Here is a 57,671-nt window from a genome sequence, read left to right as displayed (position 1 = left end):
TAAAATATATAGTAGCTACTTTATTCAACAATTAAAAAAACCTGATCATGCATACAATCGTGGAGAAAGTGTTTTTACGAGTAGTCTTGTTAGTATTATTTTATTTACGGCTCTCGTCACAATTTCTCTATTTTTATTTACAACTAATTCGTATTGGAGCAATTCACCAAGCTTTTTATCCTTTTTTATGGACGCTTTTTTACTTACAATCTTTATAATCGGACTTGTGATATTTTCTACTTTTCTTATTAGCAGTTTTTTTGGTCCCCAGAATTCATTTAAAACAATTATTAGTTTTTACGGGGGGCAATTATCTGCACCCATTATTTCAGCAACTATTTCCATATTTCTAATGCTTGTAAAATCATTTACCTATGGGAACGCCATTTTAACTATATACCTAGTTTTTAGTCTATTTATACTGCCTCTCTATGTAATTAGTTTTTTGCTTACAAAAAATCACTCTGGTGTTGACCCACACTATAAGGATTTATACTATTTATTGCGACTTTTACTATTCTAATAATGATTTTCGTCACTATTGTTGGCAATTCTAAGATGGCTGAGTATTTTAATAGTATCAACCATTTGTTTTAAATTCCTTTTCATTATCAATTAAAAAAGCACAACTAATTGCTACGACATTAGTTGTGCTTTTTATATTTACCCTCAATACCCTGTAATCACATCTCTTGTATTAGTTTGTATGTTTAACCCATATTCATTGGTAATACCTTCAACTGAAACGACGTTTAGTGTTCCAGTTAAATTTCCATCTTTTCCTTTGTCTATAATCGTACCAACAGCTTTGTACTTATCTTTTTGATCGAACGAAAGAGTAAAACCATTTTTTACTGTTTTGATATGTGCTTCTCTTTGGTTATTTGTAAATTTAACTTTTGTTCCATCAGAATCTTTTACAATAATCGAAGCTTGCTTAGTAACATTCGCTTGGTCTTGAGCTAGTGTCGAACCATTTTTATATTTTATAGGAGCTATCGTAAAAGTTATTACTTCGTTTGCTAAGTTATGATCATCACTTGTTCCTTCACTTATTGCACCTAGTTCAAATGGTCCTTCTATCACTCTAAGTGTCGTTACATCTCTACCAACATATGAAGGATTAGCCAAACCTGCACTTTGCAGAACTAATGAATAATCCGTAATTGCATTTTGCTCTATGTCTGAAGTGAATGTCCAGGTTCCATTCGATTTCACTTTTGTTTTTCCTAAAGATATTCCTGCGTTCTTGAAAAAGAATACTTCATAGTTTGGTTGACCTGTGCCATATAACTCAATTTTATTTCCATCCATACGATACCCCGAAGTTCCAAGTATCGTTGAAAATCTGGAATCCAAGTTCACTGAAGCAACAACTATATTACTAACAATATTAAACGAAGAGGCAGACGATGGGTTATAAGTTCCATTTACAACGTCTTCCTTATCCATTGCAGCCTTGAACGAATCTAAAGAGACATAATCCCCTTCATTTCGGAAATTGTCGACATTGCCTTTCATATTATACTGTACGCCATCAGTTGTGACGAAGTAGTTGTTATAACTGTCTATGAAATGCACTGTTTTTTTGAAAATTGTACCCGCTTTTGCAGCTACATAAAAATTCAAAGAACTAGAAGATTGTGTTTCTACCACTTTGTTTTTCTCTATTTTGTTAAATGAAATGGACTTATCTAACACCGCTGTATTTACATCTTTTGCTGTAAATACAATGGTAACTGTTCCATTTTTATCTGGAGTTACATTAACTGATTTTGAACCAACCGTATTATTTGCTGCTCCATTCACCGACACCAGCCTTAAACCAGAAGGAATATCAACACGTATTGTCGCTTTAGAAGGCTGCCCATTCGACTCGTTAAAAATTGCTGCTAATGCAATTACTTCAGAAGTTTCTTTATGTTGAATTGTTTTATCCCCTACATAAATAGGCACAACACTTCCTGGGACAGTGAATCTAACCGTATTAGCTTTATATTTCAACGTATAAGTCGATCCAGGTACTTGATAGGAAGTAGTTAAAATAATCGTTTGACCATCTTTACTTAATGAAGCGTTTGTTACCGTTAAACCATTATTAGTAGTAAATTCAGAAGCTTTGACGGAAGAAATGGGCTTGTTTAGTTTAATAGAGAAAGTAGTGTTATTTACGATCGAACTTGATACAATTTGCAATGGTAAAGATGAATTAACACCATTTAACCTTGACTGTAGTGCATTCTCCCATAGTAAGGCGTTTGCATTCAAAATAGATTGAGCTTCGTAAACTTTCTTAGCTGTCTCCGAATAGTTCCCTCTTCTCCTCTCTGCTTCAGCACTTTTCACTAACATATGAACTGTTACATCATTTTTCAGTTCGACTATTAACTTCTCTGCTGGTCCTTTTACTGCATTCCGGATTCTATCGCGAGTCGATTGGCCATATACCCGATCCAACAAAATGGTTTGTTTACGAAATTCTGCTGTCATTTCGTGATACATCTTTTCAACCTGGTCTAAATTATTGGAGTTAACCGCTTTTGTAAGTGCTCTTGTCTTCGCATGGATTTTCGTACTTGCCGTAATTGCATCAAGATATGCTTGAGCGCGTTGAATTTGAACTTTCGTATCCACCACTTGAGCTTCATACCTCAATTTATCCGAAAAGCTCAGCCCATTTAGAGCTGCCTCCACTTTTGCAATGGCCATTTTTGCATTGTTAAATTGTTTCCACGGCTGAGTCACTCCATCCGCAGATCCCTCCACGGAAATTGCCCACTTTAAAACATTTCCCGCATTTTGCACGTCCGCCATTAATTGGTCTAAATTTGTTGCAGCATGCACTTGTTGACTTGGAGCAGTTGCAACAATCACCGATAATGCCACCATCGATGAAACTGCAATTTTACTAGATTTGACCATAAACTATACCTCCCATTTTCCGCTAACCATCGTTGATAATATATGTATACATGGTACGAGAATATGTTTGGTAGGAAACAAAAAGCGGCGATTCGTGAATGCTGCCAAAGAATTCGACGATCAGAACCTTGTCATGAAAAAACCTCCTCGTTAATGAATGTATCATGATAGTCTCACGATGATTCAAAAACGAGAAGGTGTAGTGTATTTGGTACTTACTTTCTATAGATTCCGCAGATATAAGCCACTTAAATTGTTATTTAACTTCTTTATTTAAACATTTATACAATTTAAATTAGTACTCTGTAATCTGAAACTCTGCATTTACTTTCATGTCAAGACCATTTGCATTTTGTATGCCGTCGATGGAAATGACTTTTAGTGCTCCGGTTAACAAGCTGTCGGTTCCTTGCGACATGATAACAGCGGTGCCATTTCTTGAATCAATTGTTCCGACGCCGTTGTTCACAGGAGTGAATTTGGTATTGTCTTGATTGTTTGTGAATCTACTTTTTGTTCCATCATTATCTTGTACTACGATTGATGCATTGGCTAAAGCTAATACCTAATCTAATAAGCAGAGTTATACAGTTGAATTTCTAATCTAAAGTAAAAGTTAAATAATACCATTGTTAACCATTGTTTCTATTATTTTATCAGCTACCTTTTCGGGTATGTAAACTCCACCTGAAGCATAAGACAAGTTTGTTAATACAACAATGCTAAATTTCTTACTATCTGAGTATCCAGAAAAATTATAATATCCGCATATATGACCAATATTGGTTCTCAGAACTATATTCTCTTTATTTTTAGGTATAAAAAATAAACGTAATTTACGTATATATTTATCATCAAGAACAGATGTATTAAAAATATTGAATAGAAAATTACAAACATTAGATGCATTAGAAACAATTCCACCAGATGTAAACCCTGCGGTTGGAAGAGAAAAGGGATACTTCTCTACATTCGCCTTTAAGCCAACTTTATCTAAACGATACATATCTAAATCATATCCAGTGGCAAGACTATTAGGAAGTTCATCTTGAGAAGAATAAAAAGTATTCGTTAATTTATAATTATCTAAAAAGAATTGATTCAATAAATATGAAAAAGATTTATTTGTTACCTTCTCTGCTATTAAACCAAGAAGAATATACCCAGTATTGGAGTACTTACGTTTCTCACCAGGTGCAAAATAGGGTTTGTTTTCTCTAACATTTCTTAAAATATCCTCAGTCGTATGTCTTTTCCCTAAAAAATATAGTTTAAATAAGTGTCTTCTACTGCTTAAAAGATCGTATAGACCACTAGAATGATCTAATAAGTGATTTATAGTAACACTTTTATCGTTTGGATAAATATTAATATAGTCTATAACCAAGTCGTCTAGTGAGACTTTTTTATCTTGAACAAGTTTTAATATTACTGCTTGTACATACAATTTAGTTAAACTACCTAGGTAATAAACTGTATTTAATGTAGCAATTTTCTTTTTTTCAATATTTGCATAACCTGAAATATAATTGAATTCGCCATGATCTTTTGAAACTATAGATACTTGTATACTCGGAACATCTAGTTCCACCCTTAGTTCTTCAATAGTATCGCACATTTCTTGTGAAACATAATCTTCAAAAGATGACTTTATAAAATCACCTTTTGTATTTTTATTTTCTTGTAAATTATCTGTGGACAAATCTGAACGTGTGAAAATACAGTACCGTAAATATAAGAAGATAGACAGACAAAATATAATTAAACCTTTAATTTTTTTGAAGATCATTAATTTTTCTCCATTATCCTGAAACCTTTTATTTTGAGTAAAGGATTACGAGCATATTATAGGTAAGTTCATCTATATAAGCACAGATATCCTTTTGTTCTTCTAAATATGTAAACAAGTTTCTTTTCAACTATCTATTAGGAATGATTACAAGTATAACTACGGTTTTTCATGAGGCTTCCTTTTTCAGTACTTATTTTAGTTATTGATGAACCCCAATATATAAAATAAAAACTCCCTTCAAATTTCCAGCCTACAGTAAATTAATAAAATTGGTTAACTGGAGGGTTTCAATCCGCTAAGTGGGAGAAATTGTCCACAGTATCTCATCGAATTTATATATAGTGGATCCATCATTCTAGGAGTTCTAATTTTCACTATAGAACTTTTTGACTAGTTTATTTTTGACAGTTTTAAAGAGTTTTAAAGAAACCTCGATTTTTATAATAAAACTAACGCCAAAATTAACTAATATAACAAAGAGAAAATAGAAAATAACTTTGAATAATGTTATTTCAAAAGAAAACACTTGAAGAGTATTAACGACTAATACAATACTTAATGACGAGGATATTATAATTAATAAAACTTGCTTTACAGAACTCTTAAAACTAATATAGGAAGTCTCTCTCTTTAAAGCAAATATTATTAATAATAACGCTATAAAATACCCAAAAGAAGTTCCTAATGCTATTCCACCTATGCCCATAGTTTTTGAAAAAATTATACTGGTAATGATATTGAAACCAATCCCAATCGAACCACAAATCATAGGAATTATAGTCTTTTGTATTGCATAAAAGAAATTTGCAATTATATTAAAAATGCCTTGTGACAACACTCCAATTATTAAATATTTAAAAGCCTCACCAGTTAAATTAGTAGCATCTGCATCAAAATTTCCCCGCTCATAAACTATCTTAACAATATCAAACGGTATTAAGAATGAGGTTATTACTATAGGAAATAATAAGAAACTTACTGTTTGTATACTTTTATTTAGAAGATTATTAACACTTTTAAACTGTTTTTTAGAAATACTTTCAGTTATTTGTGTGAAAAGAATTGTAGTAATAGGTACTAATAATAAAGAAGTTATAAGAGCAATTAGTTTAGTTGCAAAATCTAATGCTGACATACTTCCTACAGTTAAATGTGATATTAAAAATCTATCTACAACAATACTTATGCTTCCAAAAAAAGTACCTAAAAAAGCTGGTATTGCCAATTTAAATGATTTTTTCAAGTTATCATCTTTAAGATTTAAATATAATTTATAACTAAAGTATTTTCTTGACCAAGGTAACTGAATAAGTATTTGCAACATCGAACCTAAAACTGCGGCAATTACTACTGTATTAATACCGTGTTTTGATCCCAAGATAACACACGAAAAGATAATTAATAAACTTCCTGGCAACCAAACTAGCTGAGGTGCTAGGTATGAGTTCTGTGCATTTAAAAATGAACTGTATACAGCCGCTATACTAATAAATGGAAGCATTAAAAACATCGCTCTTAGAACCATAATATTTATATCAAGTAGTGGTCCTTCATATGTGGGTGCTATAACTTGTACAATTATTGGCGCAAAAACTATACCTATTAAAGTAATGCTTGTTGATATAATCGCAACAGTTGTTATTATATTATTGGTAAACTTAATACTTTTCTCGAAATTCTTTTCTTCTTTCATTTTTATAAATGTCGGCCCATATGTAGTAACTAAGTAGGTGCTAATTAGTAGGAATATCATATTTATTAAATTAAAAGAAAAGCTATAAGCATCACTTTGAACGGAAGTCCCATAATAAGCAGAAATAACAATTTCTCTCAAAAATGAAATCAATTTGACAACAGCCGTTATTACTGTTAACCACAATGCCATACTTATGATATTTTTTTTTTGATCTTGTGATTTCACACTTCTATTCCCTTTGAATTTACTGATTCAGAAACAATCTTTCTAATCATTTCATTTGTATGACCTATACTATGTCTTTCTTTTACCATAGTCATAGCATTTTCAGCATACTTCCTTCTTAACTCACTATTGTTAATGAGTTCTTTTGTATTACTTTTTAGATGACTTTTATCTAAGGTATTTAATACTACTCCAAGATTATTTTTTTCTATATATTGCATAGAAGCGACATCATTTGGTCCGACAGCAAAAATACACCTATTAGACCTCATATACTCTGGGATTTTGGTTGAAATAGATAACCTTGTAATATTTCTATTTTTTCTATCAAATGCTTCAACATGTATTAGTACATCTGAATTCTTTACCTTTCTATCCAATTCTTCTTGATTTAAAGAGCCTCTAAAACCTATATTTGGTGAAAGATTCATTTTATCTAAAATGTTTTTTGGGGGTACTGCTAATGAATATATTTCTAATTCTGCATAAATCCCCTCTGTTTCAAGCACTTTTAAGGCCTCCGCAATTTTAACTATTACTTTCCATCTATTCAAACCTAAATTACCTGCGAACAAAAATTTAATCTTACCAGAATTACTAGAATTATGAAAGTCACTAGAATCAGGTATAGTTACACTATTCATTGCAACCTTATACGATCCACCAAATCTATTCTTGTACTCTTTTTCCATTAAATCACCAATTGCAATAACATAATTTGAATAGCCTACAGCCCATTTATACTGTTTTTTTATCTTAAAATGATGTATCCAATAGAATGGATCAATCGAGAAGTGTGCCGTTACATAATCATCAGTTGTTTGCATTATTAAAGGAATATTTCTTTCTTCACATATCCACTTTACAATTTTAAAACTAAACGGGCAATTACTACTTTGATAAAAGACTAAATCAGGATTTTGGTTATCTATCCATTCCACTAGTTCACTAGTTTTCCAATAGTCTTTGTTCCAAAGAAAGTCTCTAAATAATAACGCAGAAGGAAAATTATTTTGAAAAATTTTCTTAATAAAAGTATATATGCTACTATTATTTAGTTTTGTTTTTTTGTTGTTCACATCCTCGTTCTTACCTGTAATACTACCAACTTTATTTTGCTGTCTAAAATACTTCTTTAATATTTCTAAATCTAAAATTCTATAATAATTCTCACACACTAAATAGCTTGGATTTTCCATTGAAAAGTGTAACTGCGAGATATTTTCTTTTGGCCAACCTTTAAAAAAATTAAGTAATGTTTTCCCATTATTTTGATTCTCGCTAAAAGGATTATGGCTAACAACAATTACTTTAGGATAATCGTTTTCATACATTTTTTTCATCCTTTACTTTACTTATTTTAAAAATTAGTCTGTTATTAAACCATAATTTAAACTAATTATTAACCAAAAAAATATTACCGGACTGATTATTAACATCGTAGGTTGAAATAGCGATATTGCAAACATTATACCTATTGACATAATAAGATTAAATTTTATAATGTTTTTCCTAGTATCTTTAATATTAAAATTATATCGAGTTGTATATAAAACAGTTACAAATATAAAACTTAAAAAGATAATTAAGCCAATTATTCCATAGGCATTAGTATATTCTAAAATAAAATTATGAGCGGCCTGTTGAGTAACATTATAATTATTTGGGAACTCAAAATATATTGTCCCCTTCCCCAATAAAGGACTTTCTAAAATTTCATCAATAGATTTCTCCCATAAATAACTTCTTATATCATTACTAGCGGTAGTTTCTTGTTGCATAACTTGAACTGTCTCATCTATTATTTTTAGTTTATTCTTTTGTTTTTCAGTTAGCTCAGACTTATTATGAATATCATCCGGAACTAATACTTGTTCAACATCCATAGGAAATAGTCTATAAAGACCAAAGCTCATTCCCTGCGGATTGGTATACCATATAATTGATAGAAAAGTTACAGCTATCATTAATGAGATAATGGCACGGGAGAATAGCTTTTTATTAATAAATGAATACACAATCATACAAACCAAAAATACACCACAAGCTAAATAAAAAGCAATCCTTGATCCACCTAAAGCTGGGAAAATCAAAGCAATTGTTATATTAAATATAGCAATTAAACTAATTATTTTACTATATTTAAATGATTTATTTTCCAATAGAATATAAAAATTTAATGGTAAAAGTAATAGTATTACGCTTAAATAAACCATGATATTCCCCATGAAAGGAGACATTCTTAATATATCAATATTAAATAATTGAATTATATTTATTAAAAGGTTGAGTAGTATTAAATCTATTAAAAGTTCTTTGATTTTAATAATCTTGCTGTCTATTAATAATAGTATTATTAATGGGGGTAAAGTTGTCCTCAAGGCCAATAAGCTTTGTTTAATTTCATAACCATTTATGTAACGGTATATTGAAATAAAAAAATAATAAACTATAAAGACTAAGACTAAATAAAATAAGTACTTAACTAAAACACTCATAAGATACTTTTTTTTCAAAATGAGACTACATATATAAAAAAACAAAACTGGCAAAAATAGCTCAATTAAGTAGACTTCCATTTTACCGTTATCTGAAATGGGCATGGGAATATTAATTGGAATGAATGAAAGTAATCCAATAATAAATGCTGGTCTAAAAAATTGACTAGTATTTTTAAAATTAACCATAGAATCCGCTCCACTAAACAATTTTATATTAAACCTTTGGATGTCTTAAAATTTACACATATTTACTAAACAGTCTTAAAATCTTTCTAGATTGGGCCTGATAATTCTTATTAAAAGTTATAAATTCATATGCAGTCTTTCCAAATGACTCTAATTCTTCAGATGTAAGGCTTCCTACTCTTAATATAATATTTGCAATACCTTTAGGTGTTTCATCTTCAAGTAAATGAACATAAGGATAATATTCTATCGGTATTCCTGCTAACTTCGTCGTAACTACTGCTTTACCACTACTCATGTATTCCATAATTTTGGACGGAAAAGAGTACTTAGTAAATTCGTGTTTACTAGGACGAGGATTTATTAGAATATGTACTTTTTGTTGCAAAAGCTTTACCTGCTTATTGTCTAATTGACCATAGTATTTAATTCTACTATCAACCTTTGCTCTTTCTTTGATATAACTTTCAGAATCTCCAATTCCACATAACCATAATTCGAAATTATTATTCTCTAACATTTCAAACCCATCAATTAAATCTTTGACACCATATTTTTCATTTAAAGAACCAGCGTACATTACTATTCTTTTCTCACTTTTTACTTCTGCACTTGAGCTTAAGCTAGAGTTAGTATCAATATCAGCAAAACCTTCTAATATTATATATTTTTCAGAACCTAAATTTAGTTTTGTTGCAATATGTTCGGTTAACAAAATGTATCCGTCAAATGAGTTTACTATCTTCCAACCAATTTTTATATTTAGTTTCCTTATAAAACTAGATAATAAATCTAATTCATCACTCTTTAAATTCATAAATTCTGGGAAATCTAAAATTACAATTATTTGCGGAGTTGAGAATAATTTACCTAATAAATAGTTTACAAGCATATAAGGATTATACATAGCATATGTAACTACTAGTTTGTCTTTTTTTCTGTTTTTTAATTGCCATAACAATGTATGGTAAATGCTACTTATAAACGTTGTTAAACTTTTTAAAATTCTTAAATTTAAAAAAGGAATATACTTTATTTCCAATTTCCCTTTTAACTCTTTATCTTGTTTCATAAATATTGTTGGATGACTAGGGTAACAAGAAATTGATGGGGTAGAAAGAGCAATAATACGTTTTATCTCTTCACTTTCTTTCAAACCTCTAATTAAGTTCCATTGAAATTTATTAGCTGCGTAATGCATTAATTTTTTTTCCTTGTCGTATATTTCCTTCATTTTTTCATCAGATAATAAAAACCCAATAAACAAAATTTCTATTTCTTTCATCATTACATCTCCAATATGAATTACATTATATAACTAAACTATTTATTTTTAAAAAACCTTTATAATGGAATAAATGGAGCTAATATGCTCAAAACCATTACAAAGGCATTTTTCAAGAATATAATTATACTAAAAACACACATTTGGTAATTAAAGTTAAAGATAATAATTCTTCTTGATTTCTAAATAATTTGCTTTTGCATTTTTAAAATCAAAAACTTTAATATCCTTATTTTTTATTCCAAATAACATTATTAATAATTTCAGTATAACTTTGGATGATTTTCACTACTTTCACTGAAACATTCTCATCTTGATAATTATTTGCCAAATATGTTTTTTCTTCGTTTTCCCACATAGCACGAGCTAATTCTACCGATTGGACTAATTGTGTTTCCTTAATACCACCTACTATTACTGTGCCTTTATCCAAAACTTCTGGGCGTTCTGTAGATGTTCTAATTAAGATACCTGGGAAATTTAGCATAGCTGATTCTTCAGATAACGTACCACTATCAGATAATACCGCAAATGAATTCATTTGTAATTTATTATAATCAAAGAATCCAAAGGGCTTTAATTGTTGTACTAAAGGATGAAACTTAAAACCATGTTCTTGAATTTTGTTCCAACTACGTGGATGTGTTGAATATACAATTGGTAATTGGTATTTCTCAGCAATTTTATTAATTGCATTCATTAGGGATAGGAAGTTTTCCTTGTTATCGATGTTCTCCTCACGATGGGCAGAAACTAAAATATAATTGTCTTTTTCTAGGTTTAGTTCTTTCAATACAGTGCTACTTTCAATGCTCTTCATGTTCTTCTCAAGTACTTCTTTCATAGGTGATCCTGTAACGAATATATGCTCTTTACGAATTCCTTCAGAAATTAAGTAGCGACGACTATGTTCCGTGTAGGCTAAGTTAATATCAGAAACATGGTCTACAATCTTACGATTTATTTCTTCAGGAACGTTCTGATCAAAACATCGATTTCCCGCTTCCATATGAAAAACAGGAATTTTTAGGCGTTTTGCCGCAACTGCTGATAGACAACTGTTTGTATCTCCTAAAATTAATAAAGCATCTGGCATTTCTTTAGCCAATACTTCATATGATTTGGCAATGATGTTTCCCATTGTTTGACCAAGATTTTCTCCAACTGCTGATAGAAAATGATCTGGTTTTCTTAATTTTAACTCTTCAAAAAAAACTTCGTTTAAAGTATAATCCCAATTTTGCCCAGTATGAACCAATACATGATTAAAATATCTATCACAAGATTTTATAACTTCTGATAGACGAATAATTTCTGGTCTCGTACCAACAATAGTCATTATTTTTAATTTATTCACTAGTTAAACCTCCAAGAAATTTGTATCTGGAATCTCTGAATTAAATGGTTCATTGACCCACATAACCGTCACTAAATCCGTTTTCCCAATATTTACAATTGAGTGTGTGTAACCTACTGGTATATCGACAACTACCAATTTTTCACCACTTACCTTATACTCTTTAATTTCTTCCGTAAAAATATTTCTAAATCTTATTAAACCTTGACCGCTGACTACAAGGAATTTTTCATTCTTAGTATGATGCCAATGGTTTCCTTTGGTAATACCAGGTTTGGAAATATTTACAGAAACTTGGCCTCTATCAGGAGTTCTTAAAAACTCTGTAAATGATCCTCTATTATCTATATTCATTTTTAATTCATAGGCAAAATCATCTTCTGGTAAAAAGCTTAGATATGTACTATATAGTTTTTTTGTCAGTGAATCGTTCATATTTGGAATATACAAAGTTTCTCTTGACTCTTTAAAACTTCTTATAAGACTTGCTAAATCATTCAATGTAATTTTATAAGTTGGTTGTACAAAACAATATTTTTCACCTTGATTTGATTTTCCTTCTAGGGCATTAACAAATTCCTCTAGTAAATCATCTATATAACAAAGTGTTAACTGTGCTTCCGAGTTATTAACTTTAATATCAATACCCCTCGAAATATTATAGCAATATGTGGCAACTACTGTATTATAGTTTGGAATACTCCACTTTCCAAACAGATTTGGTAATCTATATACTAAAACATTTGCTCCTGTTTCCTTGCTATACTTAAACAATATCTCCTCCCCAGCTTTCTTGCTTTTACCATAGGGATTATCTAATTCTGCTTGTATAGAGGAAGTAATAAGAACTGGTGCATTATTATTATTTTTCTTTAACATTGATAATAAATCTGAGGTGAATTCATAGTTCCCTTCCATAAATGCACTTTCACTTTCAGGTCTATTTACACCTGCAAGATGAAAAACGAAGTCACATTCCTGTGTGAATTCCTCTAATTGTTCAATGGATTTTTCTCTCGTATATAAAAACAAATTATTGTAGCCTCTATTTTTTAACTCCGCTACTAAATTCTTTCCAACAAAACCCGCAGCTCCTGTCACGAGAATTTTCACGAATTTTTCCATCCTTTCAATTCCTCTTGAATATAAGATAGCTCCATTAGCTTTCCTTTAATTTGTTCAATAGTAAGACGATAAGTATTATGTGAATTGTACTCTTCATCCGATGAAAGATTTTTATCTCCATCTTCAAAATATTTATCATAATTTAAATCTCTATTATCTGCTGGTACTCTATAAAACCCTTCTAAATCAACAGCAACAACATTTTCTTCTCTTGTTAATAATGTTTCAAAAAGCTTTTCACCATGCCTAGTTCCGATAATCTTAATTTCATTATCAGCATTAAATAATTCTTTCAAGGCTTGAGCCAAGTCGGCTATTGTAGAGGCAGGTGATTTTTGTACCATAATATCACCTGCATTTGCATGCATAAATGCAAATACAACAAGTTCTACAGCTTCTTCAAGACTCATTAAAAAACGCGTCATTTCTGGATCGGTTACAGTAAGTGGTTTTCCTGATTTTAATTGTTCAACAAATAATGGAATAACAGAACCTCGAGAAGCCATCACATTACCATATCTTGTACCGCATATTAGAGTTTTTTCTGGAGAAACAGTTTTAGCTTTTGCAACAAAAACTTTCTCCATCATCGCTTTTGAAATCCCCATTGCATTGATTGGATATGCCGCTTTATCTGTTGAAAGACAAATTACTTTTTTCACTCCAAATTCAATAGATGCATTTAATACATTTTCAGTTCCAATTACATTTGTCTTAACAGCCTCCATAGGAAAAAATTCACATGATGGAACCTGCTTGAGAGCGGCAGCATGAAAAACATAGTCTACATCATTCATTGCATACTTAACACTAGCTAAATCTCTTACATCACCTATATAGAACTTTAATTTATCATTATTATATAACTTACGCATATCATCTTGTTTCTTTTCATCGCGTGAAAAAATACGAATTTCTTTAATATCTGTATCTAAGAACCTATCCATTACAGCATTCCCAAAGGATCCAGTTCCTCCGGTTATTAGCAAGGTTTTATTTTTGAACATTTTTGACATCTCCATTTAACTTTTTAATATTTGAGATAAATTCCAGAAATATTTTTCTTTAGAATAATTTTCATCGTAATACTTCTTTGAATTCAGGTTTAATTCATCTTTATTATTTATATTTGTAAACATTTCTATAACATTTGCCAGTTTTTTATAATCTTCAGCATTCACAGTAAATCCACAATTTGCATCTGCTATTACCTGTGCAGTCTCTCCATTAATGGAACCTAATATCGGCTTACCTGCAGCCATATATGACTGTACTTTATTAGGAAGTGTGTACGAGATTGATTTGTTATTTTTTAGGGTAATTAAGAATGCATCTGCCATTGCATAATAATATGGCATTCTTTCAATAGGATGACTTCCATAAAATACTACGTTATTTAATTCTAAATTTCTTTTTATATTTTCGCACTTCGTTTTTGAAGAACCATCTCCTACAATGTGAAAGAAAATATCATTTCTATGTTTTAATTCATTCGCTGCAAAAAGAATAGTTTCTACACTTTGCATCTCACCAATGTTACCTGCAAAGACAAGATTAGTATTTCCATCATTTTCCCTTGGAGGAATTGTTCCGAATAAGTCTTCAGCATAGACTGGCAAATGCTTCATTGGTTTATCAATTTTTAAATAGTCATTGAAATAGTTTTCAAACATCTTTGAACTTAACCATATTTCATCTGATTGATTATAGATTGCTTTACTTATTCGTTTAACAATTTTATAGACTATACCTTTTGTCTGTATGCCACCAGACACAATACTTTCTGGCCACAAATCATGAGCATAAATTATTAAAGGCTTTTTAAATTTTTTCTTAACTATAATACCAGGAATAGCCATAGATACTGGAGATAATTGATAAACGATAATCTTGTCATATTCTCCTTTTAACTTTAACACTCTTAAAGATGATGAAATTGCAAAACTAATATAATTTAGAAAGAGTGTATTATTAGATTTCCCTCTTCCTATTAACCACGACCTATACACTTTGACACCGTTTATATCTTCATAGCGTATTGCCTTATACTCCTTTTTAACAACTCCATCAGGATAGTTAGGAAGACCCGTTAGAACTGTAACATCATGACCCTGTTTAACTAATTCAAAACTAATATCATTTACACGAAAACGCTCTGGGTAGAAATACTGACAGACGATTAAAATCTTCATTTACATCTTCCCTTTACTCTTTAAATACAGTTTTATTTCTTCATCTATTCCGTTTTCATAATCTATTGGATTGTATCCGAAATCTTTTGTCGCCTTATCGTATGGAAAAGCTTTGTCTTCCTGCATTCGCAGGACTTGTTCTTCGGAAATTAGTGCTTTAGAAGTAATTTTATTATAAACTTTTGCTAAAAAAATTGAGAACCCAAGTGGTATAGATATTAGAACTGTTTTCTTATGTAGTTTAGAAGATACTATATTTATCAAAGTTTTATAGCTTATAGGCTCTTTCCCCGCTAAATTATAATTTTGATTCATAGTTGCCTCTTTATTCATTAAAACATCATAATATGCATTACCTAAGTCTTTCGCATGGACAGGTTGCATCAGGTTTTCTCCTTTTCCAAATAGGGGAAAGAATTTAAAGCGGTATAAAAAATCTATTAATTTAATCATGTTTCTATCTGCTGAAGAACCATAAATCATAGTTGGTCTTAAAACAGTTAAATTTATTTTATCTTTCATTTCTAACAAACTATCTTCTATTTTAATATATTCTTCAGAAGCACTTTTATATTTGGAATAACGACCAGTTGTATGTACTAAAATAGACCAATTAACATTATTCTTTATTGCGGATTCTAGTACTTTAGGTGAATACATAATTGAAGATATATGAATTACAGTTTCTACATTTTTCATTGAATCCGTTAAGAAATGAATGTCATTTAAGTCACCATACAACTTTTCAATATTTAATCCAGATTGATCAATTAAAGTTGTATCACTGTCTTTACGGACCACACATTTTATTAATCCTTGATAGTTCTCCTTTATCAGACGTTTTAACAACCACGCTCCTGTATGGCCAGTTATACCTGTTATATATAACATTCATTATCACCTTCTTTTCTAATTACCTTCTTTTACGCCATCTGATTTTAATACACTAAAGATAGTTTTAGTAAATATTACTAAGTCTAAGTACAAGCTTTTCTTTTGTACATATTCACCATCGAGCTTTGCTTTCAATGAAATTGGTAATTCGTCCCTTCCACTTATCTGTGCAAGACCTGTTAACCCAGGATGAACTTCATTTGCATTGTACTTTTCTCTTTCATCTATCAAATCATACTGATTCCAAAGAGCTGGACGTGGTCCTACTATACTCATATCACCTTTAAAAATGTTTATCAATTGTGGTAATTCATCTAAGCTTGATTTCCTTAAAAATCTTCCTATTTGAGTTATATGAGATGTTGCATCTCCTAGTAAATGAGTAGGTGTATCACTAGGAGTTTCAACTTTCATCGTTCTAAACTTTAAAATGTAGAAATGGGACTTATTTTTTCCCACTCTTTTTTGTTTAAAAAAAACAGTTCCTTTCGAATCTGTTTTTATTAATAAGGCTATTAGCAGAAATATAGGAGATAGAACTACTATCCCTAACCCAGAAAGTAATATATCAATTGTTCTCTTATTATATTTGTACAAATAATTCACCCTTTTGCCAACAAATCTCTTCCAGCATTAATAGTCATTCTAGAACTATCAAACTCAACATTCTTCTTATTTGCTACTTCTAATAATGTTTTTTTTAATTCGTTCAGTGAAAGTGTTGTAATTTTTTCCAGCAAGTACAGTAACTCATGATTAGTAATTGGTGTAGCCTTGCCAATATATATCTTAGGAAATACAACCTCGCTCTGCCTTTCGCTATCATTCATCAACTCTTCATATAATTTTTCTCCAGTTCTAATACCTGTCTCAATTATTTTAATATCCTCCACTGAATATCCGGAAAGTTTAATAAGATTAGTAGCAAGATCATAAATCTTCACAGGTTCCCCCATATCTAATACAAATATCTCTCCACCATTTGCAAGAGTACCAGCTTGAATAACAAGTCTAGAAGCTTCTGGGATAGTCATGAAGTACCTGGTCATTCGCTTGTCTGTAATGGTAACTGGACCTCCAGCTGCTATTTGTTTCTTAAATAAAGGTACTACACTTCCTCTAGATCCAAGTACATTCCCAAAACGAACAGCTGCAAATTTGGTCTTACTACCCTTAGCAAGGTTTTGCACAATCATTTCTGCAAATCGTTTTGTAGCCCCCATCACGTTTGGTGGGTTGACAGCTTTATCCGTCGAAATTAAAACAAAATGCCCAACTTCGAAAGTATCTGCTGCTTCTGCAATATTTTTTGTTCCAAATACATTATTCTTAACAGCTTCCATTGGATTAGTTTCCATTAATGGAACATGTTTATGTGCTGCTGCATGATATATCACATCTGGTTTGTATTGTTGAATAACTTCAAATATTCTATCCCGATCTTGAACATCTGCAATAATTGGAATAACTTCAATTCCTTCTGAAACATTTTGTCGAAGTTCGTTAACGATATGGTAGATGGAGTTTTCTCCATGTCCAAGCAGTATAAGTTGATTTGGATTAAAACAAGCTACTTGTCGGCAAATCTCGGAACCTATCGAGCCACCAGCACCTGTTACTAATATCTTTTTTTCAGTAAGCTTTTCACTTATCGCTCTCATATCTAGTTCTACTTCTTCACGGCCAAGTAAATCCTCAATCTTCACTTCTCTCATTTCGCTTACAGAGAGTTTGCCAGTCATCACAGCTTCAATACTTGGCATGATTTTTACCTTTGCCTTCGTTTTTGAACAATGTTCAAAAATTTCTTTAATATCTTTTTTTGTTAAAGATGGAATCGCTATAATTATATGGTCAATAGCAAGGGATTCCACTATCTCAGGAATATCCTCTACAGTTCCTTTAACAGGGATATCTAACATTTTAAGTTTTTGTTTGTTTGGATCGTCATCAACAAAAGCTACAGGAATAAGATCGGAATTTTTTGATTGTCGCATTTGTTTTGCAAGAATTGTTCCTGCTTGTCCTGCACCTACAATAATCGATCGATATTTATGTTGGTTACTATTTTGCATTTTTTGTTCGCCAAAAACTCGAAGTGCAAATCGGGATCCACCAATAGCAATAATATGTATCATCCAAGTAACGGCCATGACTCGGAAATATATATCTTTTTGCACTGTATACTGCATTAAACTGGCAGCTCCGACTGAAATCGTAACTGAATAAACAATGGTTAACAATTCACTTACAGATGCAACACTCCAAATCCGATCATAAAGATGAAAGTAATAAGCAGCAATATGATGTGAAATTAGTAAAGTGATAGCACTTATTATGAGAGTTGGTAGTGAATAAACCGTCAGTGTTGGATGTAATAAAAAATAACTAAAGAAAATAGCTGTCAATACAATGATGGAATCTAATACTATAAATGCAGCAATTCTTTGTCTATACCCCATTATTTTCCTCCTACTTGTTTGTTTTTAAAATACAATCTTTAACTGATTATTGAGCCAATGACCTTGCTAATTGCAATATAATTTAAAATATAGGAGAGTCATTTTTTAATGTACAATTGGCTTTATAGAAGTATAATAATAGAACGATTGCTTATAATATTTCCCTTTATATAAACGCAAGAATAACATCAAACAACACAGCACTTATTATTCGAATAACCATATTAATTTTGATTTCCTCCTAATAACTCTTAAGTCACATAGATCAAGAGTTTTTTCGTTTACAATATCATCTTGTGGGAATTACTATTTGATATTGCATAAATAATTGATATTGTTAATAATGGCACAATTGTTGCCCCAATTACTGAGTCGTTGAATATAGCTTGAATGAGAAATGCTCCCCAACCCAAAAAGAATGCCAATACTATAGGAGAATCTTTGCTTTTTATTACAAACTTCAATAGCTTAAGCGTATATGTTGAAAGTATTAGTATGAAACTAATTAAACCAAATAATCCGGTACCATACATAATTCCAAGATATAAATTATGCGGCTTGTCAATTAAAGTATTTTCATCATATATTCCAGACCTCTTGTTAATATCATTCTGCGGAAAATGGTATGTCAAAGTATCTAGGCCATAACCTAAAATGGGCTTTTCTTTAATTAATTCTAAAACGTTTGACCAAATATACGTTCGTCCGGATCCAGCAGAATAATACCGTTCAGTTAATGTTGGTAATTCTAAATTAACATCTGCAGCTGAAACTTTGTAATTTTTAAAACTTAAATCTTCTAAAGTTCCCTCAAGTTCAACAAAAGGATTAGTTTTTATAAAGAAACCTAATGACTCGTCCCATACTTTTTGATTTTGTTTTGCAAGAACCCCTGTTGAAATGGTAGTTAGAATGATAAAAATTCCTAGCCATATAATCGATTCCTTTTTGTTTTTCTTCATAAAAATTATAATTATTACTAGTAACATCATTATGATTAAAGTGATAAATCCACTTGTTGAAATAGAAGCAAGTATAGTCAAAAATGCTGCTGTAGCAGTTAGAAGATTAACCACTTTAGATTTAACCGAACCATGAAATAGAGTTAAAGCTAAAAAGATAATTGCCATAACTGCCGAGTACCCACTCATGTAATTCCATTGATTCAGAGTCCCTGTTAAAACTGCCCCCTCACTAAGGGTTATGCCATCCTTTAAAAATAGAGTAAACAATTTTTCTACTCTTGAATTATGCAAAATATTAATTCCATATAAATTAAGAATCGCTATAACCATATTTATCCAAACAAACGGGTATAAGGCGTATACTAATTTATTTAATGCATTTTTAGGGTAAGTTATATTTAATGCAACAATCATTAAAACTATATAGGAGATAAATGTAATAGCTCCATCATGGCGGTTATACATTCCCCAAAGTGCAATAGACTTGTACTCTGCAAAAACTACAGAAAGTGTTAGAGCAACAATAAAAGCAACAAGTGAAAACGTTAATACGTTTAATTTTAGTTTGTAATTTAAAAAATATATTTTATAAAGCAATAATACTAAAGTAGCTATTGATATTATTAATAACAAAATAAGCTTAAAATAAGTAAAGAAATCTAATTGATAACCAGTACTCGTAATTCCTGAACCAGAAATTAATGGACTAACAAACAATTTTGCTTTTGCACCAATTAATATTGGAATTAGTGCCAATGCAGTTATAAAAGCCCAAAATATTATTCGATCAATTTTTTCTATAGAAGCTCTATCTTCTAGCTCATCTCTCTTAATTGATATTCTGCTTACATTCAATTTGCTCATGTTGTCGATCCTTTCTTATTACTTAAAGAATCTTTTAATTTGGTTACCTCTGCCTTAAAAGACTCATCAATCGGAAGTGTCAGCAATTGATTAATTACTGTAATTGCATCTTCATATTGTTCGTTATATGATAATACTAGGGCGTATTGATACATAAAATCTTCATTTTCAACTAAAAATGGGTTTAGATCCATACTTTTAGTATACATAGGTAGTGCCGCTTCATAATTACCGTTATTTAAATATGAAAAGGCAAGTCCATAAGAAATATTGAAATCCATATTGTATGTTTCATGTAATTTACTTAATGGTTCTATGATTGGCTCTGTCTCACCTTTTTGAAGATATGTATTTGTTTCCTGGTACAATAAGAAGTCTCTTTGTAATTTGTTATTTTGATTTTGAGCTTCATTTTGAATGAAAACTAGGGTAGCTGCAATCAACAATATAAAACCAGCAATGAAGTAATTAGTATAATCCCGTTTTTCTTTTGAAAAAAATTTTTTTTGATTAATCATTATTCCAATATCTCCTCAATACGACATATATCTTTAAAATTATACCATATAATATGTTTAGTTTCGACAGAATTCATAGAAGTACAGAGAATCTACGGCCCTGTTTTATCTTCTTTTATTAGATTTAATATTCCATTTCCACAATTAAATTCTACAGAAATTTTTATTTTATGAGAAAAACTGGTCAAAGGAGATGTCCTGTCCTTTATCGTCAAAACCTTATCGTTTTTGAAGAGTTTTAGACAAATATTTTGCTATACCATGCTAAACTTTTAATGATATTGGTTGTGATCTTCTTTACAATCAATATTATTTTTTGGGTGATTTTATGGCGTTTGTCTGTCTGTCAACACATTCAACTCTTAGGTACAGGTTCGTTGTTTTTTAGATATCTAGAGAAAATAGGTTATCCAAAGCATAAAAGAAAATCTAGAAGATTATATCGTTAACTTTTTCAACTGCTTTTTAAGTAAAAATTACTATTTCTCTTAATTTTTACTACTATAAATTAATATTAACTTTCTTCTTCTTTCATTACTGAATAGTACTCAAATTCAACTGGCCCTTTTATTACTATATATTAACTTTGATTCCTATTATTCACTAAGATAGTGATTATTGTAATCATATCATTGAGTACAACACATTATATTGTTAAAAGTAGTGGGTGTGCATAGGAAATGGAAATTAACAGTTCTAATTATTTAATCCAGTCTCATAAATCCAATGTATAAGGTACATTATCTATCCTTTCTCATCTAATAAGAAAAAACGTACAAAACACCCCGTTTAACCTTATTTACATATTCAATAATAACTTACATGGATGATTCTGCTTAGCATGAAATATTCGTAATATAATACCCTTTGAAGTAGTATCCTTTTAAAGAATATAGCATGAACGTAGAGTTAAGCTACATTTTTTCCTTACATTACAAAAAAAGACCCTTTAGAAACTAGCTCTAAAGGGTCTTATTTTCAAACTAATGATTAAATTAGTAGTTTACAATTTTGTCATCAGCTTCAGGAGTAAATTTAACGCCATATGCATTAGTTACACCTTTAACATCAATAACAGTTAATACACCACTTAATTTATTATCTCCGCCAGCAGCACCTTCAACATAACCGAAAGTTACATTAAATCCAGTTGTACCAGCAGTAAATTTAGTTAAGTTTGTATTGTTAGTGAATGTAGCTTTAGTTCCGTCTCCATCAACTACAGTAATAGTCGCATTGTTAGCTACTTTTGTAGAATCTACAACCCCATTAAATAAAGGTTTAGAATTGAATACTACAGTATCTCCCATTAGTACTGAATCATTTGATGTTGCTGTATTAGTAATAGCACCAATAGAGAAAGCACCTTCAGTAACATTTAAGAATTCACCAACATCAGTTGTTTCAACTGCTACGCCAACTGGTTTTTGAACAGCTTCAAATTTAGTAATAGTATTTTGATCTACGTTTGTTACATAGCTCCAAGTACCATTAGATGAAACAGTTGTTTTCCCTAAGAATACACGTGAAGTACCAACGATTTTGTATACATGAAGATCGTAACCAGCGTTACCTAAACCTTCTAAAGCAATAGTATCATCATCTGTACGGAATGAATCTGTTGAATTTTCTTTGCCAGTAACAAAGAATTTTTCACTGAATTCTAAGTCAGATACTACTTTATTAAATACAATACGTAGATCTGATGCAGTTGTTTTGTTATATGTGCCAGTAACTTTATCTCCAATATTTAAGAAAGTTTTAAAGCTATCTACAGTTAATGGTAGAGAACTTTCATTAAATAAAGTGTCACCAGTTTTAATCAAGTATTTTTTATTGTTTGCAACAAAATAGTTATTTGCAGCATCAACATAAGTTAATTCAGCATCTACTAATGAAGCTGAAGCAGGCACTTCATAGAAGTATAATGTTCCAGTCTTTTTAGATTCTTCAGCTTGACCATTAAACATTTTACGGAATTCTACTTTACCAGTTTGAGTAGTTGCTGCGTTTCCAGCAGATACTACAACACTTACTTGACCACTAGTATTTGGAGTTGCTGAATATACAGTGTATGCTACACCGTCGATAGTTTCAGATCCTACTGAAGAAGGTGTAGTACCTTGGATTGAAACAGCAGTTAAGTTTGCAGGTACTAGAACATTCACTGTTGATTGTGAAGGTTGACCATTTGTTTGTTTGAAACTTGCAACTAAAGGAACATTTTTCCCAAGTTCACTTCTTACAGCTGAACCATCTACAGCAACGTTAGAAATAACAGATGAAGCAGGAGTTGTGAAAGAAACTTTAGTACCTTTATAAGTTAAAGTATAAGTTTTTCCAGCTTCTTGTTTAGTAGTTGATAATGTTACTGTTTTACCGTCTTTAGCTAGAGAAGCACTTGTTACTGCTAATCCATTATCAAAAGTAAATTCTGAAGATTCGATAGCTGTAACAGCTTTGTTTAATTTCACTTCTACTGTATTATCATTTACACGAGTAGCTGAAAGTACTGTTAAAGGTAATGATGTTGCAACATCATCTACTGATTTTTGTAATGAAGTTTCCCATTTAAGAACGTTTGCATCAAGAATAGCTTGAGCATCAGCTAATTTTTTAGCAGCGTCAACTAATTTACCAGCTTTGATGTCAGCAGCTGCTGCTTTTGCTAACATACTAACAGTAACGTCATTTTTAACGTCAGCAACTAATTTCTCAATAGCTGGTTTAACTGCGTTACGGATGCCGTCACGAGTAGACTGACCATATACACGGTCAAGAAGTTTAGCTTGTTTACGGTACTCAGCAGTTGCTGTGTGGTAAGCCGCTTCAACTTTCTCGATGTCATTTGTTTTGATAGCAGCCTCAAGAGCAGCTGTTAATTCTTTAATTTTTTCACTTGAAGTGATTGCATCGATGTAAGCTTGTGCGCGTTTAACTTGTAATTTTGGTTCAACAAGTTTAGCTGCAATGCTTAATTTTTCAGATGCAGAAGCTTTTTTTGCTGCTGCTTCTGCTGCTGCGATTGCTTTTTTAGCAGCATTGTATTGATCGTATGGACGTGTTACGTAGTTAGCAGAACCTTCTACTGAGATAGCCCATTTTAATACTGTACCTGCATTTTGTGCGTCTGTTACTAATTGGTTTACATTTGTTGCTGCGTCAGCTTGTTGTGCTGGTGCTGCTGCAACGAATGCTGAAGCTGCTACTGCAGTTGAAGCTGCAATTTTGATAGCTTTTTTCTTCATAAACTTGTGATCTCCCTTCGCTTGTGTGGTGCAATTTTTTGTAGTGTGTAATGCCGGTCGCTGATCGCGTCCAATATCGTCACCCTAACTAATATATGAGTATACAAAACTCATATGCTAAAATCAACTAAAAATCCTAAAAGATTTCCAGTTTTTTTCGAAGATGACATTTTGGAAGCACCAAGGACACTATTACATATTCCATATTACAGTAATGTATCCAATAACGCTAGTTTTTTTTTTGAATAATTTTTACTATTTTTTAGGTTAATAGATTTCCTTTATTTTAATCAAAGTATATTCACATTAAAAACTTTTAAATTTTTTTTAGTTTTATTGAATTTATTGCGTGCATTTTATTTAATATGTGTTATGATGTACTGTATAGAAGGTTACTTATAGATGTGTAACGCCGTAAACTTGTTTGTACATTCATTAGTGTGCAGCCTTCTACTTCCTTCGTTTTATCGCTCAAGAAAAGAAGCATCTGAACATCGGATGCTTCTTTTCTTATTTTATCGGGGCTTTGATCTAATGATCAAAGCCTCTTTTTTATTTGTCTTGCAAATATTAGTCCTCCTATTAAACTGGCATTACCTACTAACGCTAGCGCTGTGATTGTCTTCTCTAAGTTTGCAAGTGCTAGATAATGTGTGGAATTATTGAATTTTTTAATATGTTTCGTTATATTTTCGGTAAAAGATGGGTTTGGTTCATGACTCCTCCACCGGTAATGATAAAATCAGATACACATGCCAGCACCATTTGATATATTCCTTTAGCTATTTAGCATGATTTTATCTCAGCATGTTTTTATCTCAGCATGTTTTTATCCACCTTTTCATTAGTAGAAAAGTATCGAGTGTTGAATAGAAGGAACTACAGTAGAATTGTTTAAATATTTTTGCCCATTAAAGTTATGTTACAGAGGTCAATTCCGGAAATCTTGTTGTTAAAAATCTATTTATTTAGACATCTTCATCAATTAGAACGTAAATAGTTTGTAATGGACCATGGACTCCTACTACTAAATAACTTTCGATATCTGCTGAGTTACTTGGACCGGTAATGTAATTAATACAGGTCGGAAAAGGTTCTCCTTGTTTAATACGTTCACTTAAGGTTCTCATGCTTTCCTGTAATCTTGGAATAATAGAATCTGTTGGGATTAGTACGATATGAATTTCCGGTAATAGGCTGACAGATCTTCCCTTGTTATGTTCGTTTAGAAGGACGACTGTGCCGGATTCAGCTAATGCATGGTCACAATAGGAGAGTCCGATTGTTGCTTGTTCTGCATTTTGGATATTTTGGGAGCCAAGTGCTGGGTTCCAAGGTGTTGTATTAGCTTTGAGCCATTGAACTAATTCCGCGTTTCCTCTTTCTATAGAAGAAAGCACTTTTTCTGAGTGAGTATCTTTTATAAGTTCAGTTAAGGTTTCGATAAGATTTGTTTGTGTTGTTTCTATTATATCTGCTCGGATAAGCTTGGCAGATTCAATGAATACTTGTTTCAAAGAATTTGTTTCGATTGCACTATAAACACTTGAAATAGGTAGTTCTACTTTGTTTCTTTGTAGTTTAGTCACCCTTCGTTTCCTCCCGTTCTTTCATCCAATCTCGGAAACGACTTTGTTTTGGTGCGGGGAAGTCCCGACTATTCGTCCATTCTTTTAAGAGACCAGGACCATTTGATATAGTTTGTTTGTTTTTTAGTAGCATTTTGAGACTAACTGCGGCCATTTTAGAGCCTCCTGTATAAACAGAGTTTGTAGATGCACCGAAACCAAACGCTTTCATCATAAGGCGTTCACTAATAGGTGCTTTCCCTTCTGTTTCTACTATTACTTGACGATGCTTAAGTAGTAGGCTATGCAATGGAATTTTCACTGGACAAACATCTGTACATGCTCCACAAAGTGTTGATGCGTATGGTAGTTCTTTGTGATCCTCGTAGCCATCGAGTAGCGGAGTGAGTACCGCACCAACTGGCCCTGGATAGATAGAGCCATATGCATGACCACCGATATGACGATATACCGGGCAAACATTTAAGCATGCTCCGCAGCGAATGCACTGGAGAATTTCTTGAAAGTCAGTACCTAGAATTTTAGAGCGACCATTGTCAACGATAACGACATGTAACTCCTCTGGTCCATCGACTTCCTCTTGCTTTTTAGGTCCTGTGAGTAGTGTTACATAGCTTGTAATTCGTTGTCCGACAGAAGCTCTTGTTAGTAAAGACACCATAACGTCTAAGTCTTCGAAGGTGGGTACGAGCCGCTCCATACCCATAACGGTTATTTGGGTTTTAGGGATAGTCGTGACTAAGCGGGCGTTTCCTTCATTTGTAACGAGGCAGATTGATCCGCTTTCTGCGACTCCAAAATTACAGCCTGTTATCCCTAAATCAGCTTCTAGGAATTTTTCTCGAAGTGTATAGCGTGCGTGCTTCGCTAGTTCTTCTGGATCTGCTGACTTTTTGTAATTTAGTTTTTCCACAAAAACGTCTCGGATTTGTTCTTTCTTCTTATGTAATGCGGGCACAACGATATGCGATGGCGAGTCATGATCATCGATTTGAAGTATATATTCCCCTAGGTCCGTTTCCACTACCTCGCAACCTATTGACTCAAGTGCAGCGTTTAGTCCAATTTCTTCCGTGACCATCGATTTAGATTTAACAATTTTTTGGGCGTTTTTTTGTTGGGCGATTTGTTTAATATAGTTCGTTGCCTCTACGTCATCCTTTGCGAAGAATACATGACCTCCACTTTTTGTTACCTGTTCACTGAATTGCTCTAAATAGTGTGCGAGATTATTTACGGTATGTTGGCGAATTTCTTGCCCTGCTTCGCGCCATTTTTCCCATTCTCCAAGTTGCTCGGTTGCTAAGTCTCGCCTTGTTCCAAGTCCATCCTGTGCACTAGAAACTGCTTTTCTCATAAAATCATTATTTAACTCGGATGTTAGACGTTGTTTGAATGGACCTGGTTTTATTTTGAGTGGCATTTTATCCCTCCATTCCTCGGTTAAGTACTTCTGCGATATGCAATACTTCGATTGACTGTTGTTCTCTGGAAAGTCGCCCACCAATATTCATGAGACAGCCACAGTCCGCCCCTATTAAATAATCCGTATTAGCTTGTTTAATATGTTCCACCTTTTCTTTCACCATTTCCGCGGAGATATCTCCCATCTTGACGGAGAATGTACCACCAAAGCCGCAGCACTGACTTTGACCAGTAAGTGACTGGATTGTCAGGTTGTCAACATTATTCAATAGTAGCTTTGGCTCTTCTTTTGCTCCGAGAAGTCTTGTCATATGACAGGATGTATGGAAGACTGCTGTTCCTGGGAGTGATGTATCTATTTTGGTTACGCCTAATACATGGACGATGAATTGGGTTAGTTCGTATGTTTTGGATGCGACTTTTTTGGCTATTGCGTGCCATTTTGGATCATCCATGAAGACGTGTTCATATTCTTTCAGCATGAGTGCGCATGAGCCAGAAGGGGAGACGATGTATTCGGCGTGCTGGAACGTTTCGAGTAAATGGATCATTGCCGGTTTTGCTTCGTGCACATAGCCACTATTGTATGCTGGCTGACCACAGCATATTTGGGCTGGCGGAAAGTCGATTTTACAGCCGAGTTTTTCGAGTAGTTCTACGGTTGCGATGCCTACGTTTGGTTGGAATAGGTCGACTAGGCAGGTGGAGAATAGGGTGACATGTATAGTCATAGGTGGTCTTCCTTTCTGAAAAAGCCGCTTCTTGTGGGAAGCGACTTTTTGGTTTATATTGAATGGTCTCTTTTGTGATCAGGATAGTTATACTAATTAGTAATGCTGTTGATTTCCGTTGCAGGCGGACGCTTTCCGCGGGCGAGGCCGAGTCTCCTCAGTCGCTATGCTCCCTGAGGGGTCTCGACTTTCTCGCTAATCCCGCTGGAGTCGCCGCCTTCCACTCCAATCAATAAAACGGGTAGTATTCTATTAAATAATGAAATAGAGCATTTAGATAAAACACGATGAAATTACAATTCATATTAATGACAATCGAGTTAATACCTCGTAAACCATCAAAAATAATATGCTTTAACCGAACATATACAAAGAATTAAATAACAGCAATAACTCTTGCAACAATACTTTAGTATTATCTAGTAAATGCTGCGGCTACTCCTCCGTCTACGGTTAGCATACAGCCTGTTGTTTTGGCTGATTTGCTAGAAGCGAAGTAAGCTATAGCTTCTGCGATATCTCTTGGGTAGATATTTTCTTTTAGGACAGTTCGTTCTCTATAATGATTTTCTAGGTCGTCCGGTTCGATGCCATATGCTGCTGCTCGTTCTTCGCGCCATTTCGATCCCCATATGGCAGAGCCTTGTAGGACTGCATCTGGCAATACTGAGTTTGCTCTGATTCCGAAGTCGCCACCTTCTGCAGCTATGCAGCGTGCAAGGTGGACTTCTAGTGCTTTGACCGCGCTATATGCAGATGCGTTTTTGCCGGCATAGATAGAGTTTTTGGAGCCAATGAAAATCATACTACCGCCTTTCCCTTGTGCTTTCATCACTTTAAATGCTTCTCTGGAGACGAGGAAGTATCCTGTTCCGAGAACATTCATATTTAGATTCCATTCTTTTAAGGTTGTTTCTTCGAATGGGCTGGATGTCGCAAGACCTGCATTGTTTACTAGGATGTCTACACCGCCATATGTTCGGTTCACTAATTGGAATGCTGAAATGATTTGATCTTCATCAGTTACATCCATTTTCACTGCTGTTGCTCTGCCTTCTCCGTTTGAAGCATTTATTTCGGCAGCAACTTCTTCTGCTCCTTCTAGGTTTAAGTCAGCTAGGACGACATGTGCTCCTTGAGAAGCTAATAGACGGCATGTTTCACTACCGATTCCTCCTGCTCCTCCAGTGACGAATGCAACTTTTCGAGAGAACTCGGCTTCTTTGGGTGCAAGTGAAAGCTTATATAATTCCAATGGCCAGTATTCTATGGCAAAAGATTCTTCTGCAGAAAGAGATGTGAAACCACCAAGAGCATCTGAACCTTTCATGACAGAAATAGCTCGGTGGTAAAGTGCGCCACTCACAAGGGCAGATGCCTTGTCTTTTCCGGTGTTAATCATCCCGATTCCTGGGATAAGGATGACCCTAGGTGATGGGTCGAACATGTTATCGCCTGAGGATGCATAAGCTTCAAAGTATTTTCGGTATTCTGCTTTGTACGTTTCAATACTTGTTTTAATCGTTTCTAGATTTCCATCCCAGTCTATGAAAAGTGGGACCCGTTTTGTGTGCACTAAATGATCTGGACAGGCTGCTCCGACTTGGGAAAGTGAGGCAGCACGTTCGCTATTGACGAATTCCAGTACTTCGTCTGAGTCATCATATGTTACGATTTGACCTTGGTTTGTTGAAACGAGTCCTCTTATGTATGGAAGGATTTCGTTTAATGTCTGAAGTCTTTTTTCTTGAGGCACTGTTTCTGTTGATTGTCCGCCGAATGCAGGATGTTGTTTTAATTTGTGATCAATATAGGCTTTTGCTTCATTAATAATGTCGATTGTTTTATCATAGCTTTCTCGTGCTGTGTCTCCCCAAACGACTAGACCGTGTTTTTCCATTAGGACTAACTCAGCATTCGGATTGTTTTGTACACCTTCTGCAATCATTTTAGATAGGAGAAAACCAGGACGTATATAAGGTACCCATACGAAACGGTCTCCGAATATTTCTTTTGCTATTTCCCTGCCATTTGGTGCACAGCAAATACTGATGATGCTGTCGGGATGCGTATGGTCTACATGTTTATATGGAAGAAACGCATGTAAAAGCGTCTCGATGGAGGCACGTGGATGCGATTTGTCGAGCATGCAATGACTTAAATAGTCAACCATTTCTTCATCTGTCATATCTTCGCGTTGTTGAAGAGGGAGAATATGCTCTAATTGAAGTGCAGTGAAGTTGGATTCTTTCATCGTAGCGAGGTCAGAACCGCTCCCCTTTACCCACATTACTTCGACTTCGATACCTCGAAAATCGGTTGCGGTTGTTTTGAAGGAGGTATTTCCCCCTCCCCAGTTACAAACGCGACGATCGGTGCCGATTAAGTTCGAGCGGTAAGTAAGTTCTTCTAATGTATTGGATTGTACAGATTTATCGGATGTGTTCCATAGGTTTTCTATCATATTTTTTCTCCCCTTTCAGGTGGTTTAGGTCGTGCATTATAGATGATTGCTCTGTAAAAAATGTGCTGAACTGTTTGTACATATCAAATAATTGGTTGTAAATGTTCGCGTTATCTTTGTTCGGTTTATAAATGATTGTTTCATTGGACGCCATATGTCGGATAGCTCTCGGAAAGGAGTCGTATTCACCTGCTGCGACTGCTCCTAGGATAGCTGCTCCTAATGCTGGTGCTTGGTCGGTTTGTACAACAGTTATTTCTTTTTGCAGGATGTCTGCATAAATCTGCATAAGTAGGTTGTTTTTATTTGGTATACCACCTGTTGCGATTACTTGGTTAATAGGGATTTCGTGCTTTTCAAATAAATCGATGATGACCTTTGTACCGAAAGCAGTTGCTTCAAGTAATGCTCGATATACTTCAGCTGGTGTTGTAGAGAGTTTTTCTCCAACTAAGGCACCCGATAAAGTTGTGTCTACGTATGGAGTTCTGCAGCCGTTATGCCAATCGAGTGCCAGAAGACCACTTTGTCCAGGTTGAAGTGCTTTAGCTTCATCGGAAAGTGTTTCGAAATTCGTTTGATAGTTTTTTAGAAAGTGGGCAAATAAATCACCGACTGCCGCCTGCCCTGCTTCGTATGCAAAATAGCCTGGTAGGATACCATCTTCGACTACACCACTAATACCAGGGACTAGCACTTCTTTGTCGCTAAGTAGTAAATGACAGGTGGACGTACCCATGACCATGACGAGCGTGCCTGGTTCACTTACTCCGGCTCCGGGAAGTGCCGCGTGGGCATCGATGATCCCTACAGCAACTGGTGTTCCTTCACGGAGTCCAATTATTTTACTCATTTCTTTTGTTAATGTACCAGCGAGTGTGCCGGATGACTGAACGTTCCCTTGTAATTTTGTTTTGTATATATTGTTTAAGGCGGGACTGATTTTTTGTAATGTTTCATTGTCGATAAATCCTGTTTCTTTATGCCATGTCCCTTTGTAGCCTGCAGAACAGCTGTTTCGAATAAGATTTCCTGTTAGTTTTGAAACGACCCAATCCCCTGCTTCGAGGAATAGATGAGTTTGGTTAAAAAGTGTTGGATCATCGTTTGCGATTTCTAACACTTTAGGAAGCATCCATTCCGATGAGATGGTACCACCGTAACGCTTGATCCATTGTTCTTGCTGTACGATTTTGTTTAGGTGTTTTGCTTCGTCTTCTGCTTCGTGGTGCTTCCACAGTTTGACGTATGCATGTGGGTTGTTTTCATGTTCTTTTGTTTCGCATAGCGGGTTTAGATTTTCGTCGACTGGCAGGATGGTAGATGATGTGAAGTCTAGTCCGATACCTACAATGTCGTTTAGGTTTAATTCTTTTATTACCTCCGGGATTGATTTTATGAGCACGTCTAGGTAGTCTTGTGGCACTTGGAGTGCGGTTTCTTTGCCTAGTGTACGGTTATTTAAATGCCCAGTGATGACGCCATGGGGGTAGGGCGTCACACTAGTAGCGACGATATCGCCGTTTTCGATGTTCACTAATATTACACGTCCTGATTCGGTTCCATAGTCAATGCCGATTGCATATTTCATGGTTTCACCTCTGTTTGTAGGCTGGATTATTGATAGTTGTAAAACATGGTTATGCGTTATTATCCTCTATTTATTCTAATAAAAGATTCTGTTGATTTCCGTTTCAGGCGGACGCTTTCCGCGGGCGAGGCCGAGCCTCCTCGTTCGCTAAGCTCCCTGCGGGGTCTCGACTTTCTCGCTTATCCCGCTGGAGTCGCCACCTTCCACTGCAATCAAATAATGCGAGCAGTACTCAACATGTTAATTAGAATTGAAACTTCCTATTAAACACGAAGAATATGCGGTAGCATATAAAATTTTTTTATCCGCAGCGGACAAGTTTGGTAGTAAGAAACTAATTACGAATAGAATCCTAACATGCCTTTAAACAAATATCAGCAAGATATAAAAATGCCAACAGTTTAAACTATTCTATTTACAGACTTACACTCAACCTCTTTAGTTACTCCTACTAAAGAGATTTACGCCTGGACATAAGCAAACACATCCTTGTAGCTGAACCTATATTTACTTAACTTATTTATAAAGCGGCCCGAAGTTTTTGCATGCTTGGTAGTCGGCTGCTTCTGGTTGGTCGGTGCCGAGCATGTTCCATGCGCTTGGGCGGAAGATGCGTGATGCTTCGACGTTGTGCATGTTTACGGGAATTCGTAAGATGGAAGCAAGTGTTATTAGGTCGTCTCCGATATGACCGTAGCTGAGAGCACAGTGGTTGGCTCCCCAGTTGTTCATGACAGAGTAAACATCAGTGAATGCACCTTCGCCGGTTAGGTTTGGAACAAACCAAGTCGTTGGCCATGTTGGATCTGTACGTAGGTCCAGTGTGTCATGCATGTCGTTTTCTAGTTCGACGGTGTGCCCTTCAGCAATTTGTAGCACTGGCCCAAGTCCTTTTACGTAGTTAATGCGGGCGATTGTTACTGGCATATCGCCTTTTGTTGTGAAATCACTTGAGTAGCCGCCGCCTCGGAAGTATTCTGTTGATGCCGGACGGAACTGAACGTTTTCTAGTGTTTCTTTTACTTCTTCATCTGTAATATCCCAGAACGGTTTCATGACAGGTTTGCCATCTATTTGTTGGCGACCGGTTCCATCAAGTGCTGCAGAACCCGAGTTAAGTAAATGGATGATTCCGTTGGCAGCTTTTCCTGTGAGTTCTTTTCCGGTTACGCGTTTTACTGCATCTGGGCTCCAGTACGTGCGCACGTCTGCAAAAACTTGTGCGGTGTTCGTTAGTAAGTTGCCCATTGCCATTGTGACACCATTTAAGCTATCGTTTTCTGTTGCTAGAATGTATGGTGCACGTTTGCCATTCCAATCAAAGGATGAGTTTAGGAAGGTTTCCATGAAGTCTCCATTTGGGAAGTAGTCCGTCCATTGACGCTGCCCTTGGAATCCAGCTATAAGTGCATTATGACCATTTGCTTCCTCTTCAAAGCCCATTTCTTTTAGTTTGTCACTGCCAATCATAAGGTCACGAGCGATGAGCGTCATTTTAATAGACCGTTCCCAGTCACTACGTTTTTCTTCATCTGTACGTTTGAATTCTTCTTTGTTTATGTCTTCACCTATGGTTAAGTTCTCGTCTGCCCATTGAAGTGCTTTTTCGTATTCTTCTTTGTCGTAAATTTCTAGATCCATCCGGCGGACAAATTCACTCATGTCGATGTACTCATTACGCATGCCTAGGTATTCCTGAAAGAAGTCGTCTTTTACGATACTTCCTGCGATTCCCATGGAGACAGACCCCATAGCGAGATATGATTTGCCTTTTAACATTGCTGCTGCAAGGCCAGCTTTTGCGAAACGGAGAAGTTTTTTTTGGACGTCCCGAGGGATAGTTGGATCACCTGCATCTTGAACGTCATGCCCGTATATTCCGAATGCTGGTATCCCTTTTTGGTTGTACCCGGCAAGAGAGGCTGCTAGGTAAACTGCTCCCGGTCGTTCTGTTCCGTTGAAGCCCCATACTGCTTTCGGAAGATGCGGATCCATATCCATTGTTTCACTGCCGTAGCACCAGCAAGGAGTTACAGTAAGTGAAACGCCGACTCCTTCTTTTTTAAACTTCTCGGCTGCTTGTGCTGCTTCAGCTACCCCACCTATACAAGTATCTGCAATGACGCATTCTACCGATTCCCCGTTATAGTATTTAAGGTTTTCGGATAGGAATTTTGCGACGTTGTTTGCCATATTCATCGTCGTTTCCTCTAAGGATTCACGTACCCCTCTTCTGCGACCATCAATTGTTGGACGTATTCCTATTTTCGGTAAAGCTCCGATATAACGTTCTTTTGTCATGAATAATTCCTCCATTACATATGTAGTAGTTGTTGAAATCGATCGATTGCTTCTTGCCATTGGGTATTGTGCTGTGGTTCATATTGTTTCATCTCGAAAGAGTTTGCGACAAGCTGTCGTCCATCTTCGATTGAGTGTAGTTCTCCAAGCGCTCGCAGTTGGGATAACCCGTTACCGATAGAGCTTGCTTCAGTTGGTCCAGTATGGACTATTCTGTTCGATGCATTTGCGATAAATTGGCATAGCTTTGTATTTTGTGTACCGCCTCCACCGATGTAAATGTCGGTTGTTTTCGTATTCGTGATTTTTTCTATTTGTTCGATTGTGTATGCGTATTTTATAGCAAGGCTTTCGATGAAACAGCGGATATGCTCACCGGGTGTATTTGGAACCTGCTGATTTGTTTGCAAGCAATATTTCTTGATTGCCTGCAACATCGATACCGGGTTAAAGAAAAGGTCGTCATCTGGATCGATGAATGTGTTGAATGATTTTGCTTGTTGCAGAGCATTTATTTCTTGTTCGTATGTGAAATGGATTCCTTGTTGCTTCCATTCTTCTCGGCATTTTTGAAGAATCCAAAATCCCATGGCGTTTTTTTGAAATCGGTATTGCCCTTCGCTCGTTCCTTCGTTTGTAAAGCTTTGCTGAAATGCTTCTGCTGTTGTAATTGGTTCTTTTATTTCCTTACCGATTAGTCCCCATGTTCCAATACTGATGAATAAGGCATTAGGTCGTTGGATTGGTAGTGCAGATAATGCGCAGGCTGTGTCATGCCCTGGTACGAGTGCCATTTGGATGGAAGGGTGATTCTTTATCGTACCTACCATTTGATGCGGCATTTCGATTGGTGCGAATGGGAGTGTTTGATTGAAAAAAGTTTGTTGAATATTTTTGTCCCATTGTTGGTTTTTGTTAACTAGCTGTGATGTTGAGGCTATAGTGAATTCGTTCAGTTTGACGCCTGATAATGCGTGAATAAGTAGATTCGGCAGCATAAGTATGTCGGTAGTTTCGGTTAAGTATTGTGGGTATTGACTTTGGATCGCCATCAGTTGAAATAATGTGTTTATGGCAGAAATTTCGTTACCGGTTTGTTCAAATAATGTTTGGGGTGGTAATTGTGTTGTAGCTTGTTGGACATATTGGACGGAGTGCGTGTCTCGGTATGAAAATGGTTTGGAGACGAGCTGACCGGTTTTATTTAATAATCCAAAGTCTACACCCCATGTGTCGATGCCTAGTGATTTGGCAGGTGACGTTACTTTGTTGAGACCTTGGTTTAGTTCTTTTATAAGATTGCTGTAGTCCCAGTAATAATGATTGTTTTCATGAACTGGTTTGTTTTGGAACCTGTGTATTTCATTCATCGTGAGCGTTTGCCCGTTAAATTTTTGGGCGACTAGGCGACCGCTAGATGCTCCGAGATCATAGGCAAGTACGGTTGTCATCGTGATTTCCTCCTATTCCTTTAGCAATTTCGAGCGATATCTTTCTGCTGAAAGGTTTCGAAGGTCCTCACATTCTTGTTCAGTCAAAACTCGTGGACCACCGAAAATGGAACTAATAGTGTATACTTTGGCGGATTCCTCCGTTAGTTGCATGAAAAAGTATGCTTCTTTCATCGTTTTCCCTAATGTTAGAACACCGTGATTACGCATAATTATGACATCTTTGTCAACGAGTTCTGCTACTTTTTCTGCAAGTAGATTGGTCGTCGGTATGACGTAATCGATGTAACCCACACTCTTGACCATCGCTGGAAAATCTGGAAATAAAGGCGGAATGTCTTTGCCAGCAGAGGAGACGCCTACCGAATAGGTCGGATGTGCATGAAGAACTGCTTGGATTTCCTCATTTTTTCGGAAGCATTCTAAATGCATGAGTACTTCGGATGATGGGCGAAGATTGCCTTCGATTTCTCCTGTTGTAATGTCGACTTTCACCCACTGATGAGGTTCTATTTCCTTGAGATCAAAGCCACTTGGAGAGATGTACATGTAACCCCCATCTCGCATGCTGAGGTTGCCGCCTGCTCCTACTACTAGGCCTTGGTCTACTAATTTATGTGCATATTTGTTTAGTTCTTCAATGACTTTAGACATTTGGTTACTTCCTTTCTGCTAGAGTGCTTTAGCGATGCGTTCTAATGTTTCTGTTTGTTGGAGCATTTGTGCATGTGTATATGTTGGTGATTCTTTGTTTTCGGTAGCCTGGTGGAATGCTTTTATCTGCTCGATATAGGCATTTCCTGTTTCTTTGACGGTATGGGTTTCATTGTTTGAGTGGTAATGGATGATCCCATCGTAATTGTTTTGGTCAGCTCTGAAAGCAAATGGTAGTTGCATCGTTCCTGCTGTGCCGATAATATCAATAGTTTGAGTCATCGGTCCGTAAAAGCTTGCATCAAATTGAGCAAGGATTCCGGATGGATAGCTAAGTTGGACAGCTATATGTGTATCGATTTCGTTTTTTGTTTTCCCCTGTAAAGCTTGGATGTTATTTGGAGTTTCTTCTATTAAATAGTTCAGTACATTTACTGGATAGCATCCGATGTCATTTAGTACCCCTCCCCCAAGATTTGGATCGAGGCGAATGTCATCGTCCCAATTTTCCATCGTGAAATGGAAACGGGCACGAATCGTGAGTATTTCCCCAATTGTTCCTTCTGCTATCAATTGCTTTGCTTTTCCTATTTGCGGATGGAAACGATACATGAAAGCTTCCATTAGGAGTACATGATGCTTTTTGGCTGCTTGTTGAAGTTCGGTTAAATCTTTTGTAGTGAGCACAATCGGCTTTTCACACAGGACATTTTTGTTCGCGTGGATTGCAGCGAGTGCCCATTGTTTGTGATATGCATTCGGAAGTGCTATGTACACTGCATCCACATCAGGTGATTCGAGAAGCGCTTCGTATGACTGGAATATGTTTGGAATATGGAATTGCTGAGCTAGGGATTCTGCTTTGCCACTACGACTTGCAATTGCTGTGACTTCATTATTGGGTGTTTGTCTGATAGCTGGAATAACTTGCTGTTTAGCAATGTTCGCAGCTCCGATGATTCCCCATCGCAATGTCTTCAATTTGTTAGCCTCCTTTCTGTTATGTTGCAATTTTTTACTGATGCTGCGTTAGCCACCAGTAACTTTTGCAACAGGAATGCAGTGTTTTATTCGTAAATTGCGTTTTGCACTTCTTCTGATTCAATATTGTCTTTGTCGTACCAGATGAAGCCTGTGTCGATTGTTTTTTCAACTTCTTTTCCGTTCATCGCATCTACTGCAGCTTTTACTGTTTCGTAACCGATGCCGACTGGATTTTGTGTTACTGCCCCAGACATTAAGCCACTTGTAATTGCATCAATTTGTTGTTTCCCCGAGTCAAAGCCGACAACTACTAGGTCACCCGATTTGTTTAGTTCTTGTACAGCGTTTACAACACCGATTGCAGAGCCTTCATTGGAACCGAAAATTCCTTTTAAGTCGCTATGCGCTTGAATCATCGCTTTTGCAAGGTCGGTAGATTTAAGATGATCTCCACCACCGTATTGGATGTCGACGATTTCTATATTTGGATATTTGGATTCAATTTGTTCTTTAAAGCCATCACGACGTTGTACTCCTGTTACAGAGGTTTGGTCATGTACAACTAGTGCAATTTTTCCTTCTTCGCCGATGAATTCAGCCATTTTGTCTGCCGCTAAAGCCGCTGCTGCTTTGTTATCCGTAGAAGCAGTTGCAAGAGGAATATCACTTTCTACTCCTGAGTCAAATGCAATAATAGGTATTTCACTTTTTTGAGCTTCTTCTAGTAACGGCGTTGCTGCTTGTGAGTCAAGTGCTGCAAAGCCTAGTGCATCTGGCTTTTTGTCCAGTGCCGCGCGGAGCATTTCTATTTGTTTATCCACTTGTGATTCACTTTCTGGTCCTTCAAAAGTAATTTCTACATCAAATTCCTCCGCTGCTTCTTCTGCCCCTTGTTTAACGGCTTGCCAGAATTGATGCTGGAACCCTTTGGAGACAATCGCTACATATGGTTTATCGCCACTTGGTTCTGATGTTGTGCTAGAATCGGCATCTTCTGCATTACATGCCCCTAAAATCGTAGAAACAGCTAATATACTCCCTAAAATCCAAGACCTTTTCTTCATTTATTTCTCCCCATTCCCTTTTATATTTAACGTCACTTGGACGATAGACCCTTTGTTATTCTTTGCGTCTTCTGAGAATATCCATATATACTGCTAGAATAATAACCATGCCGACTACGACCGTTTGCCATTCTTGCGGAATAGACATGATGCGTAGACCGTTTGTTAGAACGCTCATAATCAGTGCACCGATTACTGTCCCAACGATTGTTCCTTTCCCTCCACTAAGGGATGTTCCGCCGATAACAACCGCTGCAATCGCTTCCAATTCATAGCCTTGACCTAATGCTGGCTGGGCTGAATTTAAACGAGAAGCCATGATAACTCCAGCAACTCCTGTAAATGCTCCTGCCAATGAATAAATAGTCACTTTCCAGAAATCCACATTCACACCTGAAAGTTTTGTCGCTTCTTCATTGCTTCCAATCGCGAAATTATAACGTCCTAAAATAGTTTTTGATAAAATAACCGCTCCAATAATTGCAGCGAGGAAAAATATTAGAACTGCATTTGGAATGTCCACTCCCGGAATTATTGAGCCAAGTGCAATCTTTGTGAATAAAGCATGGTCTGTGAAATAAATTGGTGCTGCCCCTGAAATAACTAGTGCCAGACCTTTTGCAATCATCATCATTGCAAGCGTGGCAATAAAAGGAGGAATCTTCATCTTGGTAATTGCAATCCCACAAAGGTAGCCACAGATTGCCCCTGTTGCAACACCTGCAAAAACACCGACAATCAATGGTAAACCTGCATTGACAATGACTACTCCGGAAATAACCGAGGATAAAGTCATTACTGTTCCTACTGAAAGGTCAATTCCGCCTGTAATAATGACAAATGTAGCACCAAGTGCAAGAATTCCAATTACTGCAGTTGATAATAAAATACCGATCATGTTGCTCCATTGTAGAAAGCTATCTGATGCAATTGAGAAGAAAATAACTAAAACTATTAAACTTCCAAATGCTAGTGTTTGTTGAATAGCACCTGGCGGTATGACTTTTTTCTTTACTGGCTCTTTTTCAATAATTGTATCCACGTTCATTTACTTCACCCCTATTATTAGTGGAGCTGTGTTGCATACTCCATTATTTTTTCTTGTGTTGCTTCTTCCGAGGAAAGTACCCCTGTGATTTTTCCCTCTGACATGACGACGATCCGATGACTCATTCGTAAAACTTCAGGTAATTCAGATGAGATCATGATGATTGATTTCCCACTTGCTGCAAGCTCATCTAGTAGTTTATAAATCTCACCTTTTGCTCCAACATCAATTCCACGTGTCGGTTCATCGAAGATTAGAATGTCGCAATCCCTTTGTAGCCACTTTGCAATAACGACTTTTTGCTGATTGCCTCCAGAGAGGAGTCTAATTTCTTGATCTACAGATGGAGTTTTAATCTTTAGACTCTCGACATATTTTGTAGCTGTTTTTTTAATTTTGGAATCGCTTACAAAAAATGAATTCGTTTGGTAGTCTTTTATAGTTGCTAGTGCAATGTTCGATTTGACGTCCATGCTGACGAGTAAGCCGTATTGTTTTCGGTCTTCTGATAAGTAGCCGATTCCTTGATTCACGGCGTCCGCTGGTGATTTTATTTTGACTTCCTTGCCATGTAGGTTGATCGTTCCATTCGTGGATGGATCAGCACCGAATAGTACTCTGGCTACTTCAGTCCGTCCTGCACCCATTAGCCCAGCAAATCCAAGTATCTCTCCTTTTTTTAAATCGAACGAAACATCTTTTAACAGGTTTTTCGTGGAGATATTACTTACCTTTAGTACAGTTTCCTTTTCTCCAGAAGCAATGTTTGGCTTCGATTCTATGTATACATGTCGGCCAACCATCAGTTGAATGACTTTGCTCATTTCCGTTTCTGATGTCTTTAGGGTGTCCACGTATGTTCCGTCTCTCATAACCGTGATTCTGTCAGAGATTCGCTTAAGTTCATCCATTCGATGAGAGATATAAATGATGCCGACGCCTTTTTCTCTGATGCTAGAAATAATGTCAAAGAGTGTATCGATTTCGGTTTCTGTCAGTGCTGTGGTTGGTTCGTCCATGATGAGTATTTTCGAGTTGAATGAAAGTGCCTTTGCAATTTCTACCATTTGCTGCTTTGCTACGGTTAAATGACGCACTTTAGTTTTGGGGTCTAAGTCTAAGTTGAGTTTGTTGAAAAGTTCTGCCGTTTGCTTGTTCAACTGTTTGTCGTTTACAAGAAGGTTCATCGTTCCTTTTGGTTCACGTCCGATGAAAATATTTTCTGCAACTGTGAGGTCTTTCATCAAGTTGAGTTCTTGATGAATGATGGAAATACCAAGTTCTTGTGCTTGTTTTGGAGAATGAACTGTAATATCTTTCTCCTGAAGAGTGATTGTTCCTTCGTCTTTTGGATAGATACCTGTTAGGATTTTCATGAGTGTAGACTTTCCCGCACCATTTTCCCCTACGAGGGCTAGTACTTCCCCGTATTGGAGGTCGATCGTTACATCGGATAACGCTTTAACACCCGGGAACGATTTACTAATATGTTCCATTCGTAAAAGAGGCTCCACTTTCATCCCGCCTTTTTGTTGTTTGATATTTGTTTATATTTGTTTTTCTTTGATTGTGTTGATTATAAAATAGTTATTTAATAAAATCAAGTGTTTTTTTATAATTCTGACTATTTAATTCGTAATTTGGTTATTACACGATGCGCAATGAGGACTCAACCCAATTGCGCATAGGAAATTTTTATGTTTTTTTCTTCGAAATACTTTAGATATGTTTTATTTGCTAGATCATCAATGATTATCGTATTAATAACCTCTTCTTTTTCGATGTGAGCAAATGCTTTTTTGTTGAGTTTTGTATGGTCCAGTAGGAGTATTTTTTGGTCTGCCATCTCTATCATTTTGCGTTTGACGATTGCTTGCTGCTCGTTGGAATCACTGATTCCCCAGTCTTTGTGTAGACCCTTGCAAGAGAAAAAGACTTTGTTTACGTGATAACGTTCCAATGTGCTGACAGTAAGTGGCCCTACTAAAGATAAGGAAGTTGAGGAAAGGTTACCACCAGCTACTATAACTTGAATATGTGTTTGGTTGGCTAGTTCAGCGGCTACTCTAAGCGAGTTTGTAAGCACGGTTATTTTCTTATTGGGAAGTAATTTAGCTAGGTAGAAAGCGGTGGAACTAGCATCGAGGAATATGATATCTTCCTCTTGTATTAGAGTAACAGCTTGTTTTGCAACCGCCATTTTTTCTTGTTGGTTCATCACTTCACGTTGGAAATAAGGAATATCCCCTTCTTCCACTTGTGTAGAAATGGCTCCACCATGCGTACGAGCTAGCTTATTCTCTGATTCTAGTTTCTCTAGATCACGGCGGATCGTCTCTTCCGTCACCTTTAGTAGTTTGCTCAGTTCAGATACACGGGCGGTTTTATTTTCATTGACAATGTTGATGATTTTTTTATGTCTTTCCGGAACTAACATACGTGGATTCCTTCTTTCTTTATGTAATTACGCCTTTTTTAAGAATAATATTGGCATAGAGCGCTTGCTCGCTAGTCGCGATTATTGCGTAAGCTTGTTTGGCTTGTTCATAGAAGCGGAAACGTTCGAGTTTTGATGGTGTGACTGTTTGGTTATCTGTGTTTTGGAGGATTTTCTCGTATTTCTTCCATATCGGTGGTGCGGAGATTTCTGGTCCATGCATCATATAAAAAACCGATGAATCCGCATATGTGTCGAGTGGCATGAGCGTAAGAATGGCTTCAAATATTTCTGGAATATGGAGTCCGTCCAGCCTTATTAAATTTTGCGCGTGTGATGCAGCCGGGAAATTACCATCTGCGATGACAATTTCATCTCCATGCCCCATTTCCATTAGAATTTTAAGGAGTTTGGGCGAAATACAGTGCGGTATGTTTCTAAGCATGTGGTTTCTCCTTTGTTTGTTTTTGTTTTACTATATGATACCAAAGATTTTTAGGAATGGAAGTGTTTTTTTGTTTGGGGTTGATGAGGGTAGGACTAAGTGTACTGGGAAGGTGTTTTATTCAAAATAAAAACCACTAGATTACTCTAGTGGTTAAGGACTTTTGATAGGAAGTCTTGGGCACGCTGTGTGTCTGGGTTGGTGAAGAATTTAGCCGGTGCTGCCCGTTCAACTATTTTTCCTTCTGCCATGAAGACGATTTCGTCGCAGATTTCTTTGGCGAAGCCCATTTCGTGCGTTACGACAACCATGGTCATGCCGTCTTTTGCTAGTTTACGAATAGCATCAAGCACTTCGGTTACCATTTCAGGGTCGAGTGCTGATGTTGGTTCATCAAATAGCATGACTTGCGGGTCCATTGCTAATGCTCGCGCAATGGCTACACGTTGTTGCTGACCACCGGAAAGTCTGTTTGGATAGGCATCGAATTTGTCTGCTAAGCCAAGGGAAGCTAGTAGCTCTTTCCCTCTTTTTTCAGCTTCTTCTTTGCTCATTCCTTTTACTTTTATAGGTGCCATTGTAACGTTTTCTAATGCGGTTAAGAATGGGAATAGGTTAAAGCTTTGGAATACGAAGCCGATGTTTGTGCGGGCTACGTTGATATCTATTTTTTTGTCATGGATGGAGATGCCGTCCACTGTTATTTCCCCATTATCTACCGGCTCCAATGCGTTTATAGTTCGGATTAAGGTCGATTTCCCTGCTCCACTTGGGCCAATCAATGCGATAACATTCGATTTTGGTACTTCAAGCGAAACGTCGGTTAGGACGTGGTGGTCGCCGAAGCTTTTGTTAACATTTTTGATAGTGATCATTTGGGTACACCCTCCTTAACGTTATGCCTCGCCTTTTAGTAATCGTTTTTCGAAGTATCGAATGATTAACGATAGGCTGAATGTCATGATGAAATAGATTAGTGCGACGAATGTCCATACTTCAATGGATCGGAATGATGTTGCCACTAAGTTTTTTGCTGCTAGCGTTAATTCGGATGCTGCTATTACAGATATAAGTGATGAATCTTTTATTAGCATGATGAATTGTGATGCAAGCGGCGGCAATACTCGTCTAAATGCTTGCGGTAAAATAATGTGAATCATTGCTTTTGTATGGGACATACCTAATGAGCGAGCTGCCTCCATTTGTCCCTTTGGTACACCTTGAATACCAGATCGAACTATTTCCGCGATGAATGCTCCAGCAAACAGGGAAAGACCAGTAATTGAACCCCAGTAGGAGCCTAATGAGAAAAATTGTCCAAGTACGTAGAAAATCCAGATGAGTAGAACCAGTAGTGGTACCCCTCGCATTATTTCTATGTATGCGGATGAAATGATAAATATGATCTTGTTTTTAGAAATACGTCCGAGTCCAAATAGAATGCCTATTGGAATTGCTAGAAGGATGGAAATCGCAGAAATCTCAAGCGTTTTCAGCGCACCTTCGATGAACACGTCCATATTTCGACTTATGACACTCCAGTCATATTGATACATAGTTGTTCCTCCTCTAAGTTGGCTGAGTGTTTTGCAAGAATATGCACTGAGTAGATATTTGATCACTACTCAGCGCTAGTCCCTATTCCTCTACTACTTCATCTAACCATTCAGAAGATTCGAACCATTTTGCACGTGATGCAAGTTCTGATGGACTTCCAAGATAGCTGCTTAAGAATGAGTTAACCCATTGAATTGTTTCGAAATCATTTTTCTTAATTGCAATCCCTAAGTTTTCTGTAGAAATTAAACCTTCAAGTTGATTTACAGCATCGCCGTTACGTAATTTCCATACAGCAATTGCAGGCTCATCGTATACTACAGCTGCTGCTTGGCCTTGAGCCATTGCTGCTGCAGCTGCTGGGAAATCTTCAAAGTCCATGATTTCTGCGTTTTTAAATACATCTTTTGCAAGTAGAGCACCAGTAGTTCCGATACCAACAGCGATTTTAGTTCCTTTAACATCTAGTTCCTGCCATGTTTTTGTTTGTGTATCATCCCCTGGAACCATTACTGCTTGACCAGTTTGGAAATAAGGATCTGCAAAGCTAACCGCCAAAGCACGACTACCTGTTATTGTCATACCAGCGAAAATCATGTCAACTTCCCCTGTTTGTAATGCTGGAATCAATCCGTCAAATGTAAATTGCTTGTACTCCACTTTCACTCCAAGTGCTTCTCCAAGCGCATTTGCGAAATCTACGTCATACCCAACAAAGTCACCATCTGGATTTTTCATATCAAATGGAAAATATCCTGATGACATCCCGATAATTAGTTTTTTCTCTTTTAATACTTTTTGAATTGTGGAGTTTTCTGTTGAAACTCCACCACCTGAATCATTGCTACATCCAGCAATGATTAACATGGTAATCATTAGTACTGCCATTAACCATTTCTTCATAAACTTAACCCCCGTTTTTTTATTCAGTTCCCCTTATGAAACTATTGAATTATTAGTAGTATAAATTATTATTATTCACGTGTCTACATAAAAAATAATTAGTTATAATATTTTTATTATTGATTCTATTAGAATAAAAGTGCAAAATAGATTATGTATAGTTGTATTATATGCTTTTTATTATAAGATTAGTATTTTTTGATTTTAATATCATAATGTTTTATTATTCTGTATATTGTATCTTTATTCAAAAGGAGTGTTTAAATTGGTTTTTCCCAAAAGTGAGGTTGGTAAACGGATTAGGTATTTACGCAGATTTCAAGGATTGACTTCCGATGAATTGGCGAAAAAAGCTAGTGTGAGCCAGAGTATGATTTCTCAAATAGAGCGCGGACAAGTATCCCCCTCTCTGGAGACGTTATGGAAATTAAGCCATAGTTTGAAGGTTCCTGTGTTTTCGTTCTTTGAAGCAGAAGAAAATAATGCAGTAACTTTGACCCGCAAAGGTGAGGGTCATTTCATAAAACGTGTGCGACCAAATGTCGGATATGAGCTTTTGTCACCAAGTTCAGGCAAGCAGATGAGCTTTTTTAAGATGACTGTGTCGCCAGGTGAGAGCACTGATGATCCACTTATGTTCCATGGTGGCGAAGAGTGCGGTCTGATGCTGGTTGGTAGTTTGAGGATTGAAATTGAGGGCGAGGTTTACCTTATCGATGAAGGGGATAGTATTTACTTTGATAGCTCGCTGCCGCATCGTTTTATGAACGATGGGGATACAGACGCGATTGCTGTTTGGACGATGACGCATGATTTTTAGGTTTTTGGGAGGTCCTTCGTGTGAGCGGAGGGCTTTTTTGGTTGGGTGTGGTTTGATTTACTTGCGGAGTGAGTGGGGTTACTTGCGTTTGTGGTGAATTTACTTGCGGAGTTAGGGGTGGTACTTGCTCTCGCTTGATGGTTACTTGCTTTGGTTGGTGGTTTACTTGCGGTCTGGGGTTATATGGAAATTTTACAGATGCAGTTGGCCTTTCGCATGGGCGAAAGCTTCCTTTTAGTTTTACTTGCGGAGCGGGAAGGGTTACTTGCTTTCGTGGTGGATTTCTTGCGGAGTCGGGGGTCGTACTTGTCTCGATTGGTGGTTACTTGCTTTAGACAGAGGTTTACTTGCGGTCTGGGGTTATATGGAATTTCTTATGCAGTTCGGTATTTACTCTCCTCATAGAATATTGAATTTGTAAGATATTTACTTATATATAAATTTTATTACACATAAAAAGATCTTCTATTAGGTACAGAAGATCTTTATTTTATAAATTCCATTTTATATTTAGCATCTTTGTATTTACCAGTTTTGATTAGATTTGCTTTTTTTAGGATTCTGTTTGCTTCGTACATATTATTTAGATTTAAAAATTGGCGACACTCTTTATTGGAGATGGAGTCCTTGTATATGAGAAAATATTCTTTTATGGTTTTTGTATGTGCATTAGTGCTGATATTTCTGCATTTAAGACATATCCAGTGACGGGCAACTTTTTTCATTCCGACAAGGTTACAGATAGTACATTCTACTCCTTTGATGATGTCGTCAGGATTAATTGCAAAGTGTTGTGCTAAAGGGAATGGTTTGTAACTGGTGGTTTTGTTTAGAATAAATCTTTTGAGGCTGTCAAGCACTTCTAAGGAAAGTGGGGAATCATGCGTTTTCAATTCTCTTAAATAGGATCTGATTTCATTACGGAATAGTACGGTTGTTTCATTTGGAGGGGTTTTGATATAACTGCTAGTAAAAGGAAAAACAACTGCACCGTAGATAGGTAGCGAAAATCCTCCGGTCTTAAATATAACATTCAGCTGATAAATATACTCTTGGAGTTGAATCTCTGGACTGTCGAACGAGTTTCTTACTCCAGTTGATAATGTTCGGCTCAGCTGATATGGATGAGATTTAAATTCAATTTCTCCCTGGATGTTTTTAACTTCGAATATCACAGCATAATACTGTGTAATTATTAAGATATCCATTTGAAATAATGACTCTCCGAATAGTGAAATGTTGTGAAAGGCAAAGAATTTGTATGGAAGTTTAACTTTTTGAAGAAAACTCATAACTGCTTCTTCGCCTATGTCTCCTGCAATATTGCGATTTAGGTCTTCTCGGAGAGTGAGATATTTGGGATGGTTTTTCTTCAGTCGTTTGTTTAACGAGATAAGTGCTTCCATATATAGCGTTTGTGCATATGGTTTTACTATCATTTTATCACCTCGAGGATAGATTAGCATATTTAGTTTAAGTCTACTAGAGCTACTACAGAAATTGCATTTCAACGGGAATTTTGAGGGGAGAATCGAATTTTGTTTAAGAAATGAGATTAAGAACTGAATTGTTTCTGATATTACACAATAATATTAGTTGATTCTAGGAATATTATTGTATTATTTTGATGCTAAATTTGCAGTAGAGTTTATAGAATCGGTTTTCACACTAAAACGGGATTATTTTGGGTTTAATGCAGTTAGCTTTTCGCATGGGCGAAAGGCTTCCTTTTTGGGTTTTACTTGCGGTGGGATGCGGGTTACTTGCTTTCGCGGTGGATTTACTTGCGGAGTTGGGTTGAGTACTTGCTCATGATCATAGGTTACTTGCTTTCAGTGGAAGTTTACTTGCGTACTGGGATTAATCGGATTCTTTTCAATGCATTTGGCTTTTCGCATGGGCGAAAGGCTTCCTTTTTGGGTTTTACTTGCGGAGAGATGGGGGTTACTTGCTTTCGTGGTGGATTTACTTGCGAAGTCCGGTTGAGTACTTGCACATGATCATAGGTTACTTGCTCTCAGTGGAGGTTTACTTGCGTACTGGGACTATTTGGATTCTTTTCAATGCAATTGGCTTTTTGCATGGCCGAAAAGCTTTCCTTTTTGGGTTTTACTTGCGGAGAGATGGGGGTTACTTGCTTTCGTGGTGGATTTACTTGCGAAGTCCGGTTGAGTACTTGCACATGATCATAGGTTACTTGCTTTCAGTGGAGGTTTACTTGCGGACTGGGACTATTTGGATTGTTTTCAATGCGATTGGGCTTTCGCATGGGCGAAAAGCTTTCTTTTTAAACTTGCGGACCGGGGTTACATGGTAGTTGTTGCTGTCTACATTAAAGGACCTGCCGGGATGGCAGGTCCTTGGTTGTGAATAGCGGTTCTCTGAGCGCTTTAATTCAAGTGGTTATTAAGATAGGATGGTTTTTAAGATGTCGACGGCTTGATCTATTTCTTCGGTTGTTACGGTTAGTGGTGGCAGGAGACGGATTACGTTTAGTCCTGCCGCTACTAGTAGTAGACCTGCTTCGTCGGCTGCTGTTATGTAGGCTGCAACTTCTTCTTCGCAGACGATTCCAAGTAATAGACCAGAGCCGACTAACTGGTTGGTTGGTAATGCTTCGTTTAATTTCTCGATAAAATAAGCAGATTTTTTATTCACTTCTGCTATAAATTCTGGCACAAATACATTGTCTAGAACTGTTTGTGCTACGGCTACCGCTAGAGGATTTCCTCCGAAGGTCGTGCCGTGTGTGCCTGGACCCAATGTGTCGTGTAGTTCTACTGTTCCGAGCATGGCACCGATTGGGAAGCCGCCACCAAGTCCTTTGGCTAACGTCATGATGTCAGGTTTTAGGACTGTTTGCTCATACGCATAGCGGGTACCAGTACGAGAGATGCCTGTTTGGACTTCGTCTACTATGAGCAAGATTCCGTTGGCTGCACATATGTCGGAAATGGCATGAGCGAATTCAGGTGTTACTTGGTTAACGCCGCCTTCCCCTTGTATTACTTCGAGCATAATCGCTCCGACTTCATCATCGATCACTGCTTCTAGGGCAGTTACGTCGTTGAAGGGTACAGTACGAAACGTTTCAAGTAATGGACCGAAGCCGTTGCGTACCTTGTCTTGGCCAGTGGCGGACATGGCGCCGAATGTGCGGCCGTGGAATGATTTTTCAAATGTGATGATGGTATGTTTCCCAGTATGTTTGCGCGCTAGCTTGATAGCTGCTTCGTTCGCCTCTGCTCCGCTGTTGCAAAAGAATGTGTGTGCGAAGTGTGTATCGTTTACAAGTGTTTCAGCTAGTTTTTCTTGTTCGGGACTTTCGAACAAGTTAGATACATGCCAGATTTTTTCGCTTTGCTGTTGAATCGCTTGAACTATCGCAGGATGAGTATGACCAAGACTGAGCACGGCTATACCACTTGTGAAATCGAGATAGTCTTTTCCAGTGTCGTCGGTAACGATGGTACCCTTTCCTTTCACAAGGTGAATAAGTCGGCGAGTATAGTTTTGGAATAAAGAGCTCATGCGTATACCTCCTGCTGCAAAATTGTTGTACCTGAAAGCTGATCGTCTACGATTTGGACGGATGGTATGCCTGCTGTAAGGCAGTCAAGTGCTGCTGTTACTTTTGGAATCATTCCTCCGTAAATATCACCAGAAATAATCCAGTCTGTAACTTTTTCAGAAGTAACAGTTTCTTGTATCTCACCACCTATTTTTATACCTGGAGTGTCGGTAACGAGTTGTAAGCTTTCCGCTTTTATTGCTAAAGCAATTTCGCTTGCTACAGTGTCGGCATTAATGTTAAGTGGTTCTCCATCTGCAGTGCAGCTAATACTTGAAATGACTGGAGTGATTCCGTGTTTCAGCAACATTTCTATAAATGAGGTATTCACTTGCTGAACTTCTCCGACAAAACCGTACGTTGATTTGTCTAGTATCGTGCACTGTAATAATTGGTGATCGCAGCCGTTAAGGCCTATTGCTTGGATACCGCTTTTATTCAGCTGGTGAACTAGTGCTGGATTAACTTGACCAACCAGGGTAGATTGGACAATTCCAATTGCTTCAGCGGATGTCACACGTATTCCGTTAATGGATGTGGTCGATATTCCGTTATTAGCAAGAGCTTTATTGATAGCTGGGCCTCCACCGTGGACAATTACGATTTCAAGACCCGTTGCTTGAAGTTTTTTGAAATTGGCGAAGAAGTTTTCATTTAAACCATCGAGCATGCTACCGCCAAGTTTGATAACGATGCTTTTAGGAGCGATAAGTTGCGTTGATTTGGACGTAGTCATATGTCAAATCGCACCCCCATGCAGTTCCTTGACCATCGCCTTGATGTATATCGACGAAGATCTTGACTTCTGGTTGCTTCAAATAAATGATTAAATCATCTTCTGAGAATGGAACAGGCTCTCCATTTTCTACTACTTTTGTTGTGCCAAGTAGGATTGTAATAGCGTTTGGGTCGATTGTTGCACCACTATAGCCGACTGCAGCGATGATTCTTCCCCAGTTCGCATCATTTCCGAAGATAGCAGTTTTTACAAGCGGAGAACCTACTACGGTTTTTGCTATATTACGTGCTTCTATGTCTGTAATGGCACCTTTTACTTCCACTTCAATTAATTTCGTTGCGCCTTCTCCGTCTTTGGCAATCATTTTAGCTAGATCCTGTGACACAGTGTGTAAGGTTTGAACAAAGTTTTCCCAATCTGGATGGTCTGGAGTTAATGGATTGTTTTGTGCCATTCCATTTGCCATCACGATAACCATGTCATTCGTAGATGTGTCACCATCTACGGTAATTGCATTGAAAGTCACGTCGGTGATAGCTTTTAGTGCGTCCTGAAGATGGTTGGACTCTATATTCGCATCGGTTGTAATAAAACCGAGCATCGTTGCCATATTTGGTTCGATCATGCCAGAGCCTTTTGCCGTTCCTGCGATAATAACCTCTTTACCGTCAATGATTGTTTGATATGTTGTATTTTTTGTTACGGTATCTGTAGTCATAATTGCTAGAGAAAAGTCAATTGCGCCTTCTAGTTCATTTACAGGCTCTAATGCTTGGATACCTGTTGTTACTGGTTCCATTTTCATGAGCTCCCCTATTACTCCAGTGGATGCAACGCCGATAAGTGATTGATCGATTCCTAGTTTTTCTGCTGTGAGTTTTTGCATCATGTATGCGTCTGCCATACCTTGTTTTCCTGTACAGGCATTGGCATTCCCTGCATTGACGATGATTGCTTGCATTTTACCTGTATCATATACAACATCTTTTGTAATGAGTAATGGTGCAGCTTTGATGGCATTTGTTGTGAAAACTCCAGCTACACTAGCAGGTACATCGCTAACAAGTAGTGCAAGATCTTTTTTCTTATGTTTTAAACCGCAATGGACTCCTGTTGCTTGGAAGCCCTTTGGCGAAGCGATGTTTTTGTAGGAGATGCTTTTCATCGTCATCGTTTTAGTAGTCACCTGTTTTTCCTCCTCTGTCTAAATGAATAGTGGGACTTGCTGAAGACCTGTCGTTTGGTTGAGATTAAATTGCACATTCATATTTTGAATTGCCTGGCCGGCTGCTCCTTTTACGAGATTGTCAATGACCGAAACGATTGTTGCACGATTTGTACGCGGGTCGACTTTCACGTGAATATCGCAGAAATTTGAGCCGTATACTTGATTGGTACCGAATTTGTTCGATTGTTCAATGATCCGGACAAATGGATGGTTGGCATATGTCTCTTTTAATGCGTTTATCAGTTGTTTCTCATTTACGTTTGGCTTCAGAGATGCGTAACTTGTCGCTAGAATTCCTCTAGTCATTGGGACAAGATGGGTCGTGAAAGTTATAGGTGATGTTATACCTGCAAACATACTGATTGCCTGTTCGATTTCCGGTATATGTTGGTGTTGATGTACTTTATATATAGCAGTGTTTTCATTTGTTTCGCTAAAGTGCGTCATTTGGGACGGTTTGTTACCCGCTCCTGACACACCACTTTTTGCATCTATGATGAGATTCTCCCCGCCAATTAAGTTTTCCTTTAATAGGGGTAATAATGAAAGCAGTACTGCTGTCGGATAGCATCCTGGGTTTGCGATTAGACTTGCTTCATTAATTGAGGCTTCGTTCCACTCTGTTAGACCATAAACACTTTTTTCAATTGCGTTTAGAGGTGCCGGTGTTTTTTGGTACCACTGCTCATAATCTATTGGGTTTTTCAAACGGAAGTCACCAGATAAATCGATAAGTTTTGGTCCTCTTCCTATTAAAGAAGGCAATATCTCGGAAGATACCCCTGAGGGAGTACTCGTAAAAATAACATCGTATTCTGTTAGTCTATTATGTTCGATTGGTAGAAGCGCTTGGTCGTAAATATTCATTAAATGTGTATATTTATTCGAAAAATGTATTCCTTCTTCTGAAGAAGTGAATAAATCAATATACTGTGCTTCCGGATGATTATGCAATAGCCTTATCAATTCCAGACCACCATAACCCGTTGCTCCTATAATTCCTATTTTCATACCTATCACCTCAACAGTAAGATAATGACTAGTATAATACTGCATAATTATAAAGTCAATTGTATTTTTAGTTATTTACTGAATATTTATCTATGAATAAAAGAAAACAACTCCCCTTTACTTTTGCAAAGAGGAGTTGTAATTAGTTATTTGAATTTTTATTGTTACCATTGCCATTGTTTTTATTAGAACTGTTTCCGTTATTTGATTTGTTATTTGCTTTTTCTTCGTTCTTTTTCTTTTCTTGACCTGGAATATTGTTAGCATTATTTGTTGGTTTAGTTTCTTTTGTTGGTTGTGTTGTATTGTCTTTCGGTTTGTCTTTAGTTTCCTTATTGTTTACTGGTTTTTCAGTTGGTGGGATCTTTTGCTCTTTATTTGTTGCTGGTGTATTTGGATTTGGTGATTTTTCTTCTTTTTTAATTTGTCCGGGAGCTTTTGTTTTTTCTTCTTTAGGTTGAACGTTTTTGGGTTTTGGTTCAATAGAATTCTTATGGGAAGAAGGTTTTTCTTTTTTAACTTCCTGGACCGCTTTTTCAATTTGTTTTTTGAGCTTCGGTTTATCTTCTTTTTCATAAACGGTGGTGACGGCAAGTTCTTTCTTGTCAGTACTTATTTGTTCTACTGCTTTTGCTAATACCAAGTCGATTGATTGACCTTCCCATTCTTTCATTGTACCTGTAGTAGGGTGTAGGGACATGACATTACCTTCCTCGTCTACCCCAATTTCAATAGTCGAATCACCTTCCACATGTATGTAGGCATAGGCAGTAGTGGTCTTGGGAAACCATGATGCAACTAAAAAAATGAGGAGGACTGCCGCTATTAAAGCTGGCGCTATGAAAATTGGTTTCATAGGTCTTTTAGTCGTGGCCGAAGCAATTAAATGAAACTCTGCTTCTTCACCTATTTGAACGTCTGCATTAAGTGGAACTCCACGAAGAAACTCACCATCTTCTGTAAGAAAAATGGTATAGGTCGCCTTCTTTTCGCAAACAACGCCTCTGTAGTTGCGCATCATATGATTTCTCCTTTCACGTAGTCTTTTATATAAACGAAGTCACTGTTTAATAGAAGTACGACAGCAATGATGTATTTTCGTTGCCGTTCAAGTGTCTTTCTCGAGACTTCTACTAGTGCTTCAATTTCTTTCAAAGGTAGTTTTTTAGTTTTTATTAATAGTTCGTATAACTCTTCTGAGTCAGCAATAATTTGAGCAATTTGAAAGGCTGTTTTTCTGGCGTCCTTATGCTTTGGTGCTGATTTTGTCAGTTCGTCAAATGATAGGTTGAAGTTGGTTAATAGTGTGCTATATTTTATTAGTTCTTCCCGCCTTGACTCCGTAAATTGTTCTTCTGAATATGTAGTTACTGCATGCTGCTTTAATAAAAAATGTTCATCCTCCGAATTATCTACACTGCCATCGAAGAGTAGTTCTTTTTTATGTCGGACTGTTTCTTTTCGGATAAAGTCTGTGATTCGTCTTTTTATAACTAAGTGTGCAAAGGTTTGGAAAGACGCATTTTCAGTTGGATTATATGCATTTATCGCTTCATGACATCCATTTAAGGCAATACTGAATTCCTCATCCTGCTCATCAATAGTTCTTTTACATATGAAACTAGCTGTTTTTTTCAAAAAAAGGGTATGGGCAAGAAGGAGGTCGTTTAAAACCTCCTTATCACCTGCCTGCGCCTTCGTTATAAGTTCTTGCATATTTTGTTTTGGTTTTGTTTTGAATAGACCCTGCACAATTGACAAGAGCATACATACCCTCCGTTCCCATGTTTCCCTTAGCCTACCATTATACTTTAGCTGAGTGGAGAATGAAAAGCGGTCCTATTTTTGTTTTTATATTTTCATAGATTATTAGACGAAATGAAAAGTATCTACACGATTTATTTCATCATTTAAAAATAGTGTTTTATTTGAAATGGATTTATTTTTGGTCTTAGTTCTTTTTGTTTTCGTGTTTTTCAGCTTTGTGTTCTTCCTTTAAAGCTTTCTTTTCTTCTTTATGCTCAGCTTGTAGTGCTTTACGTTCTTCTTTTTGTTCTTGTTGTAGTGCTTTTCTCTCTTCTTTTTCAGCTTGTTTAGTTTCTTTTTTTGGTTGTTCTACTACAGGTTTTTCTTCAACTGGCTCTTCTTTAACAGGTTCTTCTATAGGAGTTTCAACAACAGGTTCCTCTGTTTTCGGCTGTTCCGTCACAGGGGGCTGCACTATAGGATCTTCCTGTTTTGGTTCTTCTTCTTTGATAGGTTCTGTTGTTTCTGCTTGTTTTGCTTCAAATTTTGCAATGGCACGTTCTGCATTACGTTTAATTGCCGCTTTAGCAGTCTCATTTCCGGCATTTTCATAAGCTTTGGATAGTGCTGCTAAGTTTCCAGCTGTGTATCCTTCTGGAATTTCAATATCCAATCCTACTGAATCGCCAGTTGTAACAACAGGTGTGACAGTGTCTGGTGTAGATGTTTTCGGTGCTTCAACAGTTTCAGTTTCTTTTTGGTTAAGTACTTCATTCAAATCTACCGTATCAAACAGATTTTCGTTTGCCCACGCATAACTTGCTCCAGTTACCGTCATTGTTGCTACTAGTAGTGCTGCTCCAGTTTTCTTGAATTTCATCTGCATTGTCTCATCACCTCGTATTGAATTTGCCCTTTTTGTTCGGACACTTAATTATTCGAGGGGCTTGTCTTTTTTATGGGGGTCTGGTGGATAAATTTTATTTTTAGTTGTGATTTGTTGGTGGTTACTTGCGGTTGGGAGGTGAATACTTGCTTTCGTGATGTGGGTACTTGCTCTTTAGCTTGATTTACTTGCGGAGCAGTGGCTTTTACTTGCGGAACGGGATATTTATCCAGATTATTGGTGGTGTACTTGTTAAGGGCATTTCTTCTGCTGGTATACTTGCGGTCGCTTGGTGCACACATGCTCTCATGATGTGGGTACTTGCTCTTTGGATTGGTTTACTTGCGGAGAAGTGGCTTTTACTTGCGGAACGGGATATTTATCCATATTATTGGCGGTGTACTTGTTAAGGGCATTTCTTCTGCTGGAATACTTGCGGTCGCTTGGTGGACACATGCTCTCATGATGTGGGTACTTGCTCTTTGGATTGGTTTACTTGCGGAGCAGTGGCTTTTACTTGCGGAAGGGGATATTTATCCATTTCCTAATCAATCGAGTAGAGGGAAAATAATTTAATTATTTTCGCCCCTCTCACACCACCGTACATACGGTTCCGTATACGGCGGTTCAATTTATATTACAGTGTGTACTTTTAGATAATGTTCTAAAGCAGATGGAAGTCCTCTTTGCTTAAGTCTTTTGTTTGAGATTGCTCTATGAACAACTTTTGAAAGTCCGATGTACCGATAACCTTTTCGACAGTAAGTTAATCCTTTCGCTTCTTCCTCTGGAATTCCTAATTGGACAAGCGATTTGATTTGTTTCTTCGGTACCTTCCATTGCTTCCAGACGATAACTCTGATTCTGGAACGAAGCTTCTTATCTATCAAGGTCATCGCTTTTTTCATATTTGAAATTCTAAAGTAATTAACCCATCCAAGTATGACTTGTTTTAGTTTTAAAATTCGGAAGTCCAGCCGGACACTCCAACTTCGTTTGGTTAATTTTCGAAGCTTTCTTTGAAATTTTTGTATGGACAGTGAATGAGGTTTAACTTGATATTTGTTATTTAGAAAATCGTAGTAATACCCAAATCCCAAGAATTTTAAGTCTTTTGGACGGGAGATTTTACTCTTTTCTACGTTGACTATCAGTCCTAATTTCTTTTCTATAAATCTCACGAGTGATTCCTTCACTCTATTTGCGGCTTTTTCACTCTTCACAAAGATTAAGGCGTCATCAGCGTATCTCACGAAGTGGAGTCCTCTACTTTCTAGTTCCTTATCCAATTCGTTTAACATAATATTACTCAACAACGGGCTTAGGTTTCCTCCTTGCGGAGTTCCAACTGGTGTATCTTCATATTTTCCATTCACCATAACCCCACTGGCAAGATATTTTCTTATAAGAGAAATGACATCTCCGTCGTCTATTGTATTAGAAATGATTCGCATGAGTTTATCGTGGTGGACTGTATCGAAAAATCTTTCCAGGTCAATATCCACAACCCAATCATGTCCATCATTCAGAAATTCCAAGCTCTTTATAATTGCCATTTCACAACTTCTTTTCGGTCTAAAGCCGTAACTGAATTCGCTGAACTGCTTTTCGAATATCGGACTGAGTACTTGATGAACCGCTTGTTGAACTACCCTATCCACTACTGTTGGTATTCCCAGTTTGCGCATCTTTCCATTTTCTTTTGGGATTTCCACTCGTAAGGCAGCTTGTGGTTGGTATTTTCTAGTTCTGATGCGCTGACGTATCTCATCCTTGTTCTCTTTCAGATATTGTTTCAGCTCATCAACAGTTATTCCATCGACACCACTTGCCCCCTTATTTCTATAGACACGCAAGTAGGCATCATTCATGTTTTGATTACTAAGGATCTTTTCTAAAAGTTCCACACTCGTTTCTCCTTTCCTCTCACGTAGTAAATGATATCTCCGTTTTGGTTATCCTCTGAGTTACGCTCATACTTTTACCATTAACACATTCGGAGTTCGTCACTTACGCATTCGTGGCGTTGAAACACTATAAATTGTTCAGCCCTTCATGACCTTAGGTCATTACTATGGCTTCTGCTGACTTCTTGCGACTAACCTTTTTCGACTGTACATATGTACATCCGCAAGACCTCCCAGGGTAAGACAGCTATCTTTCCTCTTTTACTCGCCTGATTTACCCTACAAAGTTACGCACATCTTTTGGACTTTAACTTGTTTAGGAGCCTTATCCCTTTGTAGAGCCTTTGTATCAGATTTCTGTTCGTCGAGCCAAGATTTTATTCCACGCTTCCTTCAGCCCTTACCTCACGATAAGCACCTTGCGCTTCCTTAGTGGTTGGTCGATGTGTACCCCCACAGTGGACTTTCACCACCTAGATAGTTGCCATGCCTGGCACACTAAAAAAACGAACGCGAGTTTAGCGTCCGTTTTATGGTGTATTATATTTCATTTTTGTGGAGTACTTTCATGCCTTGAAGTAGTGTTTTGGCATCTGCATTTAAGTATTGATTTATTTCTTCATTCAGAAATAATTCCGGGTTGTTGTTTACTACTAGTTTGAGTCCTGTGAGGTCAAATTTAGTAGCGTATGTGTTTATGGAATAGATTACGGTCATTTCGTGACGGCTTAATGATTTTTCACCTGTATCTTTTTTCTGTTTGATGAGGTCAAACATTGCTCTAGTGTTGCCACGTAAAAGTTGTCTATTTTTTGTTAATATATCTATATTTTCTTCAATATACTTTCTAGCTGATACTAAATCTAAGCTATCTATGCATTTATTTA

The 57,671-nt window shown here is 36.5% G+C and carries 46 protein-coding genes (2 of these 46 running past the window's edge); 3 read left to right on the top strand and 43 right to left on the bottom strand.

The annotated features are described in order from the left end of the window. Positions 1-523, top strand: partial view of a hypothetical protein gene (locus ACQCPR_RS03915; RefSeq protein ID WP_427138236.1) — the 3' portion only. The gene continues 92 nt to the left of window position 1, outside the view; the window shows 523 of its 615 coding nt (coding positions 93-615); its start codon lies beyond the left edge, outside the window; its stop codon occupies positions 521-523. Positions 524-669: 146 nt separating this feature from the next. On the opposite strand, the gene ACQCPR_RS03910 is transcribed toward ACQCPR_RS03915, so the two are convergent. The 33 genes from ACQCPR_RS03910 to ACQCPR_RS03750 all read right to left on the bottom strand — a co-directional run bounded on the left by ACQCPR_RS03910 (position 670) and on the right by ACQCPR_RS03750 (position 44,876). Beyond that, complete coding sequence (locus ACQCPR_RS03910; protein WP_427138235.1) at positions 670-2,922, bottom strand: hypothetical protein; 2,253 nt, start codon at positions 2,920-2,922, stop codon at positions 670-672. Positions 2,923-3,538: 616 nt separating this feature from the next. Further along, on the bottom strand, positions 3,539-4,711 hold the full coding sequence (locus ACQCPR_RS03905) for a serine hydrolase domain-containing protein (protein ID WP_427138234.1): 1,173 nt from the start codon (positions 4,709-4,711) through the stop codon (positions 3,539-3,541). A gap of 367 nt (positions 4,712-5,078) precedes the next feature. After that, positions 5,079-6,635 (bottom strand): murein biosynthesis integral membrane protein MurJ, encoded by a 1,557-nt coding sequence (murJ, locus tag ACQCPR_RS03900; RefSeq protein ID WP_427138233.1) that lies wholly within the window; start codon positions 6,633-6,635, stop codon positions 5,079-5,081. Further along, positions 6,632-7,969 (bottom strand): hypothetical protein, encoded by a 1,338-nt coding sequence (locus ACQCPR_RS03895; protein WP_350472766.1) that lies wholly within the window; start codon positions 7,967-7,969, stop codon positions 6,632-6,634. The genes murJ and ACQCPR_RS03895 overlap by 4 nt, the downstream gene beginning before the upstream one ends. 33 nt (positions 7,970-8,002) lie before the next feature. Next, positions 8,003-9,322: an O-antigen ligase family protein gene (locus tag ACQCPR_RS03890; RefSeq protein ID WP_350472765.1), complete on the bottom strand. Its 1,320-nt coding sequence runs from the start codon at positions 9,320-9,322 to the stop codon at positions 8,003-8,005. A 52-nt stretch (positions 9,323-9,374) separates the two neighbouring features. Continuing rightward, positions 9,375-10,607, bottom strand: coding sequence for a glycosyltransferase (locus tag ACQCPR_RS03885; RefSeq protein ID WP_427138232.1), 1,233 nt, complete (start codon positions 10,605-10,607; stop codon positions 9,375-9,377). Positions 10,608-10,836: 229 nt separating this feature from the next. Further along, the gene (gene wecB / locus ACQCPR_RS03880; protein ID WP_350472763.1) at positions 10,837-11,964 is read right to left on the bottom strand and encodes a non-hydrolyzing UDP-N-acetylglucosamine 2-epimerase; all 1,128 of its coding nucleotides are present in this window, start codon (positions 11,962-11,964) and stop codon (positions 10,837-10,839) included. A gap of 3 nt (positions 11,965-11,967) precedes the next feature. Continuing rightward, positions 11,968-13,077 (bottom strand): NAD-dependent epimerase/dehydratase family protein, encoded by a 1,110-nt coding sequence (locus tag ACQCPR_RS03875; protein ID WP_427138902.1) that lies wholly within the window; start codon positions 13,075-13,077, stop codon positions 11,968-11,970. Further along, positions 13,074-14,096 carry a nucleoside-diphosphate sugar epimerase/dehydratase gene (locus tag ACQCPR_RS03870; RefSeq protein WP_350472762.1) on the bottom strand — a complete coding sequence of 341 codons (1,023 nt, stop codon included), beginning with the start codon at positions 14,094-14,096 and terminating at the stop codon, positions 13,074-13,076. The genes ACQCPR_RS03875 and ACQCPR_RS03870 overlap by 4 nt, the downstream gene beginning before the upstream one ends. 15 nt (positions 14,097-14,111) lie before the next feature. After that, entirely contained in the window at positions 14,112-15,281 is a 1,170-nt protein-coding gene (locus ACQCPR_RS03865) for a glycosyltransferase family 4 protein (protein WP_427138231.1), read from the bottom strand. Next, on the bottom strand, positions 15,282-16,172 hold the full coding sequence (locus tag ACQCPR_RS03860) for an NAD-dependent epimerase/dehydratase family protein (RefSeq protein WP_427138230.1): 891 nt from the start codon (positions 16,170-16,172) through the stop codon (positions 15,282-15,284). Between the two features lie 18 nt (positions 16,173-16,190). Continuing rightward, positions 16,191-16,772, bottom strand: coding sequence for a sugar transferase (locus ACQCPR_RS03855; RefSeq protein ID WP_350472759.1), 582 nt, complete (start codon positions 16,770-16,772; stop codon positions 16,191-16,193). 5 nt (positions 16,773-16,777) lie between these two features. Continuing rightward, positions 16,778-18,637 carry a polysaccharide biosynthesis protein gene (locus tag ACQCPR_RS03850; RefSeq protein ID WP_427138229.1) on the bottom strand — a complete coding sequence of 620 codons (1,860 nt, stop codon included), beginning with the start codon at positions 18,635-18,637 and terminating at the stop codon, positions 16,778-16,780. Between the two features lie 281 nt (positions 18,638-18,918). Further along, positions 18,919-20,466 (bottom strand): O-antigen ligase family protein, encoded by a 1,548-nt coding sequence (locus ACQCPR_RS03845; protein ID WP_427138228.1) that lies wholly within the window; start codon positions 20,464-20,466, stop codon positions 18,919-18,921. Further along, positions 20,463-20,984, bottom strand: a complete 522-nt coding sequence (locus ACQCPR_RS03840; protein WP_427138227.1) for a tetratricopeptide repeat protein — start codon at positions 20,982-20,984, stop codon at positions 20,463-20,465. Before ACQCPR_RS03840 ends, ACQCPR_RS03845 begins: the two co-directional genes overlap by 4 nt. Before the next feature lie 995 nt (positions 20,985-21,979). Further along, positions 21,980-24,232 carry a hypothetical protein gene (locus ACQCPR_RS03835; protein ID WP_340879073.1) on the bottom strand — a complete coding sequence of 751 codons (2,253 nt, stop codon included), beginning with the start codon at positions 24,230-24,232 and terminating at the stop codon, positions 21,980-21,982. 968 nt (positions 24,233-25,200) lie between these two features. Further along, positions 25,201-25,821 (bottom strand): LutC/YkgG family protein, encoded by a 621-nt coding sequence (locus tag ACQCPR_RS03830; protein WP_427138226.1) that lies wholly within the window; start codon positions 25,819-25,821, stop codon positions 25,201-25,203. Next, complete coding sequence (locus tag ACQCPR_RS03825; protein WP_427138225.1) at positions 25,814-27,244, bottom strand: LutB/LldF family L-lactate oxidation iron-sulfur protein; 1,431 nt, start codon at positions 27,242-27,244, stop codon at positions 25,814-25,816. The genes ACQCPR_RS03830 and ACQCPR_RS03825 overlap by 8 nt, the downstream gene beginning before the upstream one ends. 1 nt (position 27,245) lies before the next feature. Next, positions 27,246-27,977: a (Fe-S)-binding protein gene (locus ACQCPR_RS03820; protein WP_427138224.1), complete on the bottom strand. Its 732-nt coding sequence runs from the start codon at positions 27,975-27,977 to the stop codon at positions 27,246-27,248. 415 nt (positions 27,978-28,392) lie between these two features. After that, complete coding sequence (locus ACQCPR_RS03815; RefSeq protein ID WP_427138223.1) at positions 28,393-30,441, bottom strand: bifunctional aldolase/short-chain dehydrogenase; 2,049 nt, start codon at positions 30,439-30,441, stop codon at positions 28,393-28,395. Beyond that, on the bottom strand, positions 30,410-32,032 hold the full coding sequence (locus ACQCPR_RS03810; RefSeq protein ID WP_427138222.1) for a ribulokinase: 1,623 nt from the start codon (positions 32,030-32,032) through the stop codon (positions 30,410-30,412). Before ACQCPR_RS03810 ends, ACQCPR_RS03815 begins: the two co-directional genes overlap by 32 nt. 516 nt (positions 32,033-32,548) lie before the next feature. Then, positions 32,549-34,333 (bottom strand): L-fucose isomerase, encoded by a 1,785-nt coding sequence (locus ACQCPR_RS03805; protein ID WP_427138221.1) that lies wholly within the window; start codon positions 34,331-34,333, stop codon positions 32,549-32,551. A gap of 14 nt (positions 34,334-34,347) precedes the next feature. Continuing rightward, positions 34,348-35,784, bottom strand: coding sequence for a rhamnulokinase (locus ACQCPR_RS03800; protein WP_427138220.1), 1,437 nt, complete (start codon positions 35,782-35,784; stop codon positions 34,348-34,350). A 12-nt stretch (positions 35,785-35,796) separates the two neighbouring features. After that, complete coding sequence (locus ACQCPR_RS03795) at positions 35,797-36,438, bottom strand: class II aldolase/adducin family protein (protein ID WP_090565517.1); 642 nt, start codon at positions 36,436-36,438, stop codon at positions 35,797-35,799. A gap of 18 nt (positions 36,439-36,456) precedes the next feature. Then, a complete protein-coding gene (locus ACQCPR_RS03790; RefSeq protein ID WP_427138219.1) occupies positions 36,457-37,419 on the bottom strand; it encodes a Gfo/Idh/MocA family protein in 963 nt (320 codons plus the stop codon). A gap of 86 nt (positions 37,420-37,505) precedes the next feature. Next, on the bottom strand, positions 37,506-38,486 hold the full coding sequence (locus ACQCPR_RS03785) for an ABC transporter substrate-binding protein (protein ID WP_427138218.1): 981 nt from the start codon (positions 38,484-38,486) through the stop codon (positions 37,506-37,508). 55 nt (positions 38,487-38,541) lie between these two features. Next, positions 38,542-39,534, bottom strand: coding sequence for an ABC transporter permease (locus ACQCPR_RS03780; RefSeq protein ID WP_427138217.1), 993 nt, complete (start codon positions 39,532-39,534; stop codon positions 38,542-38,544). Positions 39,535-39,551: 17 nt separating this feature from the next. After that, complete coding sequence (locus tag ACQCPR_RS03775) at positions 39,552-41,030, bottom strand: sugar ABC transporter ATP-binding protein (RefSeq protein ID WP_427138901.1); 1,479 nt, start codon at positions 41,028-41,030, stop codon at positions 39,552-39,554. Positions 41,031-41,203: 173 nt separating this feature from the next. Beyond that, positions 41,204-41,971, bottom strand: coding sequence for a DeoR/GlpR family DNA-binding transcription regulator (locus ACQCPR_RS03770; RefSeq protein ID WP_427138216.1), 768 nt, complete (start codon positions 41,969-41,971; stop codon positions 41,204-41,206). A gap of 19 nt (positions 41,972-41,990) precedes the next feature. Continuing rightward, positions 41,991-42,416, bottom strand: a complete 426-nt coding sequence (locus tag ACQCPR_RS03765) for an RbsD/FucU family protein (RefSeq protein ID WP_427138215.1) — start codon at positions 42,414-42,416, stop codon at positions 41,991-41,993. Between the two features lie 146 nt (positions 42,417-42,562). Continuing rightward, complete coding sequence (locus ACQCPR_RS03760; RefSeq protein ID WP_340928625.1) at positions 42,563-43,291, bottom strand: amino acid ABC transporter ATP-binding protein; 729 nt, start codon at positions 43,289-43,291, stop codon at positions 42,563-42,565. Between the two features lie 21 nt (positions 43,292-43,312). After that, positions 43,313-43,972: an amino acid ABC transporter permease gene (locus ACQCPR_RS03755; protein WP_340928624.1), complete on the bottom strand. Its 660-nt coding sequence runs from the start codon at positions 43,970-43,972 to the stop codon at positions 43,313-43,315. 82 nt (positions 43,973-44,054) lie between these two features. Continuing rightward, positions 44,055-44,876 (bottom strand): transporter substrate-binding domain-containing protein, encoded by an 822-nt coding sequence (locus ACQCPR_RS03750; protein WP_340928622.1) that lies wholly within the window; start codon positions 44,874-44,876, stop codon positions 44,055-44,057. Positions 44,877-45,132: 256 nt separating this feature from the next. Between ACQCPR_RS03750 and ACQCPR_RS03745 the strand changes: the two genes are divergently transcribed. Continuing rightward, positions 45,133-45,696, top strand: a complete 564-nt coding sequence (locus tag ACQCPR_RS03745; protein ID WP_340928620.1) for a helix-turn-helix domain-containing protein — start codon at positions 45,133-45,135, stop codon at positions 45,694-45,696. 485 nt (positions 45,697-46,181) lie between these two features. On the opposite strand, the gene ACQCPR_RS03740 is transcribed toward ACQCPR_RS03745, so the two are convergent. The 8 genes from ACQCPR_RS03740 to ACQCPR_RS03705 all read right to left on the bottom strand — a co-directional run bounded on the left by ACQCPR_RS03740 (position 46,182) and on the right by ACQCPR_RS03705 (position 54,871). Next, the gene (locus ACQCPR_RS03740) at positions 46,182-47,135 is read right to left on the bottom strand and encodes a nuclease-related domain-containing protein (protein ID WP_427138214.1); all 954 of its coding nucleotides are present in this window, start codon (positions 47,133-47,135) and stop codon (positions 46,182-46,184) included. Positions 47,136-48,102: 967 nt separating this feature from the next. Continuing rightward, positions 48,103-49,227 carry an acetylornithine transaminase gene (locus tag ACQCPR_RS03735; RefSeq protein ID WP_427138213.1) on the bottom strand — a complete coding sequence of 375 codons (1,125 nt, stop codon included), beginning with the start codon at positions 49,225-49,227 and terminating at the stop codon, positions 48,103-48,105. Continuing rightward, a complete protein-coding gene (gene argB / locus ACQCPR_RS03730) occupies positions 49,224-50,003 on the bottom strand; it encodes an acetylglutamate kinase (RefSeq protein ID WP_427138212.1) in 780 nt (259 codons plus the stop codon). The genes ACQCPR_RS03735 and argB overlap by 4 nt, the downstream gene beginning before the upstream one ends. Then, positions 49,966-51,177 (bottom strand): bifunctional ornithine acetyltransferase/N-acetylglutamate synthase, encoded by a 1,212-nt coding sequence (argJ, locus tag ACQCPR_RS03725; RefSeq protein ID WP_427138900.1) that lies wholly within the window; start codon positions 51,175-51,177, stop codon positions 49,966-49,968. The genes argB and argJ overlap by 38 nt, the downstream gene beginning before the upstream one ends. 33 nt (positions 51,178-51,210) lie before the next feature. Continuing rightward, complete coding sequence (gene argC / locus ACQCPR_RS03720) at positions 51,211-52,245, bottom strand: N-acetyl-gamma-glutamyl-phosphate reductase (RefSeq protein WP_427138211.1); 1,035 nt, start codon at positions 52,243-52,245, stop codon at positions 51,211-51,213. Between the two features lie 142 nt (positions 52,246-52,387). Continuing rightward, a complete protein-coding gene (locus tag ACQCPR_RS03715; protein ID WP_427138210.1) occupies positions 52,388-53,263 on the bottom strand; it encodes an anti-sigma factor domain-containing protein in 876 nt (291 codons plus the stop codon). After that, positions 53,263-54,012: an RNA polymerase sigma-I factor gene (sigI, locus tag ACQCPR_RS03710; protein WP_427138209.1), complete on the bottom strand. Its 750-nt coding sequence runs from the start codon at positions 54,010-54,012 to the stop codon at positions 53,263-53,265. The genes ACQCPR_RS03715 and sigI overlap by 1 nt, the downstream gene beginning before the upstream one ends. A gap of 184 nt (positions 54,013-54,196) precedes the next feature. Beyond that, entirely contained in the window at positions 54,197-54,871 is a 675-nt protein-coding gene (locus ACQCPR_RS03705; protein WP_340879052.1) for a hypothetical protein, read from the bottom strand. Positions 54,872-55,240: 369 nt separating this feature from the next. Here ACQCPR_RS03705 and ACQCPR_RS03700 point away from each other — a divergent pair, with 369 nt between their 5' ends. Continuing rightward, positions 55,241-55,453: a hypothetical protein gene (locus tag ACQCPR_RS03700; protein WP_427138208.1), complete on the top strand. Its 213-nt coding sequence runs from the start codon at positions 55,241-55,243 to the stop codon at positions 55,451-55,453. A 56-nt stretch (positions 55,454-55,509) separates the two neighbouring features. Here ACQCPR_RS03700 and ltrA read toward each other — a convergent pair whose 3' ends face one another. Both ltrA and ACQCPR_RS03690 read right to left on the bottom strand, forming a co-directional pair. Beyond that, the gene (gene ltrA, locus ACQCPR_RS03695; protein WP_427137677.1) at positions 55,510-56,784 is read right to left on the bottom strand and encodes a group II intron reverse transcriptase/maturase; all 1,275 of its coding nucleotides are present in this window, start codon (positions 56,782-56,784) and stop codon (positions 55,510-55,512) included. Between the two features lie 540 nt (positions 56,785-57,324). Further along, positions 57,325-57,671, bottom strand: partial view of a hypothetical protein gene (locus tag ACQCPR_RS03690; protein WP_340928603.1) — the 3' portion only. The gene runs 28 nt beyond the window's last position; 347 of the gene's 375 nt are visible here — the last part of the coding sequence; its start codon lies beyond the right edge, outside the window — the gene reads right to left on this strand; the stop codon is at positions 57,325-57,327.

It is taken from the genome of Psychrobacillus psychrodurans, from assembly GCF_050209195.1.
Taxonomy (GTDB): Bacteria; Bacillota; Bacilli; order Bacillales_A; family Planococcaceae; genus Psychrobacillus; species Psychrobacillus psychrodurans.
This window is presented reverse-complemented; position numbering and strand designations above follow the sequence as displayed.

Excerpts from the sequence above, each read along its gene's own strand:
- ACQCPR_RS03910 (WP_427138235.1), bottom strand. The coding sequence starts at position 2,922 with ATGGTCAAATCTAGTAAAATTGCAGTTTCATCGATGGTGGCATTATCG.
- ACQCPR_RS03905 (WP_427138234.1), bottom strand. The coding sequence starts at position 4,711 with ATGATCTTCAAAAAAATTAAAGGTTTAATTATATTTTGTCTGTCTATC.
- ACQCPR_RS03895 (WP_350472766.1), bottom strand. The coding sequence starts at position 7,969 with ATGTATGAAAACGATTATCCTAAAGTAATTGTTGTTAGCCATAATCCT.
- ACQCPR_RS03890 (WP_350472765.1), bottom strand. The coding sequence starts at position 9,322 with ATGGTTAATTTTAAAAATACTAGTCAATTTTTTAGACCAGCATTTATT.
- ACQCPR_RS03885 (WP_427138232.1), bottom strand. The coding sequence starts at position 10,607 with ATGAAAGAAATAGAAATTTTGTTTATTGGGTTTTTATTATCTGATGAA.
- ACQCPR_RS03870 (WP_350472762.1), bottom strand. The coding sequence starts at position 14,096 with ATGTTCAAAAATAAAACCTTGCTAATAACCGGAGGAACTGGATCCTTT.
- ACQCPR_RS03865 (WP_427138231.1), bottom strand. The coding sequence starts at position 15,281 with ATGAAGATTTTAATCGTCTGTCAGTATTTCTACCCAGAGCGTTTTCGT.
- ACQCPR_RS03860 (WP_427138230.1), bottom strand. The coding sequence starts at position 16,172 with ATGTTATATATAACAGGTATAACTGGCCATACAGGAGCGTGGTTGTTA.
- ACQCPR_RS03850 (WP_427138229.1), bottom strand. The coding sequence starts at position 18,637 with ATGGGGTATAGACAAAGAATTGCTGCATTTATAGTATTAGATTCCATC.
- ACQCPR_RS03845 (WP_427138228.1), bottom strand. The coding sequence starts at position 20,466 with ATGAGCAAATTGAATGTAAGCAGAATATCAATTAAGAGAGATGAGCTA.
- ACQCPR_RS03840 (WP_427138227.1), bottom strand. The coding sequence starts at position 20,984 with ATGATTAATCAAAAAAAATTTTTTTCAAAAGAAAAACGGGATTATACT.
- ACQCPR_RS03835 (WP_340879073.1), bottom strand. The coding sequence starts at position 24,232 with ATGAAGAAAAAAGCTATCAAAATTGCAGCTTCAACTGCAGTAGCAGCT.
- ACQCPR_RS03825 (WP_427138225.1), bottom strand. The coding sequence starts at position 27,244 with ATGCCACTCAAAATAAAACCAGGTCCATTCAAACAACGTCTAACATCC.
- ACQCPR_RS03820 (WP_427138224.1), bottom strand. The coding sequence starts at position 27,977 with ATGACTATACATGTCACCCTATTCTCCACCTGCCTAGTCGACCTATTC.
- ACQCPR_RS03815 (WP_427138223.1), bottom strand. The coding sequence starts at position 30,441 with ATGATAGAAAACCTATGGAACACATCCGATAAATCTGTACAATCCAAT.
- ACQCPR_RS03810 (WP_427138222.1), bottom strand. The coding sequence starts at position 32,032 with ATGAAATATGCAATCGGCATTGACTATGGAACCGAATCAGGACGTGTA.
- ACQCPR_RS03805 (WP_427138221.1), bottom strand. The coding sequence starts at position 34,333 with ATGACAAAAGAACGTTATATCGGAGCTTTACCGAAAATAGGAATACGT.
- ACQCPR_RS03800 (WP_427138220.1), bottom strand. The coding sequence starts at position 35,784 with ATGACAACCGTACTTGCCTATGATCTCGGAGCATCTAGCGGTCGCCTA.
- ACQCPR_RS03795 (WP_090565517.1), bottom strand. The coding sequence starts at position 36,438 with ATGTCTAAAGTCATTGAAGAACTAAACAAATATGCACATAAATTAGTA.
- ACQCPR_RS03785 (WP_427138218.1), bottom strand. The coding sequence starts at position 38,486 with ATGAAGAAAAGGTCTTGGATTTTAGGGAGTATATTAGCTGTTTCTACG.
- ACQCPR_RS03780 (WP_427138217.1), bottom strand. The coding sequence starts at position 39,534 with ATGAACGTGGATACAATTATTGAAAAAGAGCCAGTAAAGAAAAAAGTC.
- ACQCPR_RS03775 (WP_427138901.1), bottom strand. The coding sequence starts at position 41,030 with ATGGAACATATTAGTAAATCGTTCCCGGGTGTTAAAGCGTTATCCGAT.
- ACQCPR_RS03770 (WP_427138216.1), bottom strand. The coding sequence starts at position 41,971 with ATGTTAGTTCCGGAAAGACATAAAAAAATCATCAACATTGTCAATGAA.
- ACQCPR_RS03765 (WP_427138215.1), bottom strand. The coding sequence starts at position 42,416 with ATGCTTAGAAACATACCGCACTGTATTTCGCCCAAACTCCTTAAAATT.
- ACQCPR_RS03760 (WP_340928625.1), bottom strand. The coding sequence starts at position 43,291 with ATGATCACTATCAAAAATGTTAACAAAAGCTTCGGCGACCACCACGTC.
- ACQCPR_RS03755 (WP_340928624.1), bottom strand. The coding sequence starts at position 43,972 with ATGTATCAATATGACTGGAGTGTCATAAGTCGAAATATGGACGTGTTC.
- ACQCPR_RS03750 (WP_340928622.1), bottom strand. The coding sequence starts at position 44,876 with ATGAAGAAATGGTTAATGGCAGTACTAATGATTACCATGTTAATCATT.
- ACQCPR_RS03740 (WP_427138214.1), bottom strand. The coding sequence starts at position 47,135 with ATGATAGTAAAACCATATGCACAAACGCTATATATGGAAGCACTTATC.
- ACQCPR_RS03735 (WP_427138213.1), bottom strand. The coding sequence starts at position 49,227 with ATGAGCTCTTTATTCCAAAACTATACTCGCCGACTTATTCACCTTGTG.
- argB (WP_427138212.1), bottom strand. The coding sequence starts at position 50,003 with ATGACTACGTCCAAATCAACGCAACTTATCGCTCCTAAAAGCATCGTT.
- argJ (WP_427138900.1), bottom strand. The coding sequence starts at position 51,177 with ATGACGATGAAAAGCATCTCCTACAAAAACATCGCTTCGCCAAAGGGC.
- argC (WP_427138211.1), bottom strand. The coding sequence starts at position 52,245 with ATGAAAATAGGAATTATAGGAGCAACGGGTTATGGTGGTCTGGAATTG.
- ACQCPR_RS03715 (WP_427138210.1), bottom strand. The coding sequence starts at position 53,263 with ATGCGCAACTACAGAGGCGTTGTTTGCGAAAAGAAGGCGACCTATACC.
- sigI (WP_427138209.1), bottom strand. The coding sequence starts at position 54,012 with ATGCTCTTGTCAATTGTGCAGGGTCTATTCAAAACAAAACCAAAACAA.
- ACQCPR_RS03705 (WP_340879052.1), bottom strand. The coding sequence starts at position 54,871 with ATGAAATTCAAGAAAACTGGAGCAGCACTACTAGTAGCAACAATGACG.